Source organism: Rouxiella sp. T17, assembly GCF_036663475.1.
GTDB lineage: Bacteria > Pseudomonadota > Gammaproteobacteria > Enterobacterales > Enterobacteriaceae > Rouxiella.
The window spans coordinates 115344-173014 of the sequence record NZ_JAWUEA010000042.1 but is presented as its reverse complement, the minus strand read 5'-3'; the positions used below and the strand labels follow the sequence as shown (position 1 = coordinate 173014).

General features: G+C 52.7%; 52 protein-coding genes (2 of these 52 cut by a window edge). 29 read left to right on the top strand and 23 right to left on the bottom strand.

Annotation, left to right across the window (positions count from 1 at the left end; all coding sequences use genetic code 11):
- The 5 genes from SC206_RS21395 to SC206_RS21375 all read left to right on the top strand — a co-directional run.
- Positions 1–861 carry the 3' portion of a lytic murein transglycosylase gene (locus tag SC206_RS21395; protein WP_332740631.1) on the top strand. 114 nt of this gene lie to the left of the window's left edge, so the window shows 861 of its 975 coding nt (coding positions 115–975); its start codon lies beyond the left edge, outside the window; it ends in the stop codon at positions 859–861.
- Positions 862–1023: 162 nt separating this feature from the next.
- Positions 1024–1680: a fumarylacetoacetate hydrolase family protein gene (locus tag SC206_RS21390; protein ID WP_332740629.1), complete on the top strand. Its 657-nt coding sequence runs from the start codon at positions 1024–1026 to the stop codon at positions 1678–1680.
- Between the two features lie 106 nt (positions 1681–1786).
- Positions 1787–2236, top strand: coding sequence for a YcgN family cysteine cluster protein (locus SC206_RS21385; RefSeq protein WP_332740884.1), 450 nt, complete (start codon positions 1787–1789; stop codon positions 2234–2236).
- Between the two features lie 404 nt (positions 2237–2640).
- Positions 2641–3618, top strand: a complete 978-nt coding sequence (locus SC206_RS21380; protein WP_332740627.1) for a DUF1852 domain-containing protein — start codon at positions 2641–2643, stop codon at positions 3616–3618.
- A 27-nt stretch (positions 3619–3645) separates the two neighbouring features.
- Entirely contained in the window at positions 3646–4677 is a 1032-nt protein-coding gene (locus SC206_RS21375; protein ID WP_332740625.1) for a methionine synthase, read from the top strand.
- Between the two features lie 130 nt (positions 4678–4807).
- Here SC206_RS21375 and SC206_RS21370 read toward each other — a convergent pair whose 3' ends face one another.
- Positions 4808–5284, bottom strand: a complete 477-nt coding sequence (locus SC206_RS21370) for a (R)-mandelonitrile lyase (protein ID WP_332740623.1) — start codon at positions 5282–5284, stop codon at positions 4808–4810.
- Between the two features lie 175 nt (positions 5285–5459).
- On the opposite strand from SC206_RS21370, the gene SC206_RS21365 reads away from it, so the two are divergent.
- Complete coding sequence (locus tag SC206_RS21365; RefSeq protein ID WP_332740621.1) at positions 5460–6353, top strand: LysR family transcriptional regulator; 894 nt, start codon at positions 5460–5462, stop codon at positions 6351–6353.
- A gap of 42 nt (positions 6354–6395) precedes the next feature.
- Here the strand turns inward: SC206_RS21365 and SC206_RS21360 are convergent, their stop codons facing one another.
- Positions 6396–7010 (bottom strand): LysE family translocator, encoded by a 615-nt coding sequence (locus SC206_RS21360; RefSeq protein WP_332740619.1) that lies wholly within the window; start codon positions 7008–7010, stop codon positions 6396–6398.
- A gap of 260 nt (positions 7011–7270) precedes the next feature.
- On the opposite strand from SC206_RS21360, the gene SC206_RS21355 reads away from it, so the two are divergent.
- Positions 7271–7723, top strand: coding sequence for an Lrp/AsnC family transcriptional regulator (locus tag SC206_RS21355; protein WP_332740618.1), 453 nt, complete (start codon positions 7271–7273; stop codon positions 7721–7723).
- A gap of 60 nt (positions 7724–7783) precedes the next feature.
- Here SC206_RS21355 and SC206_RS21350 read toward each other — a convergent pair whose 3' ends face one another.
- On the bottom strand, positions 7784–8674 hold the full coding sequence (locus tag SC206_RS21350; protein WP_332740617.1) for a LysR family transcriptional regulator: 891 nt from the start codon (positions 8672–8674) through the stop codon (positions 7784–7786).
- 290 nt (positions 8675–8964) lie between these two features.
- Between SC206_RS21350 and SC206_RS21345 the strand changes: the two genes are divergently transcribed.
- From SC206_RS21345 to SC206_RS22140, 3 genes are all read left to right on the top strand, one after another.
- Entirely contained in the window at positions 8965–10299 is a 1335-nt protein-coding gene (locus tag SC206_RS21345) for an MFS transporter (protein ID WP_332740615.1), read from the top strand.
- A 135-nt stretch (positions 10300–10434) separates the two neighbouring features.
- The gene (locus tag SC206_RS21340; RefSeq protein WP_332740882.1) at positions 10435–10950 is read left to right on the top strand and encodes an SRPBCC domain-containing protein; all 516 of its coding nucleotides are present in this window, start codon (positions 10435–10437) and stop codon (positions 10948–10950) included.
- Between the two features lie 385 nt (positions 10951–11335).
- The gene (locus SC206_RS22140) at positions 11336–11554 is read left to right on the top strand and encodes a Hok/Gef family protein (RefSeq protein WP_442976153.1); all 219 of its coding nucleotides are present in this window, start codon (positions 11336–11338) and stop codon (positions 11552–11554) included.
- 441 nt (positions 11555–11995) lie between these two features.
- On the opposite strand, the gene SC206_RS21335 is transcribed toward SC206_RS22140, so the two are convergent.
- On the bottom strand, positions 11996–13234 hold the full coding sequence (locus tag SC206_RS21335) for an L-dopachrome tautomerase-related protein (RefSeq protein ID WP_332740613.1): 1239 nt from the start codon (positions 13232–13234) through the stop codon (positions 11996–11998).
- An 819-nt stretch (positions 13235–14053) separates the two neighbouring features.
- Between SC206_RS21335 and SC206_RS21330 the strand changes: the two genes are divergently transcribed.
- The 5 genes from SC206_RS21330 (at position 14054) to SC206_RS21310 (ending at position 19044) form a co-directional block, all read left to right on the top strand.
- On the top strand, positions 14054–15397 hold the full coding sequence (locus SC206_RS21330; protein ID WP_332740611.1) for an MFS transporter: 1344 nt from the start codon (positions 14054–14056) through the stop codon (positions 15395–15397).
- A gap of 123 nt (positions 15398–15520) precedes the next feature.
- Positions 15521–16480, top strand: a complete 960-nt coding sequence (locus SC206_RS21325) for a C-terminal binding protein (protein WP_332740609.1) — start codon at positions 15521–15523, stop codon at positions 16478–16480.
- A 70-nt stretch (positions 16481–16550) separates the two neighbouring features.
- The gene (locus SC206_RS21320) at positions 16551–17207 is read left to right on the top strand and encodes an RraA family protein (protein ID WP_332740607.1); all 657 of its coding nucleotides are present in this window, start codon (positions 16551–16553) and stop codon (positions 17205–17207) included.
- A gap of 59 nt (positions 17208–17266) precedes the next feature.
- The gene (locus tag SC206_RS21315; protein WP_332740605.1) at positions 17267–18205 is read left to right on the top strand and encodes a sugar kinase; all 939 of its coding nucleotides are present in this window, start codon (positions 17267–17269) and stop codon (positions 18203–18205) included.
- Positions 18206–18408: 203 nt separating this feature from the next.
- Complete coding sequence (locus tag SC206_RS21310; RefSeq protein WP_332740603.1) at positions 18409–19044, top strand: GntR family transcriptional regulator; 636 nt, start codon at positions 18409–18411, stop codon at positions 19042–19044.
- Positions 19045–19103: 59 nt separating this feature from the next.
- Here the strand turns inward: SC206_RS21310 and SC206_RS21305 are convergent, their stop codons facing one another.
- Both SC206_RS21305 and SC206_RS21300 read right to left on the bottom strand, forming a co-directional pair.
- Positions 19104–19271 (bottom strand): hypothetical protein, encoded by a 168-nt coding sequence (locus SC206_RS21305; protein WP_332740601.1) that lies wholly within the window; start codon positions 19269–19271, stop codon positions 19104–19106.
- Between the two features lie 64 nt (positions 19272–19335).
- A complete protein-coding gene (locus SC206_RS21300) occupies positions 19336–19836 on the bottom strand; it encodes a lactoylglutathione lyase family protein (protein ID WP_332740599.1) in 501 nt (166 codons plus the stop codon).
- Between the two features lie 212 nt (positions 19837–20048).
- Between SC206_RS21300 and SC206_RS21295 the strand changes: the two genes are divergently transcribed.
- Complete coding sequence (locus SC206_RS21295) at positions 20049–20918, top strand: LysR family transcriptional regulator (RefSeq protein ID WP_332740598.1); 870 nt, start codon at positions 20049–20051, stop codon at positions 20916–20918.
- A 13-nt stretch (positions 20919–20931) separates the two neighbouring features.
- Here the strand turns inward: SC206_RS21295 and SC206_RS21290 are convergent, their stop codons facing one another.
- Genes SC206_RS21290 through dtnK form a run of 3 tightly spaced genes read right to left on the bottom strand, consistent with a single transcriptional unit; the run spans position 20932 to position 23953 of the window.
- Positions 20932–21690, bottom strand: a complete 759-nt coding sequence (locus SC206_RS21290; protein WP_332740597.1) for a DeoR/GlpR family DNA-binding transcription regulator — start codon at positions 21688–21690, stop codon at positions 20932–20934.
- Between the two features lie 6 nt (positions 21691–21696).
- A complete protein-coding gene (locus SC206_RS21285; RefSeq protein ID WP_332740595.1) occupies positions 21697–22677 on the bottom strand; it encodes a D-threonate 4-phosphate dehydrogenase in 981 nt (326 codons plus the stop codon).
- Complete coding sequence (gene dtnK / locus SC206_RS21280) at positions 22670–23953, bottom strand: D-threonate kinase (RefSeq protein ID WP_332740594.1); 1284 nt, start codon at positions 23951–23953, stop codon at positions 22670–22672. The genes SC206_RS21285 and dtnK overlap by 8 nt, the downstream gene beginning before the upstream one ends.
- Before the next feature lie 212 nt (positions 23954–24165).
- Here dtnK and SC206_RS21275 point away from each other — a divergent pair, with 212 nt between their 5' ends.
- The 6 genes from SC206_RS21275 (at position 24166) to SC206_RS21250 (ending at position 31065) form a co-directional block, all read left to right on the top strand.
- On the top strand, positions 24166–25329 hold the full coding sequence (locus SC206_RS21275; RefSeq protein WP_332740592.1) for an iron-containing alcohol dehydrogenase: 1164 nt from the start codon (positions 24166–24168) through the stop codon (positions 25327–25329).
- Positions 25329–26213 carry a dihydrodipicolinate synthase family protein gene (locus SC206_RS21270; protein WP_332740590.1) on the top strand — a complete coding sequence of 295 codons (885 nt, stop codon included), beginning with the start codon at positions 25329–25331 and terminating at the stop codon, positions 26211–26213. The genes SC206_RS21275 and SC206_RS21270 overlap by 1 nt, the downstream gene beginning before the upstream one ends.
- A 44-nt stretch (positions 26214–26257) precedes the next feature.
- The gene (locus SC206_RS21265; protein WP_332740588.1) at positions 26258–27208 is read left to right on the top strand and encodes a phosphoglycerate dehydrogenase; all 951 of its coding nucleotides are present in this window, start codon (positions 26258–26260) and stop codon (positions 27206–27208) included.
- A gap of 95 nt (positions 27209–27303) precedes the next feature.
- Positions 27304–28623, top strand: coding sequence for an MFS transporter (locus SC206_RS21260; RefSeq protein WP_332740586.1), 1320 nt, complete (start codon positions 27304–27306; stop codon positions 28621–28623).
- Between the two features lie 74 nt (positions 28624–28697).
- Complete coding sequence (locus SC206_RS21255) at positions 28698–30008, top strand: MFS transporter (RefSeq protein WP_332740584.1); 1311 nt, start codon at positions 28698–28700, stop codon at positions 30006–30008.
- A 10-nt stretch (positions 30009–30018) separates the two neighbouring features.
- Positions 30019–31065, top strand: a complete 1047-nt coding sequence (locus SC206_RS21250) for a cyclase family protein (protein WP_332740582.1) — start codon at positions 30019–30021, stop codon at positions 31063–31065.
- Positions 31066–31207: 142 nt separating this feature from the next.
- Here the strand turns inward: SC206_RS21250 and SC206_RS21245 are convergent, their stop codons facing one another.
- From SC206_RS21245 to SC206_RS21200, 10 genes are all read right to left on the bottom strand, one after another.
- On the bottom strand, positions 31208–31903 hold the full coding sequence (locus tag SC206_RS21245; protein WP_332740581.1) for a DJ-1/PfpI family protein: 696 nt from the start codon (positions 31901–31903) through the stop codon (positions 31208–31210).
- A 43-nt stretch (positions 31904–31946) separates the two neighbouring features.
- Positions 31947–32402, bottom strand: a complete 456-nt coding sequence (locus tag SC206_RS21240) for an RrF2 family transcriptional regulator (protein WP_332740580.1) — start codon at positions 32400–32402, stop codon at positions 31947–31949.
- 48 nt (positions 32403–32450) lie between these two features.
- Entirely contained in the window at positions 32451–33728 is a 1278-nt protein-coding gene (locus SC206_RS21235; RefSeq protein ID WP_332740579.1) for a globin domain-containing protein, read from the bottom strand.
- A gap of 65 nt (positions 33729–33793) precedes the next feature.
- Complete coding sequence (gene cobA, locus SC206_RS21230; protein ID WP_332740577.1) at positions 33794–34654, bottom strand: uroporphyrinogen-III C-methyltransferase; 861 nt, start codon at positions 34652–34654, stop codon at positions 33794–33796.
- Complete coding sequence (locus tag SC206_RS21225; RefSeq protein WP_332740575.1) at positions 34651–37371, bottom strand: nitrate reductase; 2721 nt, start codon at positions 37369–37371, stop codon at positions 34651–34653. The genes cobA and SC206_RS21225 overlap by 4 nt, the downstream gene beginning before the upstream one ends.
- Complete coding sequence (nirB, locus tag SC206_RS21220; RefSeq protein WP_332740573.1) at positions 37368–41630, bottom strand: nitrite reductase large subunit NirB; 4263 nt, start codon at positions 41628–41630, stop codon at positions 37368–37370. Before nirB ends, SC206_RS21225 begins: the two co-directional genes overlap by 4 nt.
- Before the next feature lie 21 nt (positions 41631–41651).
- Positions 41652–42479 (bottom strand): ABC transporter ATP-binding protein, encoded by an 828-nt coding sequence (locus tag SC206_RS21215; RefSeq protein ID WP_332740571.1) that lies wholly within the window; start codon positions 42477–42479, stop codon positions 41652–41654.
- 9 nt (positions 42480–42488) lie between these two features.
- On the bottom strand, positions 42489–43445 hold the full coding sequence (ntrB, locus tag SC206_RS21210) for a nitrate ABC transporter permease (protein WP_332740880.1): 957 nt from the start codon (positions 43443–43445) through the stop codon (positions 42489–42491).
- A gap of 12 nt (positions 43446–43457) precedes the next feature.
- A complete protein-coding gene (locus tag SC206_RS21205) occupies positions 43458–44705 on the bottom strand; it encodes a CmpA/NrtA family ABC transporter substrate-binding protein (protein WP_332740569.1) in 1248 nt (415 codons plus the stop codon).
- Positions 44706–45039: 334 nt separating this feature from the next.
- Positions 45040–46326, bottom strand: coding sequence for a nitrate- and nitrite sensing domain-containing protein (locus SC206_RS21200; RefSeq protein WP_332740568.1), 1287 nt, complete (start codon positions 46324–46326; stop codon positions 45040–45042).
- Between the two features lie 332 nt (positions 46327–46658).
- On the opposite strand from SC206_RS21200, the gene hpaD reads away from it, so the two are divergent.
- The 7 genes from hpaD (at position 46659) to hpaI (ending at position 54050) form a co-directional block, all read left to right on the top strand.
- Positions 46659–47675 carry a 3,4-dihydroxyphenylacetate 2,3-dioxygenase gene (gene hpaD / locus SC206_RS21195; RefSeq protein ID WP_332740566.1) on the top strand — a complete coding sequence of 339 codons (1017 nt, stop codon included), beginning with the start codon at positions 46659–46661 and terminating at the stop codon, positions 47673–47675.
- 76 nt (positions 47676–47751) lie between these two features.
- On the top strand, positions 47752–49002 hold the full coding sequence (locus SC206_RS21190) for an MFS transporter (RefSeq protein ID WP_332740564.1): 1251 nt from the start codon (positions 47752–47754) through the stop codon (positions 49000–49002).
- A 116-nt stretch (positions 49003–49118) separates the two neighbouring features.
- The gene (locus SC206_RS21185) at positions 49119–50408 is read left to right on the top strand and encodes an FAD-dependent monooxygenase (RefSeq protein WP_332740562.1); all 1290 of its coding nucleotides are present in this window, start codon (positions 49119–49121) and stop codon (positions 50406–50408) included.
- Between the two features lie 69 nt (positions 50409–50477).
- Entirely contained in the window at positions 50478–51524 is a 1047-nt protein-coding gene (locus tag SC206_RS21180; protein ID WP_332740560.1) for an amidohydrolase family protein, read from the top strand.
- Between the two features lie 59 nt (positions 51525–51583).
- Complete coding sequence (locus SC206_RS21175) at positions 51584–52468, top strand: fumarylacetoacetate hydrolase family protein (RefSeq protein WP_332740558.1); 885 nt, start codon at positions 51584–51586, stop codon at positions 52466–52468.
- On the top strand, positions 52462–53265 hold the full coding sequence (hpaH, locus tag SC206_RS21170) for a 2-oxo-hept-4-ene-1,7-dioate hydratase (RefSeq protein ID WP_332740556.1): 804 nt from the start codon (positions 52462–52464) through the stop codon (positions 53263–53265). Before SC206_RS21175 ends, hpaH begins: the two co-directional genes overlap by 7 nt.
- Before the next feature lie 8 nt (positions 53266–53273).
- Entirely contained in the window at positions 53274–54050 is a 777-nt protein-coding gene (gene hpaI / locus SC206_RS21165) for a 4-hydroxy-2-oxoheptanedioate aldolase (RefSeq protein ID WP_332740554.1), read from the top strand.
- 155 nt (positions 54051–54205) lie between these two features.
- Here the strand turns inward: hpaI and SC206_RS21160 are convergent, their stop codons facing one another.
- From SC206_RS21160 to SC206_RS21145, 4 genes are all read right to left on the bottom strand, one after another.
- A complete protein-coding gene (locus tag SC206_RS21160) occupies positions 54206–55066 on the bottom strand; it encodes a DUF2218 domain-containing protein (protein WP_332740552.1) in 861 nt (286 codons plus the stop codon).
- Between the two features lie 177 nt (positions 55067–55243).
- Entirely contained in the window at positions 55244–55630 is a 387-nt protein-coding gene (locus SC206_RS21155; RefSeq protein ID WP_332740550.1) for a RidA family protein, read from the bottom strand.
- 94 nt (positions 55631–55724) lie between these two features.
- A complete protein-coding gene (locus SC206_RS21150) occupies positions 55725–57077 on the bottom strand; it encodes a hypothetical protein (RefSeq protein ID WP_332740548.1) in 1353 nt (450 codons plus the stop codon).
- A gap of 115 nt (positions 57078–57192) precedes the next feature.
- Positions 57193–57671, bottom strand: partial view of a DUF3500 domain-containing protein gene (locus SC206_RS21145; RefSeq protein WP_332740546.1) — the 3' end only. The gene runs 751 nt beyond the window's last position; the window shows 479 of its 1230 coding nt (coding positions 752–1230); the start codon falls outside the window, past its right edge — the gene reads right to left on this strand; its stop codon occupies positions 57193–57195.

The window sequence follows — 57671 nt, the reverse complement described above, 5'->3', positions numbered from 1 at the left end:
ATTAGCCAGCAGACGATCGACAGCGCGTTTGCCGATATTCATTTCGTCGATCACGCGATTAGCGGCGATAAAAATCAGCTCGAGAATAAGATAACGCTCGACGACTACTTACGTCGGGTATTAACCGACTCCAAGATAAGTCAGGGTCAGGAACTCTATCAGCAAAATAATTCCTCATTACAAAAAGCCAGCGCGCGCTATGGCGTTCAGCCGCAATATATTATGGCGCTTTGGGGGATGGAAAGCGGATATGGCAAGATTCAGGGCAAAGATGACGTAGTTTCTGCGCTGGCGACGTTGGCCTTCGAAGGGCGACGCGAAGCTTTCTTTACTAAAGAGCTGATGGCGTCGTTAACGATTATCGAAAAAGGCAAAGCCACCAGCGAGATGCTGAAAGGCTCGTGGGCGGGCGCGATGGGGCAATCGCAGTTTATGCCGAGCTCCTATCTGTGTTACGGCGCCGACGGTGATGGCGATGGCAAAATAGATATCTGGAATAATATCGACGACGTTTATGCGTCAACCGCCAATTATCTCTCCTCCGAAGGATGGAAAAACAATCAAAGTTGGGGACAAGAAATCGCCCTGCCCGCTAATTTCGACGCCTCTTTGCTCGGGACCAAAAGTAACCAGATGCACAGCGTCAGCGAATGGCAGCAAAAAGGCGTGACCTCGCTCGATGGCAAAGAATTACCCGTTTCTGTGACGCGCGCGTGGATTATTAAGCCGGATTCCGATCAGGGCCGCGCCTTTATGGTTTACGATAATTTTAGAACGATCATGCACTGGAATCGTTCTTATTACTTTGCCATTAGCGTCGGCATGCTGGCCGATGATATTGCCGGTAAAGGCGAGCAGTAATTGTTCGCGTATTGGCTATCCTTATTAAGGATGGCCCTTTTTAACTGTCTACACGTTTTAACTGTCTACAAATTTTAACTGTCTACACGTTTTAACTATCTACAAGTATTAACTACCTACAAGCCTGACAACCTATTCAGCAACCTTCGAGGGGAGAGACGCATGTATCAGCATCATGATTGGCACGGAGCGCTACTGGATTTCCCCGTCAGCAAAGTTGTATGCGTGGGAAATAACTACAGTGAGCATATAAAAGAGATGGGCGGCGAACCTAGCGTTGAGCCGCTGGTATTTCTCAAACCTGAAACCGCGCTCTGCGATATTCTGCAGCCTATCGCGATCCCTAAGGATTTTGGAGCGGTGCATTATGAACTCGAGCTGGCAGTATTAATCGGTTCGCCATTAAAACAGGCCACGGAAGAGAGAGTGAAGGAGGCGATTGCGGGCTATGGCGTAGCGCTGGATTTAACCCTTCGCGACCTTCAGACAAACTTTATCAAGCAGGGACAACCCTGGGATAAAGCCAAAGGTTTTGATGGCTCGTGCCCATTGTCGGGCTTTATTCCGGCGGCAGAGTTTGGCGATGCGCAGCAGGCCGATATACAGCTCGCCATTAATGGCGAAATACGCCAGCAGGGAAATACGCGCGATATGATCACGCCCATCGTGCCGCTTATCGCCTATATGAGCCGTTTTTTCACCCTTCGCGCCGGCGATATTATTATCACCGGCACCCCGAAAGGCGTCGGGCCGATTGCTGTTGGCGACAGGCTTGAAATCACGCTGAATGGCAGAAGCTTGACCTCACGCGTCATCTAGGCGCCTAAAACGCCTCTAAACGGGCGCTTTGCTTGCATCTGAAAGCCAAAGCGTCTATATAGTCAGCCTCTTTTTATAAAAACCGGATGTCACTATGACTCAACCCATATCTCAACCCGCTTTTTGGCAGCAAAAAACGCTGTCTGAAATGTCTGATACCGAATGGGAAGCACTGTGCGACGGTTGTGGGCAATGCTGTTTACACAAGTTAATTGATGAAGACACGGACGAAATTTACTTCACCAACGTTGCCTGCAACCAGTTGAATATTAAATCGTGCCAGTGCCGCAATTACGAAAACCGTTTTTCACTGGAAGAAGACTGTATTAAGTTGACCCGTGAAAACTTGACCAAGTTTGACTGGCTGCCGCCAACGTGCGCTTATCGGCTGGTGGGCGAAGGGAAAGACTTATTGCCTTGGCACCCGCTGCTGCATAAAGAGTCCAAGTCAGCGATGCACGGCGCGCGTATTTCGGTCCGCCACATTGCCGTCCGCGAAGATGATGTCGAAGATTGGCAGGATCACATCATGAATAAGCCAAGCTGGGCGAGATAAACTTCTCGCTAGTGCGTAGCAATCTGCCTGAAAATTAGTGTTGAATCGATCAATGGCTGTCTGCTTACCAGGCAGCCACTTAAACCGCAAACAGACCTTTTTCCGTCATTAAACATCCATTCCGTTAGCCTCCCTACCCTGATTCTCAGCGATAAAGCCGGTAAACAAGCACGTTCACGACGTTGCTAAAACCTTGGCGCGCACGTCATCATGAAGATGACTCATGTACCAATGAAATTAAATCACTTTTACTCTAGCAATGACTCTGGCATAAAACATACATTGTTATTATCTATAAAAAATTCAGTCTTCTGAATGAGATAATGAAAAGATAACATTGAAAAACCTTGAAAATGCAACAGAAAGTTCAGGTTTTACTTCAGAAATTAGGATGCCAGATTGCCATGAATAACGAGTTTACTTTTACGATTAAAAGCATGCGTTTCGATGAAAATTATAATCCATCCGAAAATACGCGCATCACGACTAACTTTGCCAATCTGGCGAGAGGAGAAAGACGTCAGGAGAATCTGCGCAACGCCTTGCAGATGATTGACGATCGTTTTAACTCTCTGGCGCCTGAAGATAACGCCGCCGGCGATCGTTATTCCGTCGAACTCGATATCATTTCCGTTGAAATGGATGTCGAGGGTAATGGCAAAACCTTCCCCGTAATCGAAATATTGAAAACCAATATTGTTGATACGAAAACCAACGAGCGCATTGAAGGCATCGTCGGCAACAACTTCTCCTCCTACGTGCGAGATTATGACTTTAGCGTGGTGCTGTTAGAGCACAACAAGAATAAAACTGAATACAGCGCGCCTGAGGATTTCGGTGATCTGCATGGTAAGCTGTTTAAATGCTTCGTTAACTCAGAGGCTTACAAAAGCAAGTTCACCAAACAACCTGTTATTTGCCTGAGTGTTTCAAGCAAAAATACTTATCATCGCACCGAAAACCAGCATCCAGTTTTGGGTGTCGAATATCAGCAAGATGAGCTTTCAATGACCGATCACTATTTCAAGAAAATGGGATTGCAGGCTCGCTATTTCATGCCGCCAAACAGCGTTGCGCCATTAGCCTTTTATTTTGCCGGTGATTTAACAGGCGATTATTCAGATCTTGAGCTTATTGGCACCATCAGCACGATGGAAACTTTCCAAAGAATTTATCGCCCTGAAATTTACAATGCTAATTCTCCAGCAGGGGAACGCTATCAGCCAACCTTGAATCACGAGGATTATTCATTAACTGAAATTGTTTATGATCGAGAAGAGCGTAGCCAATTGGCTATCGAGCAGGGTAAGTTTACCGAAGAGAATTTCATTAAACCGAACCGCGCTACTCTCGAACACTGGTCTGCTAATTTCGCGCTTTGATTAACCAAAAACACTAGGTCATCTATTATGAAAATTTTGTTACCCACGTCGACTGCTGGCAGCTTGCCGAAACCTTCATGGCTGGCACAGCCCGAGACTCTTTGGTCGCCTTGGAAACTGCAAGGTGATGAGTTAATCGCCGGTAAACAAGATGCGCTGCGTTTGTGTCTGGAAGATCAGCTGCGCGCCGGGATCGATATCGTCAGTGACGGTGAGCAGACGCGTCAACATTTCGTCACCACCTTTATCGAGCACCTCGACGGCGTTGATTTTGAGAAACGTGAAACCGTCAGAATTCGTAATCGCTATGATGCGAGCGTGCCGACCGTGGTGGGTGCAGTGAGTCGCCAGAAGTCAGTGTTTGTTGAAGATGCCAAGTTTTTGCGTTCGCAGACTACGCAACCGATTAAATGGGCATTGCCGGGTCCAATGACCATGATCGACACCCTTTATGATGCGCATTATAAAAGCCGTGAAAAGCTTGCCTGGGAATTTGCCAAAATTCTTAATCAGGAAGCCAAAGAGTTAGAGGCAGCGGGCGTCGATATTATCCAATTCGACGAGCCTGCATTTAACGTCTTCTTCGATGAAGTGAATGATTGGGGTATCGCCGCGCTGGAAAGAGCCGTGGAAGGCCTTAAATGTGAAACGGCCGTGCATATTTGTTACGGTTATGGCATTAAAGCCAACACCGACTGGAAGAAGACGCTGGGTACAGAATGGCGTCAATATGAAGAAATCTTCCCTAAACTGCAGAAATCCAGTATTGATATCGTCTCGCTGGAATGCCAGAACTCGCGCGTTCCGATGGATCTCATCGAGCTGATTCGCGGTAAAAAAGTCATGGTTGGCGCCATCGACGTGGCAACCAACGCTATTGAAACGCCGGAAGAAGTTGCCGCAACGCTGCGTAAAGCCCTGCAGTTTGTTGACGCTGACAAGCTCTATCCTTCGACCAACTGTGGCATGACACCGTTGTCTCGCGAGGTTGCAAGAGGCAAGCTCGGCGCGTTAAGTGCTGGCGCAGAAATCGTTCGTAAAGAGCTGCTGGCTAAATAACGCCGCTAGATTTAGACAGGAAACTTGGTCCCGTTAACTGTTTATAGCTAATGAAAAATAGTGGGTGATGAAAGCAATCACCCACTAATCAAAACTCCCATCGTCATAAAATCTTTTATTTCTTACTGCCTTATTTCTTGTACTGCTCGTCAGTGACTTTTTCCAGCCATTCAACCGGGCTGCCGTTCAAAGATTCGGCAATTGCAATGTGCGTCATCGCATTTTCTGGCGATGCGCCGTGCCAATGTTTTACGCCCGCCGGGATCCAGACGGTATCGCCCTGATTAATTTCACGAATTTCCCCACCCTCTTCTTGCAGCCAGCCGCGCCCCAAGGTGACAATTAACGTCTGTCCCAGCGGATGGGTGTGCCAAGCCGTGCGAGCGCCCGGCTCGAAAGTTACCGTGGCTCCCCCAATGCGCGCCTCGCCGCTGCCGCTAAAAGGCGCGTCGACTCTCACTTTACCGGTGAAATAACTTTCTGGACCTGCCTGAGAAGGCTGTGAGCCACTGGCTGTAATTTTTAAATTCATTTTATTCTCCGATTCTGCAAGGGCTAAAGGGCTTAACATGGACATCACCACGGCGGTGGTAGCAAGAATATTCATTAGGCTTTACTCCATCGATAGGTCGTTTAACGATAACCGATGCCTTTGCCTGTGATAAGCACAAAAATACGCTAGCGCTTATGAGTAAAACTCATAAATAAACGTTTAAGCTAATGCGATAATTCGGGGTGAAATGATGATAACCCGCACGCATGCCCTTTTAGACGGAGCAAAAATGTTAAAAGAAAACCTGAATGATCTGATGTCGTTTCTGGTCGTTGCCAGAGAACGCAGCTTCACCAAGGCGGCAGGCAAGCTTGGCGTGTCGCAGTCGGCGTTGAGCCATGCAATGAACGGTCTCGAAGCGCGGCTTAATTTACGCTTGCTGACCCGCACCACTCGAAGCGTCGCGCCAACGGAAGCCGGAGAAAAACTGATCGTCAGCCTCGAGCCTCGCCTTGCGGATTTGGAATATGAGATTGATTCCATCACCCGTCTGAATGGCCTCGCTGCGGGCAATATCCGTCTCAATGCGGGTGAGCACGCCACTAAAAGTTTATTGTGGCCCAAACTCAAAAAGTTTCTGAAAGAATATCCGGAAATTAAAGTCGAACTGACCGTCAGTAATGCGCTAACCGATATTGTCGAAGAGCGTTTTGATGCCGGTATTCGATTAGGTGAAAGGCTGCAACAGGACATGGTGGCGGTGAGAATTGGTCCTGATTTTCGTTTGATAGTGGTCGGCTCGCCCGAATATTTTAACGAAAACCCACCTCCTCAGGTGCCACAAGACTTGCAGCAACATAAATGCATCAACCTTAATTTACCAACGCTTGGCAGCACTTATATTTGGGAATTCGAAAAAGACGGCGTCGAAATGAAAATCAAGGTAAATGGTCAGCTCACACTGAATCATTTGAGTGAACGAATCGACGCGGCGGAAGCAGGATTCGGCTTAACCTACCTTCCCGAGGATATGGTGCAGGAACAACTGAAAGCAGGCACCTTAGTGCAGGTTCTTGACGACTGGTGTGAAGAATTTGTCGGTTATCATCTTTACTACCCAAGTCGTAAGCAGCACACTCACGCTTTTTCGCTGCTTATCGACGCTTTACGCTACAGTGTATAATCGCGCCTGCACCCTGAATGATTGTTTCAGGGTGCCTGCCTGTTAACGAAACTGTTCGATTAATAAAAGGGCGGCAATAAGTATCATTACGGCACCTGAAATGCGGCTGACGATATAGGCCGCACGCGGTCGAGTTTTAAGCACGGCTCGCGATCCAAAGCCCACCAGCAGATACACCACGCCACAGCTGAAAATATGCAGAAAACCCAGCGCCACAATCTGGACGGGGACGGGCCAGCTGGCATTCGCACTGGTAAACTGTGGCAGCAGAGCCAGAAACAGCAGAAACACTTTTGGATTCAGGCCGCTAATGCAGAGACCTTTGAGTGCCCAGTGTGAGCCAGAGCCTGATTCCTGCGAAATGTCCGCTGTGGGCACTGAAGGGAAGCGAATCATGTTGATTCCCAACCAGAAAAGATAGGCTGCGCCGCCAAGCGTTAACGCTGTCATGGCAGCCGGGACGCTGGCAATCAGCGCACCAACGCCTGCGGCGACAATAAGAGTGGCAATGAGATGGCCGCATAATAGCCCGCCTACAGCAGGGATCACTACTCGACCTCGCATACCTGCAGAAATGGCGTAGGCCCAGTCTGCACCCGGCGTGATGACAAATAACATCGAAACGGCCCAGAAAGCCATGAACATACTGATTGGCATGGTTATTTCTCTCCGTGAACAACATTCATGGGAGGAAATTCACCCTGGCACTGAGGATAAAACCTGTTAGTGCACGCACTCTTTTCATATGGATAAACAAACATCTTGCTTCAACCTTAACTATCACGAGATACAGATTACGAACCATAAATTTGACTTATGACCCGTTAATTTTTGAGATAGAAAGATTATCTTTATTAAGCGAGAATGTTCTTGCTAATAAAAGACCAATTTTTGACTAAAGAGCGAGATTCTTCTAAATGGATAGAGTAGACCGGAATATTCTTGCCGAGCTGCAAATTGATGGCCGCCTGTCGGTAACGGATCTGGCCGAACGCGTGGGACTTAGCCTTTCTCCCTGCCATCGACGCGTTAAAGCGCTCGAGGATTCCGGCATAATTCGGGAGTATCGTGCGCGTCTCGAGCCGGCCAAACTTGGGTTGAATTTTTCGGCTATCGTCTTTGTGACCTTAAAAGAAGGGGATAAAAGAGCCGTCAAAGAGTTTGAGGAGGCGGTGAAAGAGATCCCCAATATTTTGATGGCGCAGAGGCTGTTTGGCGATCCGGATTACCTTTTGCAAATCGTGACGCGCGATCTCAGCGCGTTTCAGGAGCTTTATGATGAGCAACTTTCAGGACTGCCGAGCGTCCGGCGATTAGTCTCGACGTTGGTTATGAAGACCATAATCCACGATCGCCCTCTTCCTCTTTAGCCGTGAAAATGCGGCTTAGACATGTTTTAAGCTTAGGCTTTTAACTTTTACTTTTAACTATCAGCTTTCAAACAGTTGCCGTATCCACTTATGGCCCGGCGAACGATGGGTTCTTTCGTGCCAAACCAGTGTTTTGCTGAAGCCCTGAATCTCCAACGGCGGCTGCATGACTTTTAATCCGGCAATGTTTGCAGCTAGTCTTGCCGGAACCACGCTTATCAAATCACTGACGCGAAGAATTTCGGGCAGGACCAAAAAGCTGCATACCGAAAGCGTTACTCGACGCGTCCGGCCCATTGCGGCCAATGCGGTATCGGTTACACCCGAAAAACTGCCTCCAGGGTATGAAACGAGAGCGTGATCCTGTGCGCAGAAGGCGTCGAGGGAAAGCGTTTCGGAAAGTGCCAGCGGATGATCTTCACGCATCACGCAGACATATTCCTCATGAAACAGCGTCTTGGCATGCAGATCTTGCGGAGTAATATCCGGAGTCAACAACGCAATATCGACCTCGCCGCGCTCAAACTGGGTCGGCAATTTTTCATTATCGACCGGCAATACGGCGACGCGAATACCGGGTGCCTGTTGGTGAAGCTCAGCCATAAACGGCACGATAACCGCGCGCAGCGCATAATCCGTAGCGGCAATACTCAATGTCATGCCGGAAGTCGCCGGGTCAAATTGGGCTGGTTGCAACAGTTCGCCAATGTCGGCCAGTATCGATTTGACGGGTAATGCCAATTCCGTGGCGCGCAGGGTTGGCACAATTCCACGCTGTGCACGGGTAAAAAGCGGGTCATCAAAACATTCTCGCAGCCGCGCCAACATGCTGCTCACAGCGGGCTGCGTCAAGGACAAACGCTCTGCCGCGCGCGTCACGCTACGCTCGTCGAGCAAAGCATCAAACGCCTTGAGAAGATTTAAATCGACACTGCGGATATCCGTTTTCATTATTTGATTGCCCAAAGCGCGCTGTAAAGTACGACATTTCGTAAATGATATAAGCAATAATGATATCAGGCGCCACGACATGCGATTAAATTTATTTCATCTGACATTTTAGTGTTTACTTTTTAGATTGGAAAATTTAGCAGAATTACAATCTACCTCGCAATTTTAACCCTTTAATAACATCAAATGTGATCATTATCCCACCAACGAAAGGCCCTCTCTGTTGCAAAATCACAAAATGGCGCTTACTAATCTGACATGTTACTTAACCGGTCAAATAGGATTTCGCCATGCAGCCTCTTCAAACTCCCGGACAAGCTACGATTGGCAGTAAACGCTGGTTCGTTGCCTTTATGCTTTTAGTGGGTGGATTTGTTAATTATCTTGATCGTGCCAGTCTTGCTGTCGCTGCGCCCTCCATGATGAGCGATCTTCATCTAACCAATACCGACATCGGTTTAATGGGATCGGTATTTTCGATTTTTTTCGCCTTTAGCCAGTTTCCCGCCGGATGGCTCGCCGATCGCTTCGGACCTCGCAAAGTTTACGCCTCGGCGGCAACACTTTGGGGCTTATCAACCATGTTGACGGGACTGTGCAGTACCTTGCCCGCCCTGCTTTGCGCCCGCGCACTGCTCGGTATGACGGAAGCACCTGGTTGGCCCACCTCTGCGAAAATCACCTCCATCTGGTTTCCGCGCAAGGAGCGCGCGCTGGCAAGTTCAATCTGGGATGCCTCATCACGTTGGGGATTGGCCTTCGCGCCGCCGATTCTGGTATTTATGAGTATCCACTTTGGCTGGGGAACCTTGTTTTATCTTGCCGGCAGTTTGGGGGTGATTTTTGGCTTGCTGTTCTACTTCATCTACCGTCATCCAGAAAATCACCCTCGCCTCACCAAAGATGAGCGGCACTACATTATCAGCGGCGGTGGCGGCAGTGCACCGCAGCAGGCCTTAGGCGAGCGTGTGAAGTGGCGCGAGCTGTTTCGTTATAAATCGATGTGGGGAATGATGCTTGGCTGGTTCTGTTACATTTGGCTGTTTAATATTTTTGTGACTTTTCTGCCGCTTTATCTGATGAAAACGCAAAACATGACGCTGTCCAGCATGGGCTTTTATGCCAGCATCCCCTACTTTGCTGGCGTAATAGGTGCGTTGGTAGGAGGCTATGCCGTTAAGTGGTTAATCGACAGTCGCCGCACGACCGATCCTTTACAGGCGAAAAAAATTGTCATTATGGTTGCTGCGCTGGTGAGCGGGGGCACCACAATCGCCGTGCCTTTTTGTGATTCGCTGGTGATGGCGCTGGTTATGATGACATTGGCGATGTTCTTCCTTTCTGCGGTCTCGTGCACCTGCTGGGCTATCCCGGGAGATGTGGCGTCGAATGACATCGTGGGTTCAGTCTGCGGCATTCAAAATTTTGGAGGCTTTCTCGGCGGCGCACTTTCTCCGCTGGTCACCGGATATATTGCCGATGTCACCGGATCTTATGCGATGGCATTTATCAGCGGCGGCGCTATCGCAGCGCTAACCGGCCTGTGTTACTGGTTCTTGGTGCGTAAACCTATTGTTCGACAGGATGAGGCGATGATAAAAGGCTCGGCGGTGGTCGAAGGTTAAGCCTGATATAAATATTAATGATATGAGGAATAAATATTTTCGATTGGGCTTATTTCAGCAACGGGTCGATACTTCTGACTTCCGCTACATCGAACAGGAGATGTAGCTCACTGAAAAGTGAGATTTGATATGAAAATGAACGCGATTAATTGGCCAGAAGGCTTCGTACCGGGCTTTAGCGATAATTATTGTTCAAACGAGGTTATCGTTGCCGGGCTGACTACGCAAGATATCTGGCCGTTGCTGAATACTCCGGCACTGTGGCCGACCTACTATAAAAACTCGGCAAACGCGCGCTTTTATGACAACAAAGGGCCCGAGTTAGAGCAAGATGTGCGCTTCTATTTCGAAACCTTTGGTTTTCCCGTTGAGTCGCAAGTCACTGAATATGTTGCACCTGCCGAAGGTCAACCGGCGCGCGTTTCATGGCACGGATGGTCAGGTGAAGAAGGTGCCGCCGATCGTCTTGACGTGCTGCACGCCTGGTTAATCGAAGACTTATCAGACAATCGCGTGCGTATCCTGACTCAGGAAACGCAAAATGGCCAACCGGCAAAAGAACTCGCGGTTGCAAGCCCGAACCCGATGATCAATGGCCACCAAGATTGGCTGGACGGGCTGGTCGCGGCTGCAAGAGCTAAAAAAGCCTAAGTTGTTACCTAATAGGAGTCATAGGCACACAGGTTGCCTGTGACTTTCTATCCCTCTCCTCACGCTCTACATTTTTTGTCTTCCCGTCTTCCATCGTCGATTTTCTCTTTATTCAATCACCAACTTTTTATTTGCGGCAACCGCAGAGCTTACTTTGAGAGTTCTATAAATACTTGATAGAAAGCTAAATTAAAGAATATCAAATGATTGATTTATATGATTATTATTTGCGCCGTAAGGAAGGAAGACTGGTACACTACGTGCGGGTGCTCAGGATCTTTCTGTTCTGAGCATGGATTGTTGATTATTTATAAATGAGTGATGTTGTGCGAGGAGCAGAAAGCAAGAAGCCCCGAATTGTTTTATCAACTCGAGGCCCTCGTTTATGCGTCAGAACATAAAGGTAGCGCCTCACATGCTGAAAAGCAAGGAAAAGGAGGTCGTTATGCTATACCAATCAATAACCAAAGTAGTGAAAGTCGCTTTAGTCTGTTTGAGTTTTCTAGCGTTCATTTGGATTAAAGGAGACACGCTTTGCGAAATCAAGGTTAAGCTCGGAGGTATTGAGGTTGCTGCATCATCGATCTGCGAATCCGTGAAGTAATGCAACTCAACGGCGGGAGTTCTCTCCCGCTCGTTGGGAGGTGTTAAGCTATTGAAAAGTTGTCAGGCAGAGATCCAAAGGCACCCGTTCAAATTCAGATTAAGCAATACCGGCCAGCCTTCGGGCTGGCTTTTTTATGAGTCGGCTTTTTAATTGAGAATAACCAAGCGGCAAAATGGTTGATTATTTATAAATGAGTGAGGTTGTGCGAGGAGCCGAAAGCAAGAAGCCCCGAATTGTTTTATCAACTCGAGGCCCTCGTTTATGCTTCACAACATAAAGGTAGCGCCTCACATGCTGAAAAGCAAGGAAAAGGAGGTCGTTATGCCATACCAATATACGTTAAAAAGACCATAAAAAACAAATAATTAAATAATATTTAAAGGCAGATTTCTCTGCCTTACTTTCGTTCAAATCAGCATAATTTTAATTATTAATTTATTAATTCGCAGTATAGGGTTTGCCGCCTACGTGAACTTTATAGATAGTAAAGTTGGCGACTTTAGGATTATCAAAGTTCATTTCGCCGCCGACCCAGCTGTTGAGGTGGTTGCTGACAAAATAAAGATAGCCGTCAGGTCCCCAGCCAATAGTGTCAGGCCATGCGATGGCGTCGTTGGTGACATAAGGGGTAACGCGGCCTGTTTTAGCGTCGCGTTTCATTAAGCCATTCAGCGTCAGGGCGGTCATATATAAATTGCCCTGACTGTCGGCGGTCATGCCGTCGGTATTTGAAGGCAGCGTGGTCACCACTTTGATGCCCTGCTCAATTTTGGCTTCGCTATTGCTGAAATCTCGAAGCGAAGCAGTAGGCACGCTTAACAGACGATTGCCGGTAAGATTGGTCCAGTAAAGCGTTTTCTTGTCGCCCGATAACGCGATGCCGTCGGCGCCCGTCAACATTGCGTTAGGTTTGCCGTCTTTGTCTTTCAGCACCTTTTCGCCATGAATCGCGAAGGTAAAGCCGGGCTGATCGTTAACCCATTTTGGATCTGATAGCACGCGTTTTGCCTTGCCGGTTTTGATGTTATAGACCAACAGTGCGCCTTTCAACGGATGACACATGATGCCGGAATCGGTGATGTAAATAACGCCGTGATCATTATCCACCGCGACGTCATTCAGGAAGGAGCAGGTAAAATCGACCTCGTCGTTACTAAAGTTATAGCGGGCTATCTCTTTGTTACTGTTCAGATCCCAGCCAATCAGCTTTTCGTCACCCGGCTTGTTGGGCGCACCCGCAACGTGTCCCTGATCGAGGATCCACATGACGTTGTCACGGTCAATTTCAAAACCCAGCACAGCTTTTAAACCCATTGGATTATTAATATCATTCATCTTTTCGCTTGGAAAAGGTTGTAGCAACCACCCATCGCCCTTCTTCACCAGACGCGACAACGTGGCCGGTACTTGCGGCCCGCCCCAACGCGCCGTGCTCACATATAAGTTTCCCTTTGCATCAACTTTCACACCATGCAGCATGGCCTTGGTGTCATTTTTTTTCCACTCGGCTTGAGCATTGGTATCACTAAGTTCATAAGGCAGTCGATTCCACTGGGCAACCACCTCTAACTTGGGCTGGCTAGGCGCGGCGTGTGACGGAAGTGCTGCAACAGCTACTGCCCCCAAAATAGCCATTCTGATCAAAGAAGATATAGAGAGTTTATTTTTCAACATCATAGTTCTTTCACCTGTTAAGAAAATTACAATGTCATTGTGACATGTCAGAATGTAGCACCCTATTATTTCGCATAGGGAGAAAATATTGTCGTAATTTAACGCTGGTTCACATATTTAGGCTTTTTCACAATAAATAAGCGGCGGGATGGTAATTATTCAATGCAAAAAACCAAATAGAGGAATAATTTCGAGAAATTACTAAATTACACAAAGAGCGACATATTACTTTTAATGCATATAAATCATGTAGTTAAAAATAACTTCGTCCTAAACAAGGATTATTAAATCACTCATTTTTGACAAAGAATTTATAACGCTGAGAGTGTTAACCCAGCAGCATCATGAAAATTTATAGTCCCCATAAATATTAGTTATGAAGTCATGAATTGGCATTGCGCTATTAGGATCCTATTAAGAACAGACGTACACGTCAGCAAAATTTTTTAAAAGCCTACCCAAAAACCTGCACCAATATCACTCATAGTCAAGTTAAAACAATAAGTTGCACACACCACTCGCACTAACATGTCAGTCTATAGTCTTTTCATTCACAAAGTTATAAAATTAACAAGCTATCAACATATGGAATTGTGATTTTACTCGCCATTATCAGGCTAAATAACCCTTCATTGTGATCCTGCCAGCAAGTCTCATTTTCCAACAGTGTATAAACAGCCAATTTTGCTAAATTTGTGACATGTTAGTTTTGCAATCTTACAGTTATATAAATGAGTGGCTATCACCTTATTCGTGAGCATGCTACTGCCCGGTCAAAATCTGATCGAAAAATAATTATCATCATTGAAAAGGTGATCTGTCATGAGTACTTTGAGCCAACACAAATCAGGTGCAGTCCCCGCCGACTTGGAGCAGTCGACAATCAGTAAAGTTATCAGGATGCTTGTTCCATTGATGGTGGCAATGTATGTCGTTGCTTATATTGATCGACAAAATATCAGCTTTGCCAAACTCCAGATGGTTAGCCAACTCGGCTGGACTGAATCAGCCTTTGGCTTAGGATCTTCACTGTTTTTCATCGGTTACTTAGTCTTTAGCGTGCCGGGAAATATTATCTTGTCCAAAGTGGGCGCCAAACGCTGGTTTGCATTAAGCCTGGCGGCATGGGGCGTTATCACCGTCGCATTGGCCTTTACCCAAAGCCTGACCATGTTTTATGTGCTGCGCTTTGTATTGGGATTGGCTGAGGCCAGCTTCTATCCGGGCCTGATTTACTACTCCACGCAATGGTTTCCAACCAAATATCGCCCGCGCATTGTGGGTTATCTCGTGACTGCCAGTATGTTTGCCAACATGATTGGTGCCCCGCTCAATGGTTCGCTACTGAGTATGCACGGCATTTTGGGCTATCACGGCTGGCAGTGGCTGTTCCTGATTACCGGCCTGCTGGCCATCGTATTGATCGTGCCCGTGCTTTACTTTTTCCCGGGAAGCCCAGAGAAATCGACTTTTCTTAGCCTTGAACAAAAGCAGTGGCTGCTAAAAACACTTGAAGATGAACGCCGCGAGCAAACCGATAAATCGGTCGATACGCTGTTTAAGTCACTGACGGACAAACGTGTCCTTGCGCTCGCGCTTATCTATGGCTTCATCTGCTTCGGGGCCTATGGCATTAGTTACTGGATGCCGACCATCGTAAAATCTTTCGGCGTATCGGACATGACCAACGGTTTCGTCAATATGATCCCGTGGGCGCTGGTGATGATTATGCTGCGCTGGCTGACTAAAAAGCCTGAACGTACTAATAATCCGATTCTCAACGTCGCCGTGCCCATGTTTACCTCAGCGATTTGTCTCGTCGGATCCGTCTGGTTCTATTCACAACCCGTCATCAGTTTCGCCTTTATCTGCGGCGTGGTGCTGTCAGTATTTGCTATCCAACCCTGTTTCTGGAATCTCACGAAATTCCTTTCCGGCGCTTCTGCGGCAGCGGGTTTAGCCATCATTAACTCCCTCGCTAACTTAGGCGGCTTCTTCGCGCAAAACACTATTCCTCTGGTTCGCGATGAGATGCAAAGCGCTTCTGCGCCGATGATTTACCTCAGCATCGTGATGTTAATAGGCGGTATCTGCACCATCACTTTGATCAAATGGCTGCAACGTCGCGGTGAACCTGCAACCGCCACGCCGGTCGTCGGGCATTAACTAACATTTCAGTTTTAAAATATTAGTGTGATGAACGTCACTTTAATCCGCAATATTAATTGCTGGATATCCTAGCCTTCGTCATCATAAATAAAATCTAACATGTCAGATATAAGGGTTGTCATGAAAAGAATTGTGGTACTTGAACCAGGCTACGCGCATTACCTTGAAGAGAACGCCGTGCTGGCGGCGTTTTCACCGCAGTTTACGGTAGTGCCACGCGATGCTTCCGTTGAACAACGTTTAACAGCCTTAGCGCAGGCCGATGCCTTGATGATTCGAGAAGCACCCTTAACGGCCAGCGATATCAATGCGATGGATAAGTGCCAGGTCATCGTTCGTTATGGCGTTGGCGTAGATAACGTGGATTTGCCTGCGGCCAAGGCAAAAGGCATTTATGTCGCCAACGTGCCGGACTATGGCTCCGAAGACGTGGCGGAACACGCGCTCGCCCTGCTGCTGTCGGCCACTCGACGCATTACCTCGCGCAACAGTCAGGTTCATCAGGGCCAATGGAATATTGGACAGGCCGAACCGATGTTTCGTCTCAGCGGGAAAGTGCTCGGTATTGTCGGCTTTGGCCGTATTGCGCGCTGTCTCGCCACGAAAAGTCGCGGCATCGGATTTCGCACCATTCTGGTCTGCGATCCCTTGCTGGATGACGCCGCTGCACAGGCCGCTGGCGTGCAAAAAGTCAGCCTTGAGCAGCTTTGTTGCGAGGCCGATCTCATCTCATTACATGTCCCGCTTTCATCCAGCACTCGTCATCTGATTGGCAAAACCGAATTGGCGAGCATGAAACCGACCACCGTGCTGGTCAATACCTCGCGCGGTGGGCTGATTGATGAATCCGCGCTGTATGACGCGCTGGTCGCAAAACAGCTTTTTGCCGCCGGGCTGGACGTTTTCGAGCAGGAGCCGGTAAAAGCCGACAACCCGCTTTTGCGCCTTTCCAACGTTATCTGTACAGACCATACCGCCTGGTTTACGGAAGAATCCGTGACCGAACTCCAGCGTAAAGCCGCGCAGGAAGTGCTGCGGGTGTTTGAAGGCAATAAGCCGCTGAACTGGGTTAATCCTTAATGAGGTCAATAAATAACTGAGACATATCACCTTTTTTAATTCATAACCTATTTATCTTTAAGGAGTTTATATGTTTAGCAAAGAAATTATCGAAGGCTATCGCAGCATCTATTCCACGGCCTCTATTGCCGATGCCTGCGACGTGATTGTCGGCAAGACCATGTTTTTACCTTTTGAAGTTAAAAATCGTATCAATGACAAGAAAATTGTCGGGCCAGCCGTGACGATCCTTGAAGATGTCACCAGCGAAAAATTGCCGCCGCAGCACGCACTCGATGCGATTGATGAATCCGAAGCGGGTTCCGTGATTGTAATCGGCGGCTGCGAAGCGCTGGAAACGGTAGCCGTTTGGGGCGGATTGATGACAGCGGGGGCGGTCGCCAATCAGCACGAAGGTGCCGTTTTAATGGGCGGCGTGCGCGACCTGACTGAAATCCGTCGTGATTACGATTTCCCGGTTTATGCCAAAACGGTCACGCCTGGCACTACGCTGGGTCGCTTCAAAACGCTGGCCGCCAACCAGCCGCTCGACATGGGCGGAGTGATGGTCAATCCGGGTGATCTGATTGTCGGTGACGTCGATGGTGTGGTTTGCGTGCCGAAGGAGCACGTTGAAGCCGTGCTCGAACTGTCAAAATCTATCGACAGCCGCGAGCTGGAACAGGCGAAATTGATTATTGCCTCCGGATCGTTGCGCGAAGGCCTGGCGAAATACGGTCGTATCTAAATTGGACCCGTCGCGCTTCGCCCTACCTTTGAAGCGCGACGATGAAAGGAATTTTTATCATGAAATCAATCGACATCCTCTCTTTCGGTGAGCCTTTGTACGAGTTCAGCCAGCTTCCGCAGGACGACGAACCGGTGAGTTATCTCAGTGGTTACGGCGGCGATACCTCAAACTTTGCCGTCAGCGCCGCGCGTCAGGGTGCAAAAGTGGCGATGCTCACGCAGTTAGGCCGTGATGTTTTTGGCGACAAATTTGTGACCCTCTGGAATAAAGAAGGCGTAAGCAGCGAGTTCGTGCTGCGCCATGCCGATGCGCCCACCGGGATCTACTTTATTACCCATGATGATCAAGGCCATCATTTTACCTTTTATCGCAAAGGTTTGGCCGCGTCGCTGCTTCGCCCTTCCGATATTTCTGAAACCGCAATTCTCAATGCGCGCCTGCTTCACACGTCGGCCATCACGCTGGCAATCAGCGATAGCGCCTGTGACAGCGTGTTCGCCGCGATTGAGCTTGCCCACCAGCACGACACGCTGGTCTCATTTGACACCAATTTGCGTCTCAAACTCTGGCCGCTCGCTCGTGCCCGCGCAGTGATTCATGAAGTAGTGCGCCACGTAGATATTTGTTTACCAAGCCTGGATGAGGCTCGCTTGTTAACTGGACTTGAAGATGCAGACGCCATCGCCGACTATTACCTACATTGCGGCGTAAAAGAGGTGATTTTGAAGCTGGGTAGCGAAGGCGCAATGTACTCCAGTGAAAACAGCCGTTTGCGCGTTTCCGGCCATCAGGTCGCCACCGTCGATGCGACCGGCGCGGGCGACTGTTTTTCCGGTGCGTTTTTGACGCGATATCTCGCCGGAGACAAGCCGGAGCAGGCGTTGCGCTATGCCAATGCCGCTGCCGCGCTGACCACTACCGGCTACGGCGCCGTTGCGCCCATTCCTTTTAGGGCGGACGTCACGCAATTTCTTGGTCAATTTCTTGGTCAATAAAACGTTCACCACGCGCTTATCGTCGTAAACCTTTTGTTGTAATTCGATCTCTTTCGTTGCCGCTAGATATAGAAAGAAGTTCTGCGCACCTCTCAGGTGCGCACTAATGCCTGCTGCCGATGTCCGAAAACGCAATTATCTGTTATATATAGCTCCACTTCGGCGTACTCCGACAAAACGTGGCAAGGGAGAAGTAGATCAGCATGGCGCAGGACCTTCTGAAGGATGTCGTTTACAAACGAATAAAAGATATGATCATCAACGGCTCGTTACCGATGGGCGGCAAGCTTTCGGAAACCGCCTTGGCAACGCGTCTTGTCGCAACGAAAGCGCCGGTTAGAGACGCGCTGCGCCGTTTGCAAAGCGAAGGTTTAGTGCAGATCAAACCGAAAAGCGGCACTTTCGTTTTCAGCCTGAGTGATGTCGAATTTAAAGACCTGCTGGAGTTTCGCTTCTTCGTTGAAGCAAAAGCCATGGCGTTATCGCTGAAAAAGAATCCTAAACAGCTGGTGCAAGAAATCTCGGCCATTCTCGATAGCATGGACTTTTGCATCAACAATAATTCAACCGTCGAGTATATCCGGCTCGATAATCTGTTCCACGAAGCCCTGTTTAACTGGTGCCAGAACGCCTATCTGACGCAGTCCTACGGCTTAATCTCTTCACGCATGGCCACCATTCGACATTATATGGGCAGCAACGAAGAACATATGACGCGCTCTTATCAGCAGCATGTCACCATAGTCAAGGCAATGCGCGACAACGATTACGACACCGCGCTCGACGCCTTGCAGGGTCACATTTTGCCTGAATACGGTGCCTATTGGGGACTGCTGTAAACAGGCAATTGTCACTATTTTTGCGTTAACTCCCAACCGGCCCGCCTAAGGTGATGCCTCTAAACGTCATCAAAAATATGCACCGAATTTAAATAGACAAACGCTTCGCTGGCCTCCTTGCCGGGCTGCCATTCATTCCAGTGATTGCCCGGAAAAGCTTCCATCGTGCCGTCAGGCTTGCGGCGAGCGGGCGGCCTCGCGCAGCGCGAGAGTTGATGGCTGCGCAAAGGATTTAGGCATTATTCCAAATATTCCCAATCCCGTGATAAAAAGACGCCGTGAAATACTCAATTAAGAATACGCCCCTGCTGAATAGGTCAGTTCATAACTGTGGCTGTAAATTTCGATGATATTGCCAAACGGATCTTCCATATAAACCATGCGATAAGGCTTCTCACCCGGGTAATATTCACGGATTGGCATGCGCTGCTTCCCTCCCGCCGCGACAATTTTAGCCGCCATGCCTTCGACGTCAGGATCCTGAATACAAAAATGGAAGACGCCGGATTTCCAGTATTCAAAATTGTTTTCACGTTTTGATGCGTTGGCAAATTGGAACATTTCTACGCCGATGCGATCCCCCGTTGAAAGATGCGCAATGCGACAAGACGCCCAACCTTTGCCAAAGACGTCGGTACACATCACGCCAATCGATGAATCATCTTCTTTAAGTTCGGTCAGCGGCATAATTAAATACCATCCCATAACGTCGGTATAAAACGTAACCGCCGCATCAAGATCCGTAACTGACAGGCCAATATGCGAAAAACTACGAGGATAAGCCGGGCTCATGAAAATTCTCCTAACGTGGAAAGTCTGTTGGCAGTAAACCGTTGTTCTCACTTCATGCCCTGCGGGAAGTAAGTCCGTTAAGGAAGTAAGTCCGTTCAGGATGGATGCCCGTTAAGAATAAAAGTCTGTTTACTGCCAGAGTCTATTCAGGTTAGTTCTTGAGCGTTATAATGAAAACATCGTATTGATTATAGAGTCCATAAAATATCGTTATGATGAATCCGCAATGGTTGACCTCTTTTTCGATGCTTTCAGAAACCGGAAGCTTCACACACACGGCAGAACGGCTGGGAATTACGCAGTCGGCGGTTAGTCAGCATGTACGCCAACTGGAGTCACAGTTTGGCCCACTGGTTTTGCGTAATAAAAGGCCGCTGGAGCTGACGCCTTCTGGTCAGGCGTTGCTGGTTTATTGCCAGGAAATTAATCAGGCGGATATGCGCCTTCAGCTGCGTCTTAGCGAATCCGAAACGACGCGGGGTGAAATCAGTCTGATCAGCCCGGGCAGTGTCGGATTAAGGCTTTATCCGTTGCTGCTGTCGCTACAGGAAAAATACCCTGATTTAGCCGTGCGCCATCGTTTTGCGCCAGACAGCGAAGTGATGGACGCCGTGTTGCATAATCGTTATGAACTTGGATTCATCACTCAAAAGCCCGAAGACAAACGTCTTGTTGCGGAGAAATTTACCGCTGAGCCGCTGGAGCTGGTGGTGCCTGCTGGGCAGACAGTGGATCGCTGGGAAGATTTGGAACGTATGGGCTTTATCGATCATCCTGACGGACAGGCGATGGCGACGCGGTTATTGAGTCGAAATTTTCCGGGCAATGCGGGCGTGCGCAATCTTCCGCAACACGGATTCAGCAATCAAATCAGTTTGATACTTGAACCCGTGTCACGAGGATTAGGTTTCACCGTCCTACCACAGTTTGCGCGTCTGGCGTGGCCCGATCAGCAGACGATTTCAGCCATCGCCTGCCCCGTTCCGGTCACCGACACTATTTGGCTAATCCATCGCGCCGAATGGCCCCTCTCCAAACGCAGCGAACAGGCGATTAGCTATTTACGAGGGCATTTTGGGTGATATTATTGAAAGGTTAATTGGCCAGTATTAGCGAAAACTCGCAATGACTCAGCGCAGTAAACACCTCTTCATTCAGATTTTTATCGGTAATCACATCGGTCAACATGTCGAGCGGAGCTGCGTTGAATAGCGACCACGAACCGTATTTGCTGCTGTCGGCGAGCAAGACTTTACGCCGCGCGTTAATCAGCAAATCGTGCTTTAATCCGGCCTTCTCTTCCGTCGGCGCGGTCACACCTTTCTCGAGACTCCAGGAGTTACAGCTGACGAAGCTGATATCGGGATAGATGCTGTGCAGCAATCGTCTGCCGTGGTCACCGATGCAGGACTGGCTGGATTCATCGATGCGTCCGCCAATAATAGTCACTTCTATCTGTTTGAAACCCGAAAGAAAAAGTGCAATGTGCAAATCTGAAGTAATAATCCGCAGAGGTAAATGGGTCAACTGACGGGCCAGCTCGAGCATGGTGGTACCGGCATCGAGCACGACAGCGTCGCCGGGTTTAACCAGCCGCGCCGCCGCCTGTGCAATGGCCTTTTTCTCGACCAGATTGCGCTGCATCTTCTCGGAAGTAGTGGGCTGAAACGGCACAAAACGGTTCAGCGTCACGCCGCCATGACTGCGGCTAATGACCCCTTCCTGATCCAGTTTGATTAAATCACGGCGAATAGTGGCTGGCGACGTTGAAATCGCCGCCACCAACTCTTCAACGGTCACCAGATTATGGCTCTTCAGATAGTCCATAATCTGGTCGAGGCGACTTTGTTTCATATATCCTTATGCTAGCTGCATCGCTAATTTTATTGATGTTTCCATGCTCTCAGACTTCGCTTTACCTGTCCAGGCAATATCAAATGCCGTGCCATGGTCGGCGGAGGTGCGGATAAACGGCAGTCCGGCAGTAATGTTGACGCCGTCATAAAAGCCCAGCAGCTTAAGCGGAATGTGGCCCTGATCGTGATACATCGCGACCACGATATCGTACTGACCCTCATAACATTGCAGGAAAACGGTGTCCGGCGGGCAAGGTCCAAAGACATTGAGACCCTGCGCTTTCATTTTTTCAATTGACGGACCTACAATGGTTATCTCTTCATCACCAAACAGGCCGTTTTCGCCTGCATGCGGATTCACCCCCGCCACGGCAATGCGTGGGTTCTCAAAGCCAACGCGGCGCAGGAAAGTATCGGCCATGCCAATCACTGTCTCGACGCGCTCGCGGTTTAACGTATCGAGGAATTTACGTAGCGCAATGTGGGTCGTCACGTGAATCACTTTAAGACGATCGGTAAACAACACCATCGCATAATCTTTACTGTGCGTGAGTTTCGCCAACAACTCCGTGTGTCCCGGATAAAGATGTCCCGCCGAGTGCAACGCTTCTTTATTAAGCGGCGCGGTGGCGATAGCATGAACGTCGCCTTTCATCGCCAGTTCAGTGGCAAATTTCACGCAGCGAAAGGCCAAATCACCCGCTTCGGGCTGCACTACGCCGGGTTTTAATGCCTCTGGATCCGCAAGCGCCACGTCGATAATATTGATAACGCCCGGCGAAAAACGCGCATCGGCCATGCTATCCAATACTCTCAGTTCGGCCTGAGGAGTGACATTTAGAGCCAAAATACGGCGCAGTGTGGCAGCGCATCCCACTACCACAACCGACGAGCCTGATAACTCCCCTTCAGCCAAAGATTTGATAATAATTTCAGGACCAATGCCCGCAGGATCACCCATCGTTACCGCAATAATTTTACTCACTCGACTTCTCCTCAATAAAACGAATCACTTCAATCAGGGTGTTCTCATCGCCAAAGCCACCGGCCTTAGTCATAACGAGCAACGTGTGTTTACCATCGATCAATCGCCCGTAAGGTACGCAGCCAGCGATTTGACCATGAATTTCAAAGCCATTGGCGCCTAAACCTTGCGCCACCGCCATCGCTACATCGCCGCCAGAAAGATAAAGTCCGGCAGGGCTGACATCTGCGATAACGTCTCGAGTCAAATCGGCCAGCAACAGGCAAATTTGCTCACCTAGCTGCTGCCGACTGGTTTGATATTTTTGGCAAAGCCGCGCAATGTTATGTCGCTGACTCGCCTCGCTACAGGTACGAATAACGCAGTGTTTTCCTGCGCGTAGAGCTTCTTGCGCCGCCTGCTGCCAAACGGCTTTATCAGTCCAGGCGGGCGAGTCAAAAAGTTGCGCCACGTCAATCTCAATGACCTCAACCGGATGCAACTGACACAAACGTTCAAGCTGACGTTGAGCGATTTCACTCATCGAACCGACTATGGCCAGCAAAGGCTGCGCTGTTTTTTTACTCAACAACGCGCACAACGCCTCGCTCAGACCCGCCGCGCCCACGAGCAGCGGCCGTGAAGGCAGCAGAGATGCCGCCTGCATGATCTGTCGTAAATCCTCATCCGTTTCCGCGTCCACAATCAGATAACGCGCGCCCTGCTCAATTGCAGCTTGAAGCTCGAAAGCCAACTCAGTGGCTTGAAGACCAGAGAGAGCAATTTCCCTGGCCGCCAACGCGCTTTGCTCACTCATTCTCGCGGCGATATTGGCACTGGTGATCGGCGTTTTAGGGTCACTGGCAAATTCGCTTTCAGTCAGCAACGTGCCGTGAATATAGGTATTACCGAAACGTGTTATCCGTCCTAAACGCGGCACCGCGGGCACAATTAGCGCCGCACTCGCGCCGCTGGCAAGCAGCGCGGCCTCAATTTCAGCACCTACATTGCCGCGCAGAGTCGAATCGATTTTTTTGAAAATCCACGGATTCTCTTCCGCCACCAACAGACTAGTGAGAGCCTGATACGTTCGCCTGGCCGCCACTTCTGCACTTACGGCACGGCTGTCGGTATTGAGAACCCAAACATCAGCCTTCGCGCTGTCGCGTTTACCGTCGGCGTTAAAAAGTACGCAAACACGTGCACCCGCGCCCGCCAAACCTGCGGCGACATCATTTGCGCCGGTTAAATCATCGGCTAATACCACGACGGGCGAATTCCATTGCCGTTGAGTCATGCGTACTCCTGAAAACTATGGGAAGAATTCTAAGGTATCACCTTAACGAATTTGATTATATTAAATCATCATTGATTAAATGTGAGCAACATCAAATTAATCGAAATCAAATTCCTCTATAAATTTAGGCGTTGGTTTTCTATATGAAGTCTGTACAGGTGATGGAAATTAATCATCTCCATGACAGCATCAAAAATTTAAAAGGTAGGGTAATGAATATTAATAGCAGCCTGCTCAGCGGGTATCAGACGCTCAATGACATCGGCTATCTGCTGAAAAACAGACAGCGCGTGCTGTTGGTCACGGATAAAAATATTGCCGGGATCCCTGCCGTTCAGGCGCTGATCGCGCAGATTAAGAAAAAAGTGGAGCAGCTGGAAATCATCGACAGCGTGCCGCCCGAGCCGACGCATCATAATGTGGCGGAGATTTTAACCACGCTGAAAAACACCGACGTCGATCTGGTGGTGGGCGTAGGTGGGGGCAGCGTTTTAGACGTGGCCAAGCTGCTTTCCGTTTTATGCGTAGAAGATTCGCCGTCGCTGGATTCGCTGTTGAATGGCGAAAAACCGACTCGTCGCACGGCTTCCCTGCTGATTCCAACTACAGCAGGAACGGGCTCCGAGGCGACACCAAACGCCATTTTAGCGATCCCTGAAAAAGAGACTAAAGTCGGGATAATCTCGCCCGTTATGCTGCCCGATTATGTGATTCTGGCTCCTGAACTGACCACCAGCATGCCCGCACATATCGCCTCATCGACCGGAATTGACGCGCTCTGCCATCTCATCGAGTGTTTTACCGCCACCATCGCCAACCCGGTGAGTGACAACTACGCGCTGATTGGTCTCAAAAAGCTGTTTGCCAGCCTCGAAACGACGATTGCCGAACCTGAAAATCTGGCGGCGCGCCTCGACATGTTATGGGCCTCCTATTACGGCGGCGCGGCGATTGCGCATTCCGGCACCCATCTTGTTCACGCCATGTCCTACCCGCTCGGCGGCAAATATCACATTCCACACGGCGTGGCCAACGCCATCTTGCTGGCACCGTGCATGGCGTTTGTGCGTCCGGCCGCGGTGACTAAATTCGCTCAGGTTTATGACCTGCTTCCCGATGCCAACCCGCAGCTCGACGAAGAGCAGAAGTCTTTGGCGCTGGTGGATTATTTCGCCGCGCTGGTGAAAAGACTCAACCTTCCAGCCAGCCTCGACGCGCTGGGTATCGGCTCGGAACATCTACCGAGCTTGGTACAGGCTGCTCTTGACGTGCAGCGGCTCATGAAAAACGTGCCGATGTCGGTAAGCGCCGATGATGTGCGTGAAGTCTATTTAACACTGTTTGCCAATGAAAAAATGACCCAGGGAGTGAACTAATGAGCCAGAAAATTGAAGGCGTACTCACCGCCATCGTCACGACGTTTGACGCGCAGGGCGACTATGCCGACACCGCCATGCGTCAGCAAATCCGTCGTCAGCTTGCAGCCGGTAACGGCATCTTTTGTGGCGGCACCAACGGCGAATTTTTCGTGTTGAATGAACAGGAGAAGCTGGCCGTAACTCAAACCTGTGTCGATGAAGTGGCGGGTAACGCGCCTGTCGTCGCCCATATTGGCGAGATTTCCACCCGCGAAACGCTGCGCCTTGGCAAACAGATTGCCCGGCTTGGCGTTGACGCCGTCTCGGTCATTACGCCCTATTTTGTGCCGCTGAAACAGCAGGAGCTGATTACCCACTATCTGACCATCGCCGACGGGCTCGACGTACCGCTGTTTCTCTACAACATTCCTGCGCGCACCGGCAATACGCTGGAACCCGAAACCGTGCGCACGCTGGCCGCGCATCCCAATATTATCGGCATTAAAGACAGTGCGGGCAGCTATGAAAGCCTGAGCGGATTTATCAAGGCAGCCGAAGGTATGAGCAACTTTACTGTATTGAATGGTCCTGACTCATTGATTCATCAAGGATTTGTCGATGGCTGCTCGGCCTGCATTTCAGGTTTGGCAAACGTCGCCCCCAAAGAGATCAATGCGATTTGGGCCAAATTTAAAGCCGGAGATATTACAGGATCACGACTTGCACAAGAGAACGTCACTGGCCTGCGTACCGAGCTCTACAGCATTGGCTTCTCGCCTGCCGCGGTGAAAAAAGCGTTGGTTTTGATGGGCCATGAGGTGGGCGAAAGCCGCTACGCGGTGCAGTTCAGCCCGCAAGAAGAGCAGCAGATTCGCCACATAGTTAATCAATATACCCAGTAACTGGCGCGCGAACGCCCCATTGCGCTTACATCAGGACCGTTATCATGAAAGTTATTTGTACCTCGCCCTCTTTCGCCAAGTATGACGATCGGCCTATTACGGCGCTCCGCGAACAGGGACTTGAACTGATTACCCTGCCAGCGGATGCGTCGCTCAGCATGCTGGAGCCTCATCTCGCCGACACCGTAGCGATGATTGTCGCTTTTACTGACATCAACGAGGCGCTGCTTAAGTTGGCACCAAAATTGAAAATCGTCTGTAAGCATGGCGTCGGTGTCGACAATATCAATCTCGACGCCACCCGCGCGCGTGAGATTTTTGTCACTAACGTGCCGGATGCCAACAAGCATGCCGTCGCAGACTTTGCGTTTTCTTTAATCCTCGCAGGCGCAAGACAGTTGCCGCAGGCCGTCGCCGAGACCCGCAAAGGGCTTTGGCCGCGCATTTTCGCCACCGATGTCTATTCGAAAACGCTGGGTATTATCGGCCTTGGCAATATTGGCAAGCAGGTCGCGCTGCGGGCGAAAGGCTTCAATATGCAGGTACTGGCTTTTGATTTTTATCCTGACGAGAAGTTTGCGGCTGAAAACGGCGTGCAGTTTGTCTCTCTCGATCAACTGACTGAACAGAGTGATTTCATCACTTTGCATACGCCATTGACGGCTGAAACCAAGGATCTGTTTGATGCAGCGCGCCTGAAACAGATGAAGAAATCGGCCTATTTAATCAACGTATCGCGCGGCGGCGTGGTTAACGAAGCAGATTTGTATCAGGCACTGATCGATAACGTGATCAGCGGCGCGGCGGCCGACGTTTTCGAGCATGAACCGTTGGCCGAACACCCGCTATTTTCACTCGATAATTTCACCCCAACTTCGCACATCGCCGGTTATACCGACGGGGCGATCAGTGCGATAGGTGAACGCTGTGTGCAGCAGATTATTCAGTGTGTAATAGAGCAACAGCGCCCCACCAATATCATGAATAAATTATAAGTAAATCAAACAGGGAAGCCCTACCTTCCCTGCTTTATAAAAGCTGAAAGCCAGGCTATTCAGCTCACAATTACTCTCTGTACCGGGCTACTATTATGAATAAAGTGACATCTCGCACACGAATTCGGTGGTGGATTGCAGGTCTTATGTGGTTTGCCATCGCGATTAATTATATTGACCGAACCGTGCTTTCGGCCGCCGCGCCGCACCTGATTTCCGAGCTAAACCTGACACCCGAAATGATGGGTTTAATCATGGCAGCCTTTTTTTGGTCATATTCGCTGCTGCAAATTCCCGCTGGCTGGTTTGCCGACCGATTTGGGCAGAAAAAAGGCTTGGGTCTGGCCGTGGCCTGGTGGTCAATCGCCACGTCATTAATGGGCATGGCGACCGGTTTTAAATCGCTGCTGGCGATGCGTCTCGCATTAGGGATTGGCGAGGCGGCGGCCTACCCGAGTAATGCAGGCATCACCGCCCGTTGGTTCCCCGATCACGAGCGTGCGACGGTTTCCGGACTGTTTGACAGCGCCTCGAAATTTGGTGGCGCTATCGCCATGCCGTTGATTGTGTGGATGATCTACATGGTCGATTGGCGCTTAACCTTTGCGATTGTCGGCGGCGTCGGCGTGATTTGGGTCATCGCCTGGTACTTTATTTACAGCGATAATCCCGAAAGCCACAAAAGCATTAGTCAGGAAGAAGTCGCACTGATCCGTAACGGCCAGAAACTCAAGCATGGCGATAAGAAAGTCCTGCCGATGAAATGGTACAAATTGCTGCGCTATCGCAACATTTGGGCGATGTGTCTCGGATTTTTCACCATTAATTACACCTCGTACTTCTTTATCACCTGGTTGCCGACCTATCTGGTGAAAGAGAAAGGGATGGGCTTTATTCAGATGGGCATGGTGGCCGCGCTGCCGCTGCTGTGCGGCATGGTTATCGAAGTCATTACAGGCTGGGCTTCTGACCGCATGGTGCATAAAAAAGTCCTCTCCCTCACAGCCACTCGCAAACTGTTTTTAACCATCGGCCTGCTGATGGCGCTGTGTATCGGCTTCGCGCCGTTTACCGAATCGGTTTACATGACCGTATTTCTGCTGTGCGTCGCTAAATCTGGCACCACCGTCGCCGCATCTCAGGTTTGGGCATTGCCGGGTGACGTCGCACCGGAAAACAGTGTCTCTATTGTGGCGGGTCTTCAAAACACGATTTCCAATCTCGGCGGTGCCGTCGGGCCAATCGTGACCGGCGCGATTGTCGCGGCGACCGGTTCGTTCAATATGGCGCTGGTATTATCCGCTGCGCTCGTGGTGATCGGTATTATTAACTATCTATTCCTGATGGGAAAAGTTGAGCCGATTGTCGAACAGCAACCTGAGGTTCGCCATCCGGCTTCCGCTCGACACGTTTAACGCTTCACCGCTTCTGAAAGGAGGCGGTACTTCGCCTGTTCCTACACAAAATAATCAGGTTATTGGAGTCCGCTATGTCGATAAATTTACCAGGCAGTGCTGCGTCGGTTGCGACCGGCGAAAAAACGGCGACGGGGAAAATGCGTTACGCCATTCTGAGCGTGTTATCCGTCGGGATCGCCATTAACTATATCGATCGCGCCGCCATGAGCGTGGCAATTCCGTTTATGTCGAGCGATTTACATCTTTCCAGCACGGACAGCGGCCTGCTTTTGTCAGCATTTTTTTGGAGTTACGTACTGTTTCAACTGCCGGGGGGTTGGCTCACCGACAAATTTGGTCCGCGCATCACGTTAGCAGTGAGCAGTTTAGGCTGGGGTTTAGCGACCGCGTTCTGCGGCCTTTCGCACAGCGTCTCGGCATTGGTCGGTTTTCGTATGCTGCTCGGCGCGGTCGAAGCGCCGAGTTATCCGGCCAGTTCCTCCACCGTCTCCCGCTGGTTCCCGCGTCAGGAGCGCAGTTTTGCCGCCGCGACCTTTAATAACGGCAGTAAAATTGGTGGCACGCTTGCGATTCCCATTATTTCCTTTTTGATAGCTGCCGTCGGCTGGCGAATGACCTTTGTCATCTCCGGCGTGATTGCCATGGCTTGGGCGATCGGTTGGTATTTGTGGTACCGCGACCCGCGCCAGCATAAAACCGTGAACCGTGAGGAGGTCGAATTTATTGAAGCCAATCAGGAAGCCGCGACCGGTGCGGCAATGAGCATTCGCCAACTGCTGCGCCAGCGCACCGTACAGGCGATGATGTTCGGCTTCTTTTGCGTCAACTTTGTCTCCTACTTTTTCTTCACCTGGTTTCCGACCTATCTGGTCGAAACGTTCCACCTTTCACTAATGAAATTCGGCCTGCTGGGCATGTTGCCGGGCATTGCCGCGATTATCGGCGGCTGGTTTGGTGGCCTGCTGTCAGATGGCTTGGTGCGTCGTGGCGTATCATTAAATGTCGCGCGCAAAATTCCGTTGGTATTTGGCATGATTGGTAGTTCAGTGATTGGTCTTGCCGCCTTCTCGCCTACCGTAACGCTGGCGCTGGCGGCGCTGTGCTTCGCCAACTTTTCAGCCACCTGCGCCTCGGCGGCACTTTGGGCGCTGCCTTCTGACGTCGCGCCAAATCGCGCCAACGTTGCCACCATTGGCGGAATTCAAAATATGGCCGCCAATATGGCAGGGATAATTTCGCCGATATTGATTGGTATTTTGATGCAGTTTACCCACTCGTTCGTGATCCCACTGGTGCTGGCTGGCATTGTCGGTTTATTGGGCGCTATCGCCTACGGCTGGTGGTTACCTGAAGTTAAACCTATGCATCAGCCAACGGCCTAAGGAGAAATACGTGACACAATCGCGATGGAAAAAACGTCCGCAACAGTCGACTTGGGGTGATTTTGGTCCTGACGATCAGCTGGGTCGGCTGAACTTGTTAACGGCGGAAAAAGTGCTGCAAGGCGTGGCCGAGGTTAAAACCGGCAAAACCTTTTGCCTCAGTTTGCCGCTGGACCTGCCGGGCGGCACGGCGATGAATCCACGCCGTCCGCCGCCGACGCTCAACGCCACGCGACGGGGTGAGCATCCAAACATGACTTATCCGCTCTCGCGCGACAATGCCCAACTCAGCGATATTATTTGTGACGACACAGTCACCCTTGCGCTGCAATATTCGACCCAATGGGACAGCCTCGCGCACATGGGGCAATGGTTTGATGTGCAAGGCAACGGCGAGCCAGAAATGGTGTTTTACAATGGTTACAAGGCGGGGATTGATATTGTCGGAGAAACCGATTTTCGCGCGGGATGTGGCTGCTCGCAAGGCGCTCATCTTGGTGCAAAAGCGTTGGGCATCGAAAATATGGCCAAGCACGGTTTTCAAGGTCGCGCGGTAATGATTGATATCAAAAAGCATTTTGGCATTGAGCGCTTTGCCTTTGGTTATCAGCATCTACAGCAAATTATTGCCGCCGACAATATTGAAGTTCGTGCGGGAGATATGGTCTGCTTTCGTACCGGCATGGACGAGGCAATTTATCAAATGGCGGGAACGCCCGACGCTGACTATTTAGCGACGCATTTTGCCGGGCTGGATGGCAGCGATCTCGCGCTGCGCCAGTGGGTGGAACAAAGTGGCGTGGTGGCGCTGATTGCAGATAATCCAGCGGTAGAAATCTTGCCCGCACGCCCTCTAAACGATGATTTTTACCCTTCTCATCCTCTGCACGACCTGTGTCTGTTCAGGCTCGGCGTCTATCTGGGCGAGCTGTGGCATTTGAGTGAATTAGCTGACTGGTTGAGCGACCAACGGCGCACGGCTTTCTTACTCACCGCCCCGCCGTTGAGACTCCCCGGCGCCGTGGGTTCGCCCGCCACGCCTGTCGCAACGGTATAAAAAGAAGGCAATAACCTTACTAGCCGGCCAGATTAAGTTTGGCCGGCTATTTATTTAGAGGTGATAGTTTTAACTGTTATTGGTGGCAGTAATTGATTAACAAAAAATTCGTGGCAGTAATTAATTAACAAAAAATAGAGTTTTACTGCGTCAGTTTTGCCGCCGCCTTCAGGGTCGCCGCCCGCCTTTTCTCGATAAAAGGCGCTAATCTTTCTCTTGCCTGTTTAACCTGTTCAGCGGGAGCCGAACGTGGCGAGCCGGTGTTAAATGGCGGCTCAGGATCGTATTCCATACCGAGCTGAATATTTTTCGCCGTTTCTATCCCATATATTTCGGCCACTACGTGCAGTGCAAAATCGATACCTGAAGTAACGCCCGCGCCGGTAATTCTATTTCTATCTCTTACTACGCGTTGATTAATGGGTTCGGCACCTAATAACGCGAGCTGGTCTAAAGAGGCCCAATGTGAAGTGGCTTTATAACCTTGCAGCAGACCTGCTGCGCCGAGAATAAGCGAACCTGTGCAGACTGAAGTCACCAGCCTAGCCTGTTGACTCTGTTGCCTGATAAAGTCTAGCGTCTCTTCATCATCCATAATCGCTATTTGCCCGGGGCCACCCGGAATGCAGATAATATCCAACGGCGGACAGGTGTCGAAAGTCTCCGTCGGCACTATCGCCATACCACCGTTGGAGACCACAGCATCACGCGTTTTCCAGATTAAATGCACTTTTGCATTGGGTGCACTAATGAAAACTTCATAAGGCCCAGTGAGGTCAAGCTGTGTTAAATTCGGAAAGAGAAGCAGGCCAATCGTTATCTCTGGAAAATCGGTCATTTAGGATTCCCGTTAGTTAACAACGTTGAGGGTCAAGACATGGTTATTCCAATCTCACCACGTCGATTAATTGCAGTTCCGTGAGAAGTGCGGGATTTCGGACGGCGTCGGCTAGCGTATATTGCTCGAGATAGTCAAAAAATACGTTGAGGGCATCGTGGAGCAGGGATTTCAATTTACAGACCGGATTCAGGACGCAATAAGGGCTGTCGCAATTGACCAGCGAATGGGATTGATCAACGTGCTCTTCCAATTGTCGGATCACTGACCCCAAACGATACTCAGAGGGCGCTTTGGCTAATACTACGCCGCCGCCTTTGCCACGGGTTGTCGTGACCCAATTCATCCTGGCCATAAAATGCACCACTTTCACCAAATGGTTTTTTGAGATATTTAGCCGCTGGGCCATTTCACTGATAGTAAATGGCGAGGCGCGTTGAGGTTGCGTCAAATAAATTAACGTCCGCAACCCTAGGTCAGTAAATTGATTTAGTTTCATAGACTCTTAAACGCCCTTCTTCCCTGAAGAGCATTATTTCTGCAAAAGTTAAACGCCGCCGGTGGCAAACGCTTCACTGTGAATATGTGCCTCTGGAATACCTTTCTCAAGCAAGGCCTTTTTCTGCTGATGCATAAACGGCACGGGTCCGCATAAATAGTAATCAGCCTCTTTAGGCAAATACTCGGCGGGCAATTGATTAAGATCCAACCGGCCCTGCTGATGATAATCTCGCCCTAACGCGTCGGCTTCAGTAATCTGCTCATAGGCGTAGTAAACGTGGAGATGGTTATTTTTTTCACGTAACGCGTTAATTTCATTACGCATTGCATGAACCTCTGCACTTCTCGCCGCGTGAATGAAGTATAGAGGTTTTTTACTGCCATTTGAATCTAAAGCCGCGTGATCCGTATTATCGACGCTCGCCATGGCATCGCTGGTTATTGTCTTTTCAGCCACTAACTGTTTCAGCATCGCGACCATTGGAGTAAGGCCGACGCCCGCGCTAATTAAGACGTTGGTCTTATCAGGATTAATCAGGAAAAAGTTGCCGGTCGGCGCGGTTAATTCGACGGTGTCGCCCTGCTCTACCCGATTATGCAAGGTGGAAGAAACATACCCCGGATCCTGGCCTTCAAGGCGAGGCGTTTCATTCTTAACCGAGATACGTAAATAGTTACCTGAAGGGCTATCGGATAAACTGTACTGGCGCGGCTGTTTAATGCCCAGTTCCGGCACCAGAATACGCAGCGAAATATATTGGCCCGCTTTATACGTCGGCAAGGCTTGTGCATCTTCGGGAATAAGGTAAAAGGAGGTAATCTCGTCACTCTCTTTTACTTTGCGATCGACGATGAAATTACGCCATCCCAACCAACTGCCTTCAGTCTGAGCATGATTTGCATACAGGCTTTTTTCGGTAGCAATAAATAAGTCAGCCAGCTGTTGATACGCTTTACCCCACGCGGAAATCAGCGGATTATCCATCGGAATATCCAGCACTTCACTGATCGAATAAAGCAGATTTTCACCGACGATATTATAATCCGGTGCCTGAATATTCAGGCTCACGTGTTTATGGCAGATCATTTCAACAACGGGTGCCAACACCATAGGGTCGTCGATATTTTCGGCATAGGCCAGCACGGCGCCTGCCAACGCTTTTGCCTGCGCCCCACTTCGCTGATTGCCCACGTTAAAGGTCTCTTTTAACTGCGGATTATTCTTCAACATACGTTTATAAAAGTAGTCGGTTAACGCCACGCCATTTTCGCGCAGCACGGGCACGGTGGCTTTGATTTGCTCTTTCTCTTGCACGGTCAACATACATTTCTCACATCGATATTAAACATGTATTAAATATACACCTTTAACTATTCGATTCAAGACTTCTACAGGATCGAGGCGAAAGCAGGCCGTTTTTCAGCCTCGGATTTTGGCGTTTTTACCGCCTCCGTTTGGTACAGTCCGACCACCGCGCCAATAATCAACAGGGCGGGCGTTTCGACATTATGACGTTCGACCAGCATCGTTAGCGTGCCGAGCGCGCCCGTAATAACCCGCTGCTCGGGCTGAGTGCCGCGCTCGATAATCGCCAGCGCCGTGCTCGCTGCCATGCCATGCTGGATAAGACGTTGGCTGATAATCGTGCTGCTCGCCAACCCCATATAAAATACCAGCGTCTGATTCTCGGCGGCCAGCGAGGCCCAGTCGATATCGGGTTCGCCTTGCGCGCCGTGGCCAGTAACAAAACGTACCGATTGCGCCAAACTCCGGTGAGTCAGCGGAATGCCGCTGGCCGCCGCGCAGCCCATAGCGGCGGTAATTCCCGGCACTATGTGGCACGGCACCTGATGCCGCTGACAGTGTTGCATCTCCTCGCCGCCGCGCCCGAAAATGAAAGGATCGCCGCCCTTCAAACGCACCACCCGCTGGCCCGATAATGCCAGCTCGACCAGCAGCTGATTTATCTCCTCCTGTGCCAGTCGATGATTTCCGGGGGTTTTGCCCACGTCGATACACAGCACGTTGGCCGGGATCAGCGCCATTACGGGTGCAGAAACCAGCCGGTCATACACCACCACGTCGGCACTTTGAATCACCCGCAGCGCTTTCAACGTCAGCAACTCGACGTCGCCCGGACCTGCGCCCACTAGCCAGACTTCCCCTCCCCGCACGGGAGAATGCTGCGCGCCCACGGCCAAAAGCTGGGCAATTTGATGAGGATTGATGGCAGAAAGCGTAGCGTTCATTTTGATGCTCCTGTGAGCAGAAGAAGGGATTGCTGGTCGATAATTTTTTTAAGTTCTGGAATACAGGAACCGCAGTTGGTGCCGCATTTAAGCGTATCGCCCAACCCCTGCACGTCGCGGCATCCGGCGGCGATCGCCTGGCTTATTTGCGTTTCACCGACCCCGAAACAGCTGCAAATAACGTTGCCGACAGAGGCTTTGCCCGAGGGCGCAACGCCCGCCAACAGCGCCAATCTTTCGTTGGCGGTTTTAGGCGACTGTGAAAAAGCGGCGATAATTGCGTGCCGATCGACGGTCAGAACGGCGTGGTCGGCCAAGGTATTTTGCGCATAAAATGCCAACGCTAACCCCTGTTCCGACCAGGCGAGGAGGTTAAATCCACGGGCGCCAAAATCGGCAAACTGGCAACGAAAACGAGATAAATCATAACGTTGGTCAAGCCAGCCATACCAATCATCGGGCGTTGAAGAGTCCGCTAATACAAAGTGCGAAACGTCCGGTTGAGCAATGCGGCTCCAGTAACTCACCTCGGGCGTTAATCGTGCCGATTCTTGATTCATGGCCGCCGCGCCGATAAACAGCTCGGCCTGAAAAGCAGCATTCCAACGACAAACATTGACCGGCATCTGCTTGCTTTCAGGCTGGCCCGACAGCGGGTCGGTATGCGCCGCAATCAGCGCGTCGACCCGCGCCTGCTGGCTAAACTGCGCGTTCCAGTGCATCGGCACAAAGACGCTGCCTCGCGGTTGCAGTCTATCGGGCATCGCGCGCAGCAGCAGCCAACCGTGCGACGACGCCACGCGCACCAAATCCCCGGCGTGAATATCCGTCAGATCGTCGGGATGGAACTGGCAATAAGGTTCGCTGATATGCTGCATCAGCCGCGCCGACTTTCCGGTGCGCGTCATGGTATGCCACTGGTCACGCACGCGGCCGGTATTCATGATCAGCGGGTAACTGGCGGAGGTTTTAGTCACGGGCAGACGCGGCGTAATCGGTATCAGCCGCGCCTTGCCATCAAGATGGAAAAATCGTCCGTCACTGAATAAACGCGGCGTGCCGAGCGGATTTTGCTGGTTAACTGGCCATTGAATCGACGCCATGTTATGCCACTCATCGTTACTCAGCTGTGCTAACCCGCTGATATCAAAGGCACGTGAACCCTGATTTTCAAAACCTGACAGCGCGGCGTGCTCGCGAAATATCTCCGCTGGATGCTGATAGTTAAACGCCTCGCCAAAGCCCATGCGCTGCGCCACCTGCGAGATAATCCACCAGTCCGCTTTTGCCTCGCCCGGCGCAGGGAGAAAACTGCGCTGACGCGAAATACAGCGTTCAGAGTTCGTCACCGTGCCATTTTTTTCGCCCCATCCCAGCGCGGGAAGGCAGATAGTAGCAACGCGCTGGGTGTCAGTGTCGCGCATAATATCCGAGACAATGACCAGCGGGCAGCGGGCTAGCCCCGCACGAACGCGATCGGCATCGGGCAGCGAGACCACCGGATTTGTGCCCATAATCCACACCGCCTTGACCTGCCCCTGTTCAATCGCCTGAAACAGCTCGACCGCGTTGAGACCCGGTTTAGTGCTCACATTTGGGCTGTTCCAGAAACGCCCGACGCGATCGACCTCCTGCTCGCTGAATCCCATGTGCGCCGCCAGCTGATTCGCCAAACCGCCGACCTCTCGGCCACCCATCGCGTTAGGCTGGCCCGTGATTGAAAAAGGTCCGCAGCCTTCGCGGCCAATCGTCCCCGTCGCGAGATGCAGGTTGATGATAGCGTTACATTTATCGACGCCAGAACTTGACTGGTTAATCCCCATCGAATAGAGCGTGACCCACTTCTCCTGCCTGGCCAGCAGGTGGTAAAACTGTTCGAGCTGTGCTTCTTCAAGCCCGCAAAATTCGGCGGTGCGCGGCAGCGTCCATTCGGCCACCGTCGCCAGCGTCTCAGCTGCCCCCTGCGTGTGATTGGCAATAAAATCGGCATCCAGTCGCCCGCGCGCGGCCATCGCATTCAGTGCGCCATTAAACAGCGCGGCGTCACTGCCCGGACGCAGCGAAAGATGAAGATCGGCAATGTCACAGGTGGCGGTCTGGCGTGGATCAATCACCACCATGCGCAGCTGCGGACGCTTCTTCTTCGCCTGCGCCAGCCGCTGATACACCACCGGATGCGCCCACGCCGTGTTGGAACCGACCAGCAGCACGCAGTCGGCCTGCTCGATATCCTGATAATTGCCCGGCACGGCATCGCTACCAAAGGCCCGCTTGTAACCGACCACCGCCGAGGCCATGCACAGGCGAGAATTGGTGTCCATATTTGCCGCGCCAATAAAACCTTTCATCAACTTGTTGGCGACGTAATAATCTTCCGTCAGTAGCTGGCCCGAGCCATAAAAAGCCACGGCCTGCGGGCCAAATTCGGCGATGACCTGTTGCAGGCCGTCGGCTACAGCATCTAGCGCCTGCGCCCAGCTTACCGGCTGACGATTAATTTCCGGCTGGAGCAAACGCCCTTCCAGATTCAGCGTTTCTCCTAGCGCGCTGCCTTTAACACACAGTCGGCCCGCGTTGGCAGGATGCTGTGGATCGCCCTGCGCCGCAAAGCCGTGTTCATCTTTCTGCATAATCACGCCACAGCCCACGCCGCAGTAAGCGCAGGTGGTGGACATAGAGGAAGTAGCGGTAGCTTCGCCAGCAATCTCTTGACTCATAGGCTCACCGTGACCGCAATTTCAGCGCGACGATCGGCTATGACGGCGGCGCGCAGCGGCTGTTCGCTGACCCACACCCGGCCCTCTTTGACCTGAACGGGCCACGCCGTAATGCCGCCCTGCGTCGGGTCGATATTGCTGCCATCTAGCAGGCGGAAACGCTGTTTGTAGAGCGGCGAAATAACCACCGGCTCGCCTTTCACGTCGCCAACCAGACCGCGCGCCAGCACGTTGGCTTCGCTATCAGGTTCATGATTACTGACGGCAAACACCTGCTGAGGATGGTCCGGCAGGTGGAACAGTGCAATCTGCTGTTCGAGTAAACGGGCGGCGATGCCCGCGTTGGCCGGAATGGCGTCGAGCGCGCAAATATCGACCCAGCCTTCGACAACATTGAGGTGTTGCGCAATCATCGGCACGCGCTGATTTTGCGCCTCAAAACGTTCCTGCGCGGTGGCCGGTCGCCACTGGTCGCGCTCGGCGATTTTCACTACGGCTTCGTCAGGCTGCTGGCTGTTGATAAACGGCGTAAACTGCGCCATACGCTCCGGCGAAGCCAGCGTGGTTTGCCATTCGCACTGGTACGTTGCCACCACGCTTTCCATTTCTGCTTCAAGCTCCGCGCCGATTTGCAGGCTGTCTTCCAGCACCACCTGACGCAGATAGTCCAGCCCGCCTTCGAGATTATCCATCCAGGTACTGGTGCGTTGGAGGCGATCGGCGGTGCGAATATAGAACATCAAAAAGCGGTCCACGGTGCGGATTAACTGCTCGGTGGTCATGTCCTGCGCCAGCAAATTCGCGTGACGCGGCTTCATGCCGCCGTTGCCGCAAACAAACAGGTTCCAGCCTTTTTCAGTGGCGATCACCCCTACGTCTTTGCTCTGCGCTTCGGCACATTCACGGGTACAGCCCGACACCGCCATCTTGATTTTGTGCGGCGCGCGCAGGCCTTTGTAACGATTCTCGAGTTCCAGCGCCAACGCGGTAGAATCCTGCACGCCGTAGCGACACCAGGTTGATCCGACGCAAGATTTCACCGTGCGCAGCGATTTTCCATAGGCGTGGCCGGTTTCAAACCCAGCGTCGATAAGCTGCTGCCAGATTTCGGGCAACTGCTCGAGCCTTGCGCCAAACAGGTCGACGCGCTGGCCACCGGTAATTTTGGTGTAAAGCGCGTAACGCTTGGCTATCTGGCCGATGGCTATCAGGCCGTCGGGCGTAATTTCACCGGCCGGCACGCGCGGTACCACAGAATAAGTGCCGTCTTTCTGGATATTGGCGAAGAAGCGATCGTTGGTGTCTTGCAGCGGCAGATGTTGCGGCTTCAAGAGGTAGTCGTTCCAGCACGAGGCCAGAATCGAGCCGACCGCCGGTTTGCAAATCTCGCAGCCGTGGCCCTGCCCGTGCTTGTCGATTAGCGCGTCGAAGCTGCGAATATTGCCGAGGCGCACAAGATGATAAAGCTCCTGACGCGAGTAGGCGAAATGCTCGCAGATGTCCTTTTTGACCTCTACGCCCATCGCCGACAGCGCAAATTCCATCACCTGTTTGGTCAACGCCGCGCAGCCGCCACAGCCCGTGGCCGCCTTGGTGCAACTTTTGATTGCCGCCATATCGCCGCAGCCGTCCTGCACCGCCGCGCAAATATCGCCCTTGCTGACGTTGTAACAGGAGCAAATCTGCGCGCCTTCGGGCAAAGCGGCCACGCCAAGGCCCTGCGCCGGACCGCCCGCGCCTGCCGGTAAAATCAGCGATTCGGGTTTGGCCGGCAGCGGCATGTCATTAAGCATCATTTGCAGCAGCGTGCTGTATTCCGCGCTGTCGCCGACCAACACCGCGCCCAGCAGCCGTTTGCGGTCCTGCGAAACCACGATTTTTTTATACACCTGCTCGGGGCCATCAACCCAGCTGTAGCTTTGGCTGCCCGCCGTGCGGCCGTGCGCATCACCAATCGACGCCACTTCAACGCCGAGCAGCTTCAGCTTGGTGCTCATGTCGGCCCCTTTGAAGGCGACCTCGCTGCCCAGCAACGTATCCGCCAGCGTGCGCGCCATCTGATAACCGGGTGCCACCAGTCCAAAAATCTGCCCGTTCCACAGCGCACATTCGCCGATGGCAAAAATGGCCGGATCCGAGGTGCGGCACTGATCGTCAATCACAATTCCGCCGCGCGGACCTACCTCTAACCCGCCGTCGCGCGCCAGCTGGTCGCGTGGTCGAATCCCCGCCGAGAACAGCACCAGATCGGTTTCCAGATGCGAGCCGTCGGCAAATTCCATGCGATAACCGAGCTGTTCGCCGCCGACAATTCCCCGCGTCTCCTTGCCGGTATGCACCTGCACGCCCAGCGCCTCGATTTTATGGCGCAGCATCGTCGCGCCGCCTTCATCAAGCTGCACGCCCATCAGGCGCGGCGCAAACTCCACGACGTGAGTTTCCAGCCCGAGATGGCGCAGCGCGTTGGCGGCTTCCAGTCCTAACAGCCCGCCGCCGACCACCACGCCAACCTTGCCGTTATCCGCGCAGGCCTTAATCGCCGCCAAATCGTCGAGGGTGCGATAGACCAGACAACCCGGCCCGTCGTTGCCCGGGATCGGCGGCACGAACGGATAGGAACCCGTCGCCAGCACCAGCAAATCGTAGGCCGTCTGGCGTCCCTGCCTGTCGACCACAAAACGGTGTTTGCTATCAATATGTTCGATACCGTGCGCCAGACGCAGCTCAATGCCGCTGCTTTCAAAAAATCCTTCTTCCACCATCGACAGCGATTCGGCGCTGCGACCGGAGAAAAACTCGGATAAATGCACCCGGTCATAGGCCGGTGCGGCTTCTTCGGCAAACACGATGACCTGATACTGCTGGTGCAGGTTGCGCTCCACCAGCTGTTGCAGAAAATGATGACCTACCATGCCGTGACCGGCGAGCACTAAAACGGGTTTTGACATTGCCTTGCTCCTGATTACCTGTCTCGGAAACTGAATTTTTTGATCGTTCGAACGGGGGTGAATCTCCCCTTCGGGCGTAACTTGAATCTTCCCTTCGGGCGTAAATAGAGTGGGTATAGAGGCCGTAACGTCGTGGCACTCAAGACGGGCGAGATAATCGGCTCCGTCGCTGGCGTCGCCCAGTAGCAGCACGCCTTTGAGCTGGTTTCGGTGCATCAACAGGCGTCGATAATGACCCGCCAACGGGTCCCAGCTTTTCTGCACCTGATAGCTTCCATCGGCATCATTTTGGTAAGCATCTGCGCCATGCAGCTCGCCGGCGCAAAACAGCGTGATGCCGGTAACTTTTAGCCGCAGCGGAACAATGCCTACGGCGTAAGGTTTGGCGGCCACACCGGCCAGTCGACAGGCCAGCACTTTTGCCTGCTGCCAACAGGGCGCGACCAGCCCGAAGGTGGTGTCGCCGAGCTGACAGCATTCGCCGATGGCAGAAATATTGGCTTCCGAGGTGCGCATTTCGGCGTCGACCAACACGCCCCTTTCACAGCGCAAACCCGCGCGCTGGGCCAACTCAATCGCGGGTTTCACCCCTGCGGCGATCACCACTCGCTCGGCGGGAAGCGAGCGGCCATCCTTGAGCACCACCTGCTGCACGGCATTTTCCATGGTGCCAATAAAATGGGCAGTTTCTGCGCCGAGTAAAATTTGCATCCCGCGCTGCTCAAGCTGAGCCTGTAATTCACGGGCGGCGTGGTGATCGAGCTGTCTTTCCATGAGCCACGCGCCGCGATGAATTAACGTGACCTGCATGCCGCGAAGCAGCAGCGCGGCGGCCGCCTCGATGCCCAAGACGCCGCCGCCAATCACCACGGCGGGCTGCTGCGGATAGAGCATCGATAAAATAGATTCAACATCTTGCTGGGTACGAAAGCCGTAGACTCCTGATAATTCACTGCCTGAAAGCGCCGGAATTACGGGCCGGGAACCCGTCGCCAGCACCAATTGGTCATAGGAAAACCGCTGCTCTCCGCACAAGACCTGCTGCTGCGCGGGCAAGATTTCAGTGACGCGGCAATTCGGGATAAACGTCACCTGATGCTCGGCATACCACGACGGCTCGTGAGTGATAATGTCGGCGAAGGCCTTTTCTCCCGACAGCACCGGCGTGAGCAAAATGCGGTTGTACGCCGTCTGCGGCTCCTCGCCCAGCACCAGAATGCGATAGCGATCAGGTGCCAGCTGGCACAGCTGCTCGACCAGACGCACCCCCGCCATGCCGTTGCCAATCACCACTAAAGTCGGTTTTTCCATCGCGTTCACCCCACCAATCCGTTAAACCATCGCAGGCTGTTTTTCGTAGAGCTGTTTTTCGTAAAGCTGTTTTTCATACAAGAAATGCAACACCTGCTGGCGGTACTGGTGGAACAGCGGATCGTTCGCCAGCGCCAGCCGCGAACGCGGACGATCAAGCTGCACGTTCAGCACTTCGCCCACCTTGGCGGCCGGTCCGTTGGTCATCATCATGACGCGATCGGAGAGCAGCACCGCCTCGTCGACGTCGTGGGTAATCAGCAAAATAGTGGTGCGCAGGCGCTGCTGAATCTCCATCACCGCGTCCTGCAAATGCGCACGCGTCAGGGCGTCGAGCGCGCCAAAAGGCTCGTCCATCAGGAGTACGCGAGGTTTCATCGCCAGCGCGCGCGCAATCCCGACCCGCTGTTTCATGCCGCCAGAAATCTCGCCCGGCCGTTTGTCGAGCGCGTGACTCATCTGCACCAGCGCCAGATTGTGTTCAATCCACTCGTGCATCTCGGCCTTGCTCATCTGATTTTTAAACACCTGATGCACCGCCAGCGCGACGTTGTCGTAGGTGCTCAGCCACGGCAGCAGGGAGTGATTTTGAAACACCACGCCGCGCTCGGGGCCGGGGCCGGTAATCTCCTGGTTATCGCACAGCAGCACGCCTTCGGACGCCCGGCTGAGACCGGCAATCAAATTCAGCAGCGTCGATTTGCCGCAGCCTGAATGTCCAATCAGGCTCAGCGTTTCGCCTTCGACAATGTCGAACGAGACGTTGTCCAGCGCCAGAAACGGCCCTTTGGCGGTGGCAAAACTCTGGCTGACGTGTTGTACGCGAATAATCGGTTTTTCACTGTTCATCGGGTTCTCCTAGCGATTTTCGAAGCTAAAACGGCGAGCAATGGCCATTAATCCCTGCTCCAGCAGCATGCCCACCACGCCAATCAATAAAATGGCGATGATGATGTTTTCTACGTTCAGGTTGTTCCACTCGTTCCAGATCCAGAATCCGATCCCGACGCCACCGGTCAGCATTTCGGCGGCGACAATCACCAGCCACGCGATGCCAATCGACAGCCGCACGCCGGTGAGGATGTACGGCAGCACGGCGGGAAACAGGATTTTGCGCATCACGGTAAATTCACTGAGTTTCAGCACCCGCGCGACGTTGAGATAATCTTGCGGAATTCGGGTCACCCCTTCGGCGGTGTTCAGAATCATCGGCCAGATGGAACAGATAAAAATGGTCCACGCCGACGCGGGTTCTGCGCGCTGAAACAGCAGCAGGCCGATAGGCAGCCACGCCAGCGGGCTCACCGGACGCAAAAGGGAAATCAGCGGATTCAGCATGCTCGCGACAAAGCTGAAACGACCAATCAGGAAGCCGGCTGGAATACCAACCAGCGCCGCGAGACCAAAGCCCGTCGCCACGCGCTCCAGAGAAGCCAGAATGTTCCAGCCGATGCCCATGTCATTCGGCCCCGCAATGTAAAACGGATCGGCGAAAATGATTTTGGCGGCTTCCCAGGTTTTCACCGGCGTCGGAAAACCTTTGCTGTTGAGCGCGGCGATTTGCCACACCACCAGCAGCACCGCCACGCCAAGCAGGCCCGGCAACAGCTGCTGCATGAAACGACGTAACGCGGGTCGGAATTTACTCGCACTCACCGGCTTGGCTGCCGTCGAGGGTTGATTGGCGGGCGTCGCTTTTATCGACACGACCTCTTCGCCGTTAGGCTCCACACTGACTGACTCGGCGGTCAGCGGAATAATTTCAGCGCTTACCGGCATGGACTTTTTGTTCACGGACAACGGGTGGCTGCTCATCACTCATCTCTCCTATCGTTTCATCGCAAAACTGTTGGCGTAAGCGGCAGGATTAGTGCCGTCCCAGACTTTTCCGTCGAACAGGGTGCTGCTGCGCATGACGTTTGACGGCAAATTGATGCCGCCCACGGCGGTTGCCGCCTGGGTGTAAACGTCGATGCGATTGATTTTTTTCGCCACCGCCAGATAATCGGGGTCTTTGTCCAGCAGGCCCCAGCGTTTGTGTTGGGTCAGGAACCACATGCCGTCGGAGAGATACGGGAAATTGACCTGTCCGTCGTGATAAAAACGCATGCTGTGCGCGTCTTTCCATTTCTTGCCCAGCCCGTTTTCGTAATCGCCGAGCATGCGTCCTTGAATGGTTTCAACCGAAGTATTGATGTAGGCGCGCGCGGCGACGGTCTGCGCGGTTTCAAGACGATTGGCGTCCGAGCTGTCAATCCAGCGTGAGGCGTCAAGCACGGCGGCAGTGAGCGCGCGGGCGGTATTGGGATTCGCCGCTACCCAATTGGCCGTGGTGCCCAGGATTTTTTCGGGATGATCCGGCCAGATATCCTGCGTGGTGGTGGCGGTAAAACCGATATCATCGACAATCGCGCGCTGGTTCCACGGCTCGCCCACGCAGAAACCGCTCATGTTGCCGATTTTCATATTGACCACCATCTGCGGCGGCGGCACGACGACGTTGCGCACGTCATTGAAAGGATGAATGCCGAAGTTTGCCAGCCAGTAATAGAGCCACATGGCGTGGGTGCCGGTCGGAAACGTCTGCGCAAAGGTGTAGGTGCCTTTGGCGCTGGCATCGATATATTTCTTCAACGACGCGCCATCGGTGACGCCAGCCTGTTTCAGCTGGTTCGACAGCGTGATCGCCTGCCCGTTGTTGTTCAACGCCATCAGCATTGCCATGTCGTGCTGCGGCCCTGAAACGCCCATTTGCAGGCCATAGACCAGCCCATAAAGCACGTGTGCGGCGTCAAGTTCACCCGAAACCAGTTTGTCGCGCACCGACGCCCAGCTTGACTCCTTGCTGGCGATAATCTTGATGCCGTACTTCTCATCGAATTTTTTAACCGCCGCCATCACCACAGACGCGCAGTCGGTGAGCGGAATAAAACCAACGCGAATTTCTTTCTTTTCAGGCGCGTCCGAGCCTGCTGCCCAGACCGAATTCATTAAACCCGGCACCATCATGCTGCCGCCCAGCGCGGCGGTTCCTGCAATAAATCGGCGACGCGAGAGCTGCTTTTTTTCAATCATTGCGCGGTCCTTTTGAAAATAAAGAATTTGAAAATGGCCTGTCGTGACTCGGGGGTGAAAAACAGGCAAAAAAAAAGCGTCCAGTTAGCACACAGTTTCCTGTGCGCTAACGGACGCCTTTATCCGTAACCTTGACCACGCCGCCATTGGCGCGGTTCTTCTTTAATTAACAATGCAGATTGCATGCCAACTTAAAAATCTCTCCCGATAGACTATAAATCAGGGAGTTAACCAACAACCTCTGCGGTAAAAGCCTCGATTTGCACTATCAGTAATCGTTTTGCACAGCTAAATGGCACAATTTCAGTGCAACTACTCTCTTAGGAGTAGGGGTTTAGAGATCCGTTGGTTTGGCCGTTAACAGATTGGCTACCGCCAGCATCGCCTCGGCAATTTCCGCCAGCTTTTTATTTTGATTCATCGCCATGTCGCGCAGGGTTTTGTGCGCCTGCGGCTCAGTGAGGCCGTGGTGCTGCATCAGCAATCCCTTGGCGCGCTCGATAACTTTTCTTTCGCTTAACGACGCGCGTAATCCGGCCAACTCGGCGTCCAGCGCCTGCAATTGGCGAGACTGCTGCTCGACCAGCGCCAGAATAGATCGCCCGAGTTGCGGACTCATGCCGCCGGTTTGAAAGCGTTCTGAGGTTTCACCCGCTGGCGGATAGGCCATAAACACGGCGTAATGGGTCTGCGTTTGGGCGACGGGCAGGTCAAGCTCGGCGATATTTTGCTGCTGTTGCACCAGCGAATTTTCGGCCTCGACGAGGCGAGTACGGCAACATGCCATCACGGCTTTTTCGAGCAAATCCTCGAGCTTTTTCATGCCGTCGATGCGCGCAGTGGTGACCTCAAACCAGCGCAGCGCGACGTCGGTCGCCTCACCTGTCGGCGTCGCGCGGGTACAGGCAACGCGCCTGAAACGCTCGAACTCGCTGCTGTCGACCTCATTTAACTGCTGCCAAAAAGCCAGACAGCCCGGGTCGGCAAACTCGCAAAAAGTTTGAAAGCAGCGCTCCTGGCCGTCGATCATGGCGAGCAGTTGCTGGTGCGCGGCGTCGTCAAAATGGCGCGCGGCAAAGCCTGCGGCACCCAACGCCCGCTCCTGCGCCGCCAGCTCTTTGCCTTGCATAAAGCTGAACATCGCCAACAACGCGCGGGCTATCAGAGGGTCGACCGAAGAGTCAGCCGCCTCATAAACCAGCGAAAGATGGTTGTGAATGACGTCATTAAAATGGCGCATCGCCTCTGGCTGGGTGATGGTCTGCGACGCTATTTGCTGACGCAGCGCGGGCAACGTGCTCAGGCTATGCAGCACCGTGGCAATCAGGCTAAACAGTCGTGAGCCATTCGCCAGCGATTGTCCGCTTTTATCCAGCTCGCTTAGGCGGCTCATCAGCGCCTGAACGGCAAGCTGAACCTGAGAAGCGCGCTCGTTCAGGCGTTCGCCAAAATACTGCCCTTGCGAGCACAGAAAGATATTGGCGGTCCCCCTTTCGCGTTGCAGCACGTGAATAAGCTGACTGATCACCCCGACCAGTTCGCTCATGTTCAGCAGCTGCTGTAATCCGGCGATTTCACTTTTCTTGGAGGCGACGACAAAGTCCAGCGCAGAGAGAGTCATAAGGTGAGGATCCGTTTTGCAGCGTAAAAATAATAATCTGCCTAAAAATCTGCAAGAAATGTGCCACAAGCCCTTCTAGTGCTTTAAGCCCGTATCGTGCCTTTGTCCGCGCGCGCTTTCTGTCTTCTTCCTCTTCTTCCTCTGCCTTCTAAACGCTGCTCGTGGCGAATTAGTGGCCTACTTCACATCTTTGAGTTAATTCTCGTTGACCCTATCGCGATATATCTTTTAATGCGATATATCTTAATACAGTTATTGAGCAGCGCGGTCCGTACCCTACAGTTTTGGACCCATAAAAAAGATTCGCCTTAACTAACGAGAGAGCCAACCCCATGCAGCAGATTGACGATGTGGTCCTGAATCCGCCTTTCAACGTGACACGGGCCAGTCACGTAGTCCTCAATGTGAAGGATCTGGCCGCCAGCAAGCAGTTTTATACCGAATTGGTCGGGCTGGTGGTCAGTGACGAAGATGCTTCGGCTGTCTATTTGCGTGGTCTCGAAGAGCGCGGACATCACAGCCTGGTGCTGAGAAAATCCGCCGATCAGACCTGCGCACGCATCGGAATGCGGGTGCAAACCGATGACGATATCTTCCGCGCTCGCGACTATTTTTCGGCGCAGGGCATTGAAAGTCAGCTGGTCGACGTGCCTTTTCAGGGTCCGACGCTGCACGTCTCCGACAGCCTCGGCGTGCCGCTGGAGTTCTGCGCGTCGATGAGTGCCTGCGCGCGTCTGTTCAAGGAATATCATCTTTATCGCGGTGCCTGCGCGCAGCGTCTGGATCATTATCAGCTGCAAATTCCGGCCGTGAGTCAGGCGCTGGCGTTTTATCAGCCGCTGGGTTTTCGCGTCTCCGAATACACCTTCTCTAATAAGGAAGACGGCGGACAGCATCTTTGGGGGCTGTGGCTGCAACGCAAAGGTAACCCGCACGACATCGTGTTTACTCACGGTCTCGGCCCTCGTCTACACCATTTTGCCTACACGCTGCCGGATACCAACGACATGATCCGCGCCTGTGATATCGCCGGGGCGCTAGGTTATGCGCCGCAGCTCGAGCGCGGACCGGGGCGTCACGGCATCAGCGGCGCGCTGTTTGTCTACTTCCGTGACCCGGACGGTCATCGCGTCGAACTGTTTAACACTCACTATCAGCACATTGACCTCGAGCCTGCGCTTGGCTGGGATCTCGCCGACCCGAAACGTGCCGATCAGTGGGGCATGCCTGCACAGAATAAGTGGTTTAGCGAAGCCACCGAGTTTGCATCGGTGACACCGTCACAACCTGACATCAAGATTGATCCGCCGACGCTTGAGCGTTTTCTGGCGCTGTCCAACGACAGCTAGCCAACGCCCGCGAGAAGCATGGAGCTGTTGAGTGGTCGGCTCTCCCTTGAGACAACAGAGATCTGGAGTAAGGAACATGGCTGCGTTAATACAGAACAGCGTTATCAGAATACTGGTGGTGTACGCGTTGGGCGTGATGGCGGCGATGACCGTCAGCGAGGCGGTCACCGAGTTAGGATCGATTGCAAAAGAGTTTCACGTTTTTGACCACGGCAGTATCGGCATGATCATGTCGCTACCGTCACTAATGGTGGCGCTCGGCGCGCTGCTGGCCGGTTATATCGTCGACCGCGCCGGGGATCGCATCGTGCTGCTGATTGGCGCGGTAATCATCGTTATTGGCGACCTCTGCGTGGTGGCCGCGCCCGCCTTTAACCTACTACTGGCGGGTCGCGTTATCACCGGAATCGGCTACGTGCTCACCGCCGTTTCTGCCGTCACCCTGTTGATTCGCATCACGACCGGCAAGCAGCGCACCATGGCGATGGCGCTGTGGTCAACCTTTGTTCCCGCCAGTTTTCTGCTGCCGTTCCTGCTGGCCGGACTGGCGGATCACTTCAGTACCTGGCGCGCGGCGTTTGTCACTCACTCGCTGTTGACGCTGGTGCTGGCCTGTCTGGCGCTGTTTAGCCTGCCGCGCCGCACGCAGGAAGAGAAAACGATGTTCTCCCGCACTCGCCACCTCAGCGCGGTGTTGAAAAGTCCGCTGCCTTATCTGCTCGGGATCTCTTTCGGGGCCGACGCCTTCCTGCAAACCGGCATTATCTCGACCCTCGCGCCCTATCTTGCCAAAACCTACGGCGTGCCGGTGGTCGAGGTGGCGCACTGGAACGTGGTGGCGATGGTGTTCAACGGCATCGGCTGTCTGATGGTCGGCGCGCTGCTCAATCGCGGCGTCAAAGCGACCACGCTGGGCTTTGTTGGATTAGTGCTGACCGGCGCGCCCGCCTTGCTGATGTACCTGTATCCATTGGGTTTTATGCCGTCAATTTTTGCCTCGTGGGTCTTTATGTTCGGCAGCGGTTTGATGGTGGGCATGTGGGCGCTGGTGCCGGTTATCGCACCATCGAGAGAGAGCGTGGGCGCGACCAGCGGCCTGATTACTCAGCTCACCCTGATTGGCGTTTTCTTAGGTCCACCGCTTTTCATTTCGGCGCAAATCGGTTCGGCACAGACAGGCGGCTCAAGCCACGTTCTCGCCTGGATGGTGGTGGCTGGGTTGGTGATTTGTCTGGCCGGATTACCTATCTGGCTGCGCGGCCCCAACAGCCAGTTTGCGACGAAAAACAGCCCGCCGGAACATGGCACCCTTAAGGGCCACGGCTAAGTCTTCCGGTTTCAAAAACAACTTAACTCATTGATTAAACTGTTTATTAAACGAGTTATTAAACAAGTTATTAACCCCAAACAACCTTAAGTCAGTCACATCGCGAGGAACTCATTATGTTGGATATCGTCATCATTGGTGCCGGCCCGGCAGGGCTCGCTACAGCCCTAAGATTGCACCAGAAAGGCTTTCGCCCTCACCTTTACGAAGGCGTGGCGGAGATAAAACCGCTCGGCGTCGGCGTGGATATCAAGCCTTACGCCGTGAAGGAAATTACTGAGTTAGGCCTGTTTGACGAGTTTGCCGCGATTTCCGTCGAGGCGCGTGAATCGGTGTTTTACACCGGCTACGGCCAGGAAATCTTCGGCGAAAAATGTGGCCGTCATATGGGTTACGAATTTGACCAGCGCTTCGTGCACCGCGGTCGCCTGCAAATGATGCTTTATAAAGCCGTGCAGGAAAGATTAGGCAAGGACGCCATCACCTTGGGCTGTCGCTGTACCGGTTTCGAGCAGGACGAAAACGGCGTCACGCTGCGTTTTGACAACCATCTTAATCCTTCTGCGCCGACCGAAGTGCGCGCCGACGTGGTGATCGGCGTCGATGGTATCAAGTCAGTCGTGCGCGGCCAGCTGCTGCCAGAGTCTGAACGCACCCATTTTTCCGGCCTGACCCTTTATCGCGGCGTAACCGTCATGCCGCCATTCAAAACCGGCGGCAGCATCTTGCACATCGGCGACCCTATTCGTCAGGGCACCCTAATCGTCTACCCGATTCAGGACAATTTCGATGCCGAGGGAAATCAGCTGGTTAACTGGGTCATCGAACAGAATGAAAAGCCGCAAACCGAAGAGGACTGGAATCAGGAAACCGGCGTGAAAGAGATAGAGCACGTGTTTGACGATTGCAAACTCGATTTCCTCGACGTCAGCGCGATGATCCGCGATGCCCGCGAATGTTACCTGTTCCCGCTTATCGACCACGACCCGCTGCCGCAGTGGTCTTTCGGCAGAATCACCCTGCTCGGCGACGCGGCGCACGCTATGTATCCGCGCGGCGGCAACAGCGTCTGTCAGGCCTTTGTCGATGCGCGCGTAGTGGCCGAAAAACTGGCCGAAATCGCCAATCCGGTTGATGCATTCAAAGCCTACGAGCTCGAACGCCGCGAAAAAGTTAACTGGCTGGTGCTGGCCTCACGCGGTGAAGGGCCGGAAGTGGTGCGTCGCATTGTAGAACAACGCAGCGGCGGCAAACCGTTCGATGACATCGAAAACATCTTCCCGCACGACGAAGCGCTGTCGATTTTCAGTGAATATCACGCCAAAGCCGGCATGAAAATTCCGACCGAAAGCGCTGACGCGAAGCCGGGAAAATACAAATCGGTGTTCGTCACCGAGACAAAATAATCAAATTATTCAACGATATGTTAATAACAACGGCACGTTCATCATTGACTAAAAAGAAGGGATCTTGAAATGAGTAAAATTATCGATTGCAACATGCACTGGCTGCCCGGCGACCTGTTTTCCGACCAAAAGCTGCTGAATTCGTTCCTGGACTGCGTGCCAAAACAGTACGGCGTACATACGCGCGTGGAGCAGATTGAGGGCAAGGATTTGCGTCAGTTGATCATCGAACAGCCAAAAGGCTACGTGAATCTGAACTACGCGGAAGGCCAATACACGCTGGAAAGCCAGCTGGCCGACATGGAAAAGGCGGGCGTTGACCATGCGATTTTCCGCCTACCGGTTTGGCAGGAGTGGCTGGACCTCGAGACCTGTAAAAAGGTCAACAATCGCATGGCGGAATACATTAAAAACAGCGGCGGCAAGATGTCGGCGTTGGCGGTCGTTCCACCTTGGGGTACCGACGATTGCCTGCGTGAAGTCGATCGCTGCCTGAATGAGCTGGGTTTCCGCGGCGCGCAAATCGTGGCGCACTACGGCCAGATTTACCTCGACGATCAGGCTTTCCGCCCGTATTTGAAATATCTCAACAATCTGAACGTGCCGGTAGTGGTTCATCACACGCCGCTGCCGGTCGATTTTAACTCCGTGCTGCCTTATACCAACCAGCGCCGCCAGTTTGGTCGCTGCGTGGATCAGGCAACAGCGGTCGGTCGCGAGCTGTTCAGCGGCATGTTTGACGAATTGCCAAACCTGAAATTTATCCACTCCATGCTCGGCGGCGCGTTTTACGCCTTCGCAGACATGCTGGTGCCGCCTGAACATAAATTCAACGACGCGGTGGATCGCTTCCAGACCGGCACCAACAATCTGCGCGCGCAGCTGAGCAATAATATCTTCTTCGATACCTCCGGTGCGCCGCAGTGGGGCAAACATCAGCTCGAGGCGGCCGTTAAAGTCATCGGCGGCAAGAATATCCTTTACGGCAGCTCGTATCCAATCCGTAAAGACTGGTTCTTCACCGGCATCGAGACCATCAACAGCCTCGATATCACCCAGGAAGATAAGGACAATATTTTAGGCGGCAACGCCACGCGGATGTTCAAGCTCGACTAACGCCCTGCTCTGCCGTCGCCTGTTGGCGGCGGCATGCTGTCTTAATAAGGAGAACATTCGTGAAACAGCCGCAATTTGCCCGTTTTTCTCTGCTAGACGGTGAGGAGGAAAACTATGGCATCGTCACCGAGCACGGCATCATTAATTTGTCTCGCCGCTTCGGCGCGCGTTGGCCGACGCTGCACGCCGTGATTGCCGACGACGCGCTGATGACGTTGGCGCAAGAGGCCGAGCACCTGACGCCGGACCACGCGCTGCAAGACGTGGTGTTCACCATGCCGCTGCCCGAAGCCGGAAAAATTCTCTGCGTGGGCGTTAACTATCCCGATCGTAATGCCGAGTATCAAGACCAGCAGCCCGCCTTCGCCTATCCGTCGCTGTTTGTGCGTTTTCCGCGCTCGCTAACCGGCCACCAGCAGCCGTTGATTATTCCACCTGAAAGCGAACAGCTTGATTACGAAGGTGAAATTGCAATGGTTATTGGCCGCGGCGGACGACGCATTGCCGAAAGCGAGGCGCTCGACCACATCGCTGCCCTCACTTTATGCAACGAAGGCAGCGTGCGCGACTGGATGCGTCACGCCAAATTCAACGTCACCCAGGGCAAAAATTTCGATAATTCTGGCGCGATCGGCCCGTGGTTAGTGCCTTTCACCGACCCCACGCAGCTGGCCGATATTCGCCTCACGACCCGCGTGAACGGCGAACTGCGTCAGGACGATCGCACCCGTCGCATGACCTATTCCTTCGCCTGGCTGATCGCCTATATTTCAACTTTTACCACCCTTGAGCCCGGCGACATTATCGTCACCGGCACGCCGACCGGCGCGGGCGCGCGATTTGATCCCCCCGTCTGGCTTAAAGCCGGTGACGTGGTCGAGGTTGAGGCCGAGGGCTTGGGAATTCTGCGCAACACGGTTCGCCGCGAGGAGTCATCATGCTGAGCCAATGTCAGATAGCCAGCGCGGTTGAAGCGCTGGATAACGCCGAAAAAAGCCGCAGCCAGACGGCGCTGCTGTCGTTGCAATATCCGCAAATGACGCTCGACGACGCCTACGCCATTCAGGCGGCGTGGGTGAAACAAAAAAAAGCGGCGGGCCGCCAGACTATCGGCTGGAAGATTGGCCTGACTTCAAAGGCGATGCAGTACGCGCTGAATATCGAGACGCCCGACTCCGGCGTGCTGCTCGATGACATGCTGTTTGACGATGGCGCGACGATCCCCGCGACGCGGTTTATTCAGCCCCGCATTGAAGCCGAGCTGGCGTTTATTATGAAAACGTCGCTCAAAGGCCCGAACGTCAGCGTTAAAGAGGTGCTGAATGCCACCGAATTTGTGGTGCCCGCGCTGGAAATTCTCGACACCCGAATTCTGCGCAGCGACCCCGCCAGCGGCAAGGCGCGCACGATTATGGATACCGTTTCCGACAACGCCGCCAACGCCGGAATCATTCTCGGCAGCCAGTTTCTCAGGCCCGAAAACGGCGATTTGCGCTGGATGGGCGCGATTGTTTCCCGCAACGCCGTGGTGGAAGAGACCGGACTTGGCGCGGGCGTATTAAATCATCCGGCGCGCGGCATCGCCTGGTTGGCGAATCGTCTCGCCCACTATGGCGACAGCATCGAAGCCGGGCAAATCGTGCTCGCTGGCTCTTTTATTCGCCCGATTGAAGCCCGTCACGGCGACACTATTTTTGCCGACTATGGCCCGCACGGCTCGGTCAGCTGTTTTTTTGAGTGAGGTTAAAGATGACTGCACCGATTAATCTATTTAAACAGGCGCTGGCGGAAGGCCGTCCGCAGCTGGGTTTATGGCTGGCGCTGGCGAATCCTTATTCGGCTGAAATCTGCGCCGGTGCCGGTTTTGACTGGCTGCTGCTCGACGGCGAACATGCGCCGAACGACGTGCGTAGCCTGCTCGGTCAGCTACAGGCGATTTCCGGCAGCTCGAGTCAGGTGGTCGTTCGCCCGCCGATGGACGCCAGCTGGCATATTAAACAGCTGCTGGATATTGGCGCGCAAACTTTACTGATTCCGATGGTAGAAAACGCCGAGCAGGCGCAGGCGTTGGTGCGCGCCGTGCGTTATCCACCGCAGGGTATTCGTGGCGTCGGCGCGGCATTGGCGCGCGCCTCGGCGTTTAATCGCACAACGGATTATCTGCACACCGCCAACCAGCAAATTTGCCTGCTGCTGCAAATCGAAAGCCGCGCGGGCATTGAAAATCTCGAGGCGATTGCGGCAATAGATGGCGTCGACGGCGTGTTTATCGGCCCGGCAGATTTGGCCGCCGACATGGGTTTTTTAGGCAATCCGGGCGCGCCGGAAGTGCAAGAGGTGGTTGAAGCGGGATTAACACGCATTATTTCGCAGGGGAAAGCGGCGGGCATTCTCTCGGCCGATCCGGCGCTGGTGAGCCGTTATCTGCAACTGGGCGCGACTTTTGTCGCCGTGGGCAGCGACGTCGGTTTACTGGTTAACGCGTCAACGGCGCTGGTCGAAAAATTTCGCACCGAGATCCGTTAACCCCGTTATTTATTAAAAACTCTATTAAAAGCTTATTAAAAGCGTATCAAAAGTTTTATTAAATCTTTTATTAAAAACGCTATTAAAAGCGAGGTCCCGCTGCCAGAACTTGGCGGTGGGACCTCTCTAATTTATGGCATTATTTACGCTTCCGTTCATTTCCAATCAAACTGCAACACTTCCCTGACCGCCGCCTCGTTGAGATGACGTTCCATCATATTTTGCATTTCGAGAAGATGATCTTCCGACGTTGCCACCAGCGTAATCCTGAAAATGCCGTCCAGCACGTTCATTCTGACTTCACCAATGCTGATGCGAAACTGGCCGCTGCTGCCTTCTGCCACCACCGGCGTGCGGTGCTGAAAATGGCTGCACATGCGTTTTAGAAAACGCTCGGCATTTGGCGTAGCAATCTCCACCACGCGGGTTTTGGCCGTTTTCTTGGCGATCCGCGATTCGTTAAGTAATGCTTCAATGTTATCGGCCGCCGCGTGAATGTATTCGGCCATTCTGTCGATCACACTTTTACTTACCGGCTCCAGCTTGATGCGCAGGCTCAGCGCACGTTTAAGATGGTCCATCGCGGCAAGGATCTGGTCGGGCGACGCGCCGTTGCCTTCAGGCTGAACGCGTGCCATCAACATCTCAGTAAAGGCCTGATTCGCAGCCAGAAACGCGTGGCCTTCTTCAGTAATGCTGTAGCGTTTACGCCCGCCCTTTTCCAGCTCAATCTCCGTGTAACTGCGATCGTACAGCCAGGTCAGCGCCGGATAAATCACGCCCGGACTCGGCTTGTACATGCCGCCAAACCGCGCCTTCACTTCATGGATTAACTCGTAACCGTGGCTGGGCCGCTCTGCCAGCATCGCCAGCAGCAGCAAACGCAGCTCGCCGTAATCGAACACTCGGCCACGTCGGCCACGGCTGGTTTTTTGGGATTGTTCCTGCTCTTCCTGATCAGGCTGCTCGGGCTCCCTCATGGAGGTCGCCTCGTCGCGTTGCTTGTTCTGCTCCATCCATTTCTCCCTGTGAGGTGTGCGATATATCTTAAAGTAAATATATCGTAAAGGTCCGCTGGATAACATCGTTACTTAAGAATGCCGTAGAAGCGCGCTAAGCGAGTGTAGGCGATAGGGAAATGTTTCCCCATCGCGTGGGTGAAAGTTTGTGAGGTCAGCCAGCAGCCTTGCCGATTAATCGGCCAGCACGGCGATAAAATCGCATTGAATTCGGGTGTTGCCCGTGAAATTGCCGTCGAGCGTGTGGCGAGCCGGCCGTGATTCCCTGTCTGGAAACAGCGCCTCCCAATGACGGTTCACAATATCGCGCTGGGTTTTGTCACTCATCCACAGCGTGAATTTGATGATGTCGTCGAGAGAGCCGCCCGCCGCCTCAACGATATTGCGCACGTGCGTAAACATAAACTTCACCTGCTGGTCAAAATCGGCAGGCACCTGCTGCGTCTCGGGGTCGCGGCCATAAACCACCGCGGAGTAGAGCATTTGCCCCACCCGACAGGCGGCGGGTGTCGGATTGGCGTGTGGAAATCCTTCTATATAGATACTTTGTCTTCTCGACATATTTCGACTCCTCTGGGCGAGAAGGAGATCTGCCTGCATTCCCAATAGATAAAAAATCATCAGCCGATCTCCTCGTGGTGCGTGATGGGAAAGGTTATAAATCTTCGAAACTTGGTTTGTGGTCGCCGAAGCGATAAACCAGTCGTAGACGTTCGGCGCGATAGTTGCCGGTCACCGGCGAAGGCGAATGCACCACGTCAAACTCGAATTCGACGTGCAGCCGTTCGGTGATGTCATAGCCCAGCACCATAAAACCGGCGTTGATGTTTTCCGCCACCAGCGGGTAATAGACGCCGGTCGAAGGTTTGAGATTCAAACGGGTATAACCAAACACCGCCTGAATTTTCTCTTTGTGATAGATGTAGCGCACCGCCAGCGCGCTGCCCGGCTGATTGCCCGTGACCATCGAGGCCAGCGGCTGGCCGTTTTCAATCGGCGTGGTTTCATAAATGCCGTAGCTGTAAGGCGCGAAATAGGCTCCGCTCATGAAAGCGCCGTTTTTGGCTGGCACGTTGGTTCCTGAGACAAAGAAGGTGTGATTGCGCGAACGCACGCCAATCCTGCCGGAATAAAGGTCGGCATCAACGTTTCGATACGGGTAAGTTTGGTCGGAGGTATTGCCTTCGTGCAGGTATTGCGCGCCCCAGTACGGCGTCCAGCCGCCAACGCTCAGGCTCTTGATCGGGATCTCCACGCCGGCATATTCCATCTTCGCGCGCTTGTCGAAATCGTAATACCACGCTTCGGCCTTGGCATCGTAAAGCTTGCCGTAGCGCACGCCGAACGTGGTAAAACCGTTGCTATCAATCGACGGCAGCCCGGTATCTTCGACCTCGGGTGAAGCAGCATCACCTTTGCCAAATGTCTCGGAACTCTCGGGTTTAAAACGATAAATCCGATAACCGTAAAGCTTGAGATCCTTGGCCACCGGCAAGGCATAACTGCCGCCAAAGCCTTGATAAAGGCCGGGTATCATCGTTCGTTCGTCGCCGCCGTTGGCAAAAGGCGTGTCGAGGCCAATCCGTCCGGCCTGTAAATCCAGCCCATAGCCCTGATAGCGAATAAAGGCTTTGCCGAGCACGTTGACGTTATTGGAAGGCAGATAAGGTTCGGTCGCGTCGGTGCCATTTGGATTCAGGCCAAGATTGTAGGCGCCGTATTCGCCAAGCCCGAAGCTGAAGCCGTGAAATTCGGGACTGCGATACTGCACGTCGCCGCCAAACGAGCTGGTGCGTTTGTCTTGCACTGTGCCGGTAAACTCCTTGAAGAAGGTCATGGTTTGCAGGTCACCATACAGCGACCCTTGCGCCAACCAGTCGCTGAACGAGTCCGCCTGCGCGGTGTAAGGTTGTGTCGAGCCTGACGTATCGGCAAAACTGCGGCCGCAAAACAGCGCCAGAGGTAATACGGTTATTGCTGCAACTTTATATTTTATTTTAACGTCCATTGCCTGATAACCTCATTAACAGAGAGATGTTCAACTGCGTAGGGTTTTGTTTGGTATAGCTTTTTTGTATAGCTTTGTTTTATATAGCAACAGTGAATTTTGAAACGGGTCGGTCTTATTGTTGTTGTCGGTAGACGTCCAGCAAGGCCTTGCCGTAGTCATTGCCGTTGGGAAGGCGAGTAATGGTATGAATGTGAAATTTTTCCGGCTGTTCGTTGGTCAGCCACATGCCGCTGTGGTGGTCAAACTCCAGCAGCAACACGGGGCTTTGCACGCGATAATAAAAGACGTCGTCATCACCGCAGCCGCCGATCCAGTTCCACCAGGTGTTATCCAGATGCTGCTCAATCAGCTGCAACCTTGCCTGACGCGGCCCTTCGGGCAGAAAATCAAGAAACACGCCGACGAGCGTCATTAACTTTTCACGCTGTGCGTCGTTGAATTCGGTAACACAAACCCCTTCCAGCGGGATCACCCGATTGTCCTGAAACGCGCCCGCGAGATGACGCTGGTCGGCAAAATTGAAACGCTCGGGCGGCATTGACGGGTCTTCCATTTGGGCGTAAATCGTGGCTCGCCGCTGTAAATCGCCCT

What these genes read in the sequence shown, in the direction of transcription:
- SC206_RS21390 (WP_332740629.1), top strand. Translation starts at nt 1,024, where the DNA reads ATGTATCAGCATCATGATTGGCACGGAGCGCTACTGGATTTCCCCGTC.
- SC206_RS21380 (WP_332740627.1), top strand. Translation starts at nt 2,641, where the DNA reads ATGAATAACGAGTTTACTTTTACGATTAAAAGCATGCGTTTCGATGAA.
- SC206_RS21375 (WP_332740625.1), top strand. Translation starts at nt 3,646, where the DNA reads ATGAAAATTTTGTTACCCACGTCGACTGCTGGCAGCTTGCCGAAACCT.
- SC206_RS21370 (WP_332740623.1), bottom strand. Translation starts at nt 5,284, where the DNA reads ATGAATATTCTTGCTACCACCGCCGTGGTGATGTCCATGTTAAGCCCT.
- SC206_RS21365 (WP_332740621.1), top strand. Translation starts at nt 5,460, where the DNA reads ATGTTAAAAGAAAACCTGAATGATCTGATGTCGTTTCTGGTCGTTGCC.
- SC206_RS21360 (WP_332740619.1), bottom strand. Translation starts at nt 7,010, where the DNA reads ATGCCAATCAGTATGTTCATGGCTTTCTGGGCCGTTTCGATGTTATTT.
- SC206_RS21355 (WP_332740618.1), top strand. Translation starts at nt 7,271, where the DNA reads ATGGATAGAGTAGACCGGAATATTCTTGCCGAGCTGCAAATTGATGGC.
- SC206_RS21350 (WP_332740617.1), bottom strand. Translation starts at nt 8,674, where the DNA reads ATGAAAACGGATATCCGCAGTGTCGATTTAAATCTTCTCAAGGCGTTT.
- SC206_RS21345 (WP_332740615.1), top strand. Translation starts at nt 8,965, where the DNA reads ATGCAGCCTCTTCAAACTCCCGGACAAGCTACGATTGGCAGTAAACGC.
- SC206_RS21340 (WP_332740882.1), top strand. Translation starts at nt 10,435, where the DNA reads ATGAACGCGATTAATTGGCCAGAAGGCTTCGTACCGGGCTTTAGCGAT.
- SC206_RS22140 (WP_442976153.1), top strand. Translation starts at nt 11,336, where the DNA reads ATGCGTCAGAACATAAAGGTAGCGCCTCACATGCTGAAAAGCAAGGAA.
- SC206_RS21335 (WP_332740613.1), bottom strand. Translation starts at nt 13,234, where the DNA reads ATGATGTTGAAAAATAAACTCTCTATATCTTCTTTGATCAGAATGGCT.
- SC206_RS21330 (WP_332740611.1), top strand. Translation starts at nt 14,054, where the DNA reads ATGAGTACTTTGAGCCAACACAAATCAGGTGCAGTCCCCGCCGACTTG.
- SC206_RS21325 (WP_332740609.1), top strand. Translation starts at nt 15,521, where the DNA reads ATGAAAAGAATTGTGGTACTTGAACCAGGCTACGCGCATTACCTTGAA.
- SC206_RS21320 (WP_332740607.1), top strand. Translation starts at nt 16,551, where the DNA reads ATGTTTAGCAAAGAAATTATCGAAGGCTATCGCAGCATCTATTCCACG.
- SC206_RS21315 (WP_332740605.1), top strand. Translation starts at nt 17,267, where the DNA reads ATGAAATCAATCGACATCCTCTCTTTCGGTGAGCCTTTGTACGAGTTC.
- SC206_RS21310 (WP_332740603.1), top strand. Translation starts at nt 18,409, where the DNA reads ATGGCGCAGGACCTTCTGAAGGATGTCGTTTACAAACGAATAAAAGAT.
- SC206_RS21300 (WP_332740599.1), bottom strand. Translation starts at nt 19,836, where the DNA reads ATGAGCCCGGCTTATCCTCGTAGTTTTTCGCATATTGGCCTGTCAGTT.
- SC206_RS21295 (WP_332740598.1), top strand. Translation starts at nt 20,049, where the DNA reads ATGATGAATCCGCAATGGTTGACCTCTTTTTCGATGCTTTCAGAAACC.
- SC206_RS21290 (WP_332740597.1), bottom strand. Translation starts at nt 21,690, where the DNA reads ATGAAACAAAGTCGCCTCGACCAGATTATGGACTATCTGAAGAGCCAT.
- dtnK (WP_332740594.1), bottom strand. Translation starts at nt 23,953, where the DNA reads ATGACTCAACGGCAATGGAATTCGCCCGTCGTGGTATTAGCCGATGAT.
- SC206_RS21275 (WP_332740592.1), top strand. Translation starts at nt 24,166, where the DNA reads ATGAATATTAATAGCAGCCTGCTCAGCGGGTATCAGACGCTCAATGAC.
- SC206_RS21270 (WP_332740590.1), top strand. Translation starts at nt 25,329, where the DNA reads ATGAGCCAGAAAATTGAAGGCGTACTCACCGCCATCGTCACGACGTTT.
- SC206_RS21265 (WP_332740588.1), top strand. Translation starts at nt 26,258, where the DNA reads ATGAAAGTTATTTGTACCTCGCCCTCTTTCGCCAAGTATGACGATCGG.
- SC206_RS21260 (WP_332740586.1), top strand. Translation starts at nt 27,304, where the DNA reads ATGAATAAAGTGACATCTCGCACACGAATTCGGTGGTGGATTGCAGGT.
- SC206_RS21255 (WP_332740584.1), top strand. Translation starts at nt 28,698, where the DNA reads ATGTCGATAAATTTACCAGGCAGTGCTGCGTCGGTTGCGACCGGCGAA.
- SC206_RS21245 (WP_332740581.1), bottom strand. Translation starts at nt 31,903, where the DNA reads ATGACCGATTTTCCAGAGATAACGATTGGCCTGCTTCTCTTTCCGAAT.
- SC206_RS21240 (WP_332740580.1), bottom strand. Translation starts at nt 32,402, where the DNA reads ATGAAACTAAATCAATTTACTGACCTAGGGTTGCGGACGTTAATTTAT.
- SC206_RS21235 (WP_332740579.1), bottom strand. Translation starts at nt 33,728, where the DNA reads ATGTTGACCGTGCAAGAGAAAGAGCAAATCAAAGCCACCGTGCCCGTG.
- cobA (WP_332740577.1), bottom strand. Translation starts at nt 34,654, where the DNA reads ATGAACGCTACGCTTTCTGCCATCAATCCTCATCAAATTGCCCAGCTT.
- SC206_RS21225 (WP_332740575.1), bottom strand. Translation starts at nt 37,371, where the DNA reads ATGAGTCAAGAGATTGCTGGCGAAGCTACCGCTACTTCCTCTATGTCC.
- nirB (WP_332740573.1), bottom strand. Translation starts at nt 41,630, where the DNA reads ATGGAAAAACCGACTTTAGTGGTGATTGGCAACGGCATGGCGGGGGTG.
- SC206_RS21215 (WP_332740571.1), bottom strand. Translation starts at nt 42,479, where the DNA reads ATGAACAGTGAAAAACCGATTATTCGCGTACAACACGTCAGCCAGAGT.
- ntrB (WP_332740880.1), bottom strand. Translation starts at nt 43,445, where the DNA reads ATGAGCAGCCACCCGTTGTCCGTGAACAAAAAGTCCATGCCGGTAAGC.
- SC206_RS21205 (WP_332740569.1), bottom strand. Translation starts at nt 44,705, where the DNA reads ATGATTGAAAAAAAGCAGCTCTCGCGTCGCCGATTTATTGCAGGAACC.
- SC206_RS21200 (WP_332740568.1), bottom strand. Translation starts at nt 46,326, where the DNA reads ATGACTCTCTCTGCGCTGGACTTTGTCGTCGCCTCCAAGAAAAGTGAA.
- hpaD (WP_332740566.1), top strand. Translation starts at nt 46,659, where the DNA reads ATGCAGCAGATTGACGATGTGGTCCTGAATCCGCCTTTCAACGTGACA.
- SC206_RS21190 (WP_332740564.1), top strand. Translation starts at nt 47,752, where the DNA reads ATGGCTGCGTTAATACAGAACAGCGTTATCAGAATACTGGTGGTGTAC.
- SC206_RS21185 (WP_332740562.1), top strand. Translation starts at nt 49,119, where the DNA reads ATGTTGGATATCGTCATCATTGGTGCCGGCCCGGCAGGGCTCGCTACA.
- SC206_RS21180 (WP_332740560.1), top strand. Translation starts at nt 50,478, where the DNA reads ATGAGTAAAATTATCGATTGCAACATGCACTGGCTGCCCGGCGACCTG.
- hpaH (WP_332740556.1), top strand. Translation starts at nt 52,462, where the DNA reads ATGCTGAGCCAATGTCAGATAGCCAGCGCGGTTGAAGCGCTGGATAAC.
- hpaI (WP_332740554.1), top strand. Translation starts at nt 53,274, where the DNA reads ATGACTGCACCGATTAATCTATTTAAACAGGCGCTGGCGGAAGGCCGT.
- SC206_RS21160 (WP_332740552.1), bottom strand. Translation starts at nt 55,066, where the DNA reads ATGGAGCAGAACAAGCAACGCGACGAGGCGACCTCCATGAGGGAGCCC.
- SC206_RS21155 (WP_332740550.1), bottom strand. Translation starts at nt 55,630, where the DNA reads ATGTCGAGAAGACAAAGTATCTATATAGAAGGATTTCCACACGCCAAT.
- SC206_RS21150 (WP_332740548.1), bottom strand. Translation starts at nt 57,077, where the DNA reads ATGGACGTTAAAATAAAATATAAAGTTGCAGCAATAACCGTATTACCT.